The 57,671-nt window shown below is 42.9% G+C and carries 55 protein-coding genes and 1 pseudogene (2 of these 56 running past the window's edge); 45 read left to right on the forward strand and 11 right to left on the reverse strand.

Annotation, left to right across the window (positions count from 1 at the left end):
• Both O3626_RS03785 and ileS read left to right on the forward strand, forming a co-directional pair.
• A protein-coding gene (locus O3626_RS03785) for a DivIVA domain-containing protein (RefSeq protein ID WP_371495369.1) crosses the window boundary here: on the forward strand, window positions 1-113 show its end. The gene continues 715 nt to the left of window position 1, outside the view; the window shows 113 of its 828 coding nt (coding positions 716-828); its start codon lies beyond the left edge, outside the window; it ends in the stop codon at window positions 111-113.
• A 253-nt stretch (window positions 114-366) separates the two neighbouring features.
• Entirely contained in the window at window positions 367-3,159 is a 2,793-nt protein-coding gene (gene ileS / locus O3626_RS03790; protein WP_371495371.1) for an isoleucine--tRNA ligase, read from the forward strand.
• Window positions 3,160-3,412: 253 nt separating this feature from the next.
• Here ileS and O3626_RS03795 read toward each other — a convergent pair whose 3' ends face one another.
• Together O3626_RS03795 and O3626_RS03800 are read right to left on the reverse strand one after the other, a co-directional pair.
• On the reverse strand, window positions 3,413-3,715 hold the full coding sequence (locus O3626_RS03795) for a DUF1827 family protein (RefSeq protein WP_003012157.1): 303 nt from the start codon (window positions 3,713-3,715) through the stop codon (window positions 3,413-3,415).
• Window positions 3,716-3,782: 67 nt separating this feature from the next.
• On the reverse strand, window positions 3,783-4,232 hold the full coding sequence (locus O3626_RS03800) for an NUDIX hydrolase (protein WP_003017597.1): 450 nt from the start codon (window positions 4,230-4,232) through the stop codon (window positions 3,783-3,785).
• Window positions 4,233-4,409: 177 nt separating this feature from the next.
• On the opposite strand from O3626_RS03800, the gene O3626_RS03805 reads away from it, so the two are divergent.
• Both O3626_RS03805 and O3626_RS03810 read left to right on the forward strand, forming a co-directional pair.
• A complete protein-coding gene (locus O3626_RS03805; protein WP_049518653.1) occupies window positions 4,410-5,312 on the forward strand; it encodes a YafY family protein in 903 nt (300 codons plus the stop codon).
• 54 nt (window positions 5,313-5,366) lie between these two features.
• Entirely contained in the window at window positions 5,367-5,981 is a 615-nt protein-coding gene (locus O3626_RS03810; RefSeq protein WP_049518652.1) for a GyrI-like domain-containing protein, read from the forward strand.
• 48 nt (window positions 5,982-6,029) lie between these two features.
• Here the strand turns inward: O3626_RS03810 and O3626_RS03815 are convergent, their stop codons facing one another.
• A complete protein-coding gene (locus tag O3626_RS03815) occupies window positions 6,030-8,294 on the reverse strand; it encodes an AAA family ATPase (RefSeq protein ID WP_371495373.1) in 2,265 nt (754 codons plus the stop codon).
• A 248-nt stretch (window positions 8,295-8,542) separates the two neighbouring features.
• Here O3626_RS03815 and O3626_RS03820 point away from each other — a divergent pair, with 248 nt between their 5' ends.
• The 5 genes from O3626_RS03820 to O3626_RS03840 all read left to right on the forward strand — a co-directional run bounded on the left by O3626_RS03820 (window position 8,543) and on the right by O3626_RS03840 (window position 12,972).
• Complete coding sequence (locus tag O3626_RS03820) at window positions 8,543-8,773, forward strand: DUF1797 family protein (RefSeq protein WP_003005989.1); 231 nt, start codon at window positions 8,543-8,545, stop codon at window positions 8,771-8,773.
• Between the two features lie 165 nt (window positions 8,774-8,938).
• A complete protein-coding gene (locus O3626_RS03825; RefSeq protein WP_371495375.1) occupies window positions 8,939-9,793 on the forward strand; it encodes a bifunctional methylenetetrahydrofolate dehydrogenase/methenyltetrahydrofolate cyclohydrolase in 855 nt (284 codons plus the stop codon).
• Between the two features lie 13 nt (window positions 9,794-9,806).
• Complete coding sequence (locus O3626_RS03830) at window positions 9,807-10,580, forward strand: HAD-IIB family hydrolase (protein WP_347089919.1); 774 nt, start codon at window positions 9,807-9,809, stop codon at window positions 10,578-10,580.
• A gap of 52 nt (window positions 10,581-10,632) precedes the next feature.
• A complete protein-coding gene (locus O3626_RS03835; protein ID WP_371495377.1) occupies window positions 10,633-11,508 on the forward strand; it encodes an NAD(P)H-hydrate dehydratase in 876 nt (291 codons plus the stop codon).
• Between the two features lie 9 nt (window positions 11,509-11,517).
• Window positions 11,518-12,972 (forward strand): glycoside hydrolase family 32 protein, encoded by a 1,455-nt coding sequence (locus tag O3626_RS03840; protein WP_371495379.1) that lies wholly within the window; start codon window positions 11,518-11,520, stop codon window positions 12,970-12,972.
• A gap of 57 nt (window positions 12,973-13,029) precedes the next feature.
• Here O3626_RS03840 and O3626_RS03845 read toward each other — a convergent pair whose 3' ends face one another.
• A complete protein-coding gene (locus O3626_RS03845; protein ID WP_371495381.1) occupies window positions 13,030-14,304 on the reverse strand; it encodes a 2-hydroxycarboxylate transporter family protein in 1,275 nt (424 codons plus the stop codon).
• Window positions 14,305-14,325: 21 nt separating this feature from the next.
• Window positions 14,326-15,948 (reverse strand): malolactic enzyme, encoded by a 1,623-nt coding sequence (locus tag O3626_RS03850; RefSeq protein WP_195311577.1) that lies wholly within the window; start codon window positions 15,946-15,948, stop codon window positions 14,326-14,328.
• A 171-nt stretch (window positions 15,949-16,119) separates the two neighbouring features.
• Here O3626_RS03850 and O3626_RS03855 point away from each other — a divergent pair, with 171 nt between their 5' ends.
• The 14 genes from O3626_RS03855 (at window position 16,120) to metG (ending at window position 28,559) form a co-directional block, all read left to right on the forward strand.
• Window positions 16,120-17,004, forward strand: a complete 885-nt coding sequence (locus O3626_RS03855; RefSeq protein ID WP_371495383.1) for a LysR family transcriptional regulator — start codon at window positions 16,120-16,122, stop codon at window positions 17,002-17,004.
• A gap of 152 nt (window positions 17,005-17,156) precedes the next feature.
• A complete protein-coding gene (gene xseA, locus O3626_RS03860; protein WP_371495385.1) occupies window positions 17,157-18,497 on the forward strand; it encodes an exodeoxyribonuclease VII large subunit in 1,341 nt (446 codons plus the stop codon).
• On the forward strand, window positions 18,475-18,687 hold the full coding sequence (locus tag O3626_RS03865; protein WP_003006013.1) for an exodeoxyribonuclease VII small subunit: 213 nt from the start codon (window positions 18,475-18,477) through the stop codon (window positions 18,685-18,687). The genes xseA and O3626_RS03865 overlap by 23 nt, the downstream gene beginning before the upstream one ends.
• Window positions 18,684-19,559, forward strand: coding sequence for a polyprenyl synthetase family protein (locus tag O3626_RS03870; protein ID WP_371495387.1), 876 nt, complete (start codon window positions 18,684-18,686; stop codon window positions 19,557-19,559). Before O3626_RS03865 ends, O3626_RS03870 begins: the two co-directional genes overlap by 4 nt.
• Window positions 19,552-20,370 (forward strand): TlyA family RNA methyltransferase, encoded by an 819-nt coding sequence (locus tag O3626_RS03875; protein WP_371495389.1) that lies wholly within the window; start codon window positions 19,552-19,554, stop codon window positions 20,368-20,370. The genes O3626_RS03870 and O3626_RS03875 overlap by 8 nt, the downstream gene beginning before the upstream one ends.
• Window positions 20,360-20,794 carry an arginine repressor gene (locus O3626_RS03880; RefSeq protein ID WP_003012247.1) on the forward strand — a complete coding sequence of 145 codons (435 nt, stop codon included), beginning with the start codon at window positions 20,360-20,362 and terminating at the stop codon, window positions 20,792-20,794. The genes O3626_RS03875 and O3626_RS03880 overlap by 11 nt, the downstream gene beginning before the upstream one ends.
• Before the next feature lie 6 nt (window positions 20,795-20,800).
• Window positions 20,801-22,459, forward strand: a complete 1,659-nt coding sequence (gene recN / locus O3626_RS03885; protein WP_371495391.1) for a DNA repair protein RecN — start codon at window positions 20,801-20,803, stop codon at window positions 22,457-22,459.
• Between the two features lie 22 nt (window positions 22,460-22,481).
• Window positions 22,482-23,210, forward strand: coding sequence for a metallophosphoesterase (locus O3626_RS03890; protein WP_070594394.1), 729 nt, complete (start codon window positions 22,482-22,484; stop codon window positions 23,208-23,210).
• A gap of 88 nt (window positions 23,211-23,298) precedes the next feature.
• Window positions 23,299-24,132 carry a DegV family protein gene (locus tag O3626_RS03895; protein ID WP_371495393.1) on the forward strand — a complete coding sequence of 278 codons (834 nt, stop codon included), beginning with the start codon at window positions 23,299-23,301 and terminating at the stop codon, window positions 24,130-24,132.
• Window positions 24,133-24,242: 110 nt separating this feature from the next.
• Window positions 24,243-24,518 (forward strand): HU family DNA-binding protein, encoded by a 276-nt coding sequence (locus tag O3626_RS03900; protein WP_003006038.1) that lies wholly within the window; start codon window positions 24,243-24,245, stop codon window positions 24,516-24,518.
• Between the two features lie 101 nt (window positions 24,519-24,619).
• Window positions 24,620-24,775 (forward strand): hypothetical protein, encoded by a 156-nt coding sequence (locus tag O3626_RS03905; RefSeq protein WP_004219735.1) that lies wholly within the window; start codon window positions 24,620-24,622, stop codon window positions 24,773-24,775.
• 190 nt (window positions 24,776-24,965) lie between these two features.
• The gene (locus tag O3626_RS03910; protein ID WP_080982765.1) at window positions 24,966-25,412 is read left to right on the forward strand and encodes a Fur family transcriptional regulator; all 447 of its coding nucleotides are present in this window, start codon (window positions 24,966-24,968) and stop codon (window positions 25,410-25,412) included.
• A gap of 146 nt (window positions 25,413-25,558) precedes the next feature.
• Window positions 25,559-26,251 (forward strand): phosphoglycerate mutase, encoded by a 693-nt coding sequence (locus O3626_RS03915; protein ID WP_003012031.1) that lies wholly within the window; start codon window positions 25,559-25,561, stop codon window positions 26,249-26,251.
• 316 nt (window positions 26,252-26,567) lie between these two features.
• Window positions 26,568-28,559, forward strand: a complete 1,992-nt coding sequence (metG, locus tag O3626_RS03920) for a methionine--tRNA ligase (protein ID WP_371495395.1) — start codon at window positions 26,568-26,570, stop codon at window positions 28,557-28,559.
• Between the two features lie 272 nt (window positions 28,560-28,831).
• Here metG and O3626_RS03925 read toward each other — a convergent pair whose 3' ends face one another.
• Entirely contained in the window at window positions 28,832-29,038 is a 207-nt protein-coding gene (locus O3626_RS03925; protein WP_003006064.1) for a helix-turn-helix transcriptional regulator, read from the reverse strand.
• 10 nt (window positions 29,039-29,048) lie between these two features.
• On the reverse strand, window positions 29,049-29,570 hold the full coding sequence (locus O3626_RS03930) for a DUF2975 domain-containing protein (RefSeq protein ID WP_371495397.1): 522 nt from the start codon (window positions 29,568-29,570) through the stop codon (window positions 29,049-29,051).
• A 248-nt stretch (window positions 29,571-29,818) separates the two neighbouring features.
• Between O3626_RS03930 and O3626_RS03935 the strand changes: the two genes are divergently transcribed.
• From O3626_RS03935 to O3626_RS03945, 3 genes are all read left to right on the forward strand, one after another.
• Entirely contained in the window at window positions 29,819-31,081 is a 1,263-nt protein-coding gene (locus O3626_RS03935) for a DUF6287 domain-containing protein (protein WP_371495400.1), read from the forward strand.
• Window positions 31,082-31,426: 345 nt separating this feature from the next.
• The gene (locus O3626_RS03940; RefSeq protein WP_371495403.1) at window positions 31,427-32,362 is read left to right on the forward strand and encodes a metal ABC transporter solute-binding protein, Zn/Mn family; all 936 of its coding nucleotides are present in this window, start codon (window positions 31,427-31,429) and stop codon (window positions 32,360-32,362) included.
• Window positions 32,363-32,369: 7 nt separating this feature from the next.
• A complete protein-coding gene (locus O3626_RS03945) occupies window positions 32,370-35,672 on the forward strand; it encodes a pneumococcal-type histidine triad protein (RefSeq protein WP_371495405.1) in 3,303 nt (1,100 codons plus the stop codon).
• Window positions 35,673-35,760: 88 nt separating this feature from the next.
• Here the strand turns inward: O3626_RS03945 and O3626_RS03950 are convergent, their stop codons facing one another.
• Window positions 35,761-36,945 (reverse strand): DUF2974 domain-containing protein, encoded by a 1,185-nt coding sequence (locus tag O3626_RS03950; RefSeq protein ID WP_371495407.1) that lies wholly within the window; start codon window positions 36,943-36,945, stop codon window positions 35,761-35,763.
• 168 nt (window positions 36,946-37,113) lie between these two features.
• On the opposite strand from O3626_RS03950, the gene O3626_RS03955 reads away from it, so the two are divergent.
• The 5 genes from O3626_RS03955 to O3626_RS03975 all read left to right on the forward strand — a co-directional run bounded on the left by O3626_RS03955 (window position 37,114) and on the right by O3626_RS03975 (window position 41,761).
• Window positions 37,114-37,791 (forward strand): response regulator transcription factor, encoded by a 678-nt coding sequence (locus tag O3626_RS03955; RefSeq protein WP_371495409.1) that lies wholly within the window; start codon window positions 37,114-37,116, stop codon window positions 37,789-37,791.
• The gene (locus tag O3626_RS03960; protein ID WP_371495411.1) at window positions 37,784-38,758 is read left to right on the forward strand and encodes a sensor histidine kinase; all 975 of its coding nucleotides are present in this window, start codon (window positions 37,784-37,786) and stop codon (window positions 38,756-38,758) included. Before O3626_RS03955 ends, O3626_RS03960 begins: the two co-directional genes overlap by 8 nt.
• A gap of 114 nt (window positions 38,759-38,872) precedes the next feature.
• Window positions 38,873-39,001 carry a hypothetical protein gene (locus O3626_RS03965; RefSeq protein ID WP_371495413.1) on the forward strand — a complete coding sequence of 43 codons (129 nt, stop codon included), beginning with the start codon at window positions 38,873-38,875 and terminating at the stop codon, window positions 38,999-39,001.
• 15 nt (window positions 39,002-39,016) lie between these two features.
• The gene (locus tag O3626_RS03970) at window positions 39,017-39,775 is read left to right on the forward strand and encodes an ABC transporter ATP-binding protein (RefSeq protein WP_129268668.1); all 759 of its coding nucleotides are present in this window, start codon (window positions 39,017-39,019) and stop codon (window positions 39,773-39,775) included.
• A complete protein-coding gene (locus tag O3626_RS03975) occupies window positions 39,776-41,761 on the forward strand; it encodes an FtsX-like permease family protein (RefSeq protein WP_371495415.1) in 1,986 nt (661 codons plus the stop codon).
• Window positions 41,762-42,128: 367 nt separating this feature from the next.
• Here O3626_RS03975 and O3626_RS03980 read toward each other — a convergent pair whose 3' ends face one another.
• A complete protein-coding gene (locus O3626_RS03980; RefSeq protein WP_006596747.1) occupies window positions 42,129-42,392 on the reverse strand; it encodes a SemiSWEET family transporter in 264 nt (87 codons plus the stop codon).
• Between the two features lie 288 nt (window positions 42,393-42,680).
• Between O3626_RS03980 and O3626_RS03985 the strand changes: the two genes are divergently transcribed.
• From O3626_RS03985 to O3626_RS04050, 14 genes and pseudogenes are all read left to right on the forward strand, one after another.
• Window positions 42,681-42,938 carry a SemiSWEET family transporter gene (locus O3626_RS03985; RefSeq protein WP_003006102.1) on the forward strand — a complete coding sequence of 86 codons (258 nt, stop codon included), beginning with the start codon at window positions 42,681-42,683 and terminating at the stop codon, window positions 42,936-42,938.
• 107 nt (window positions 42,939-43,045) lie between these two features.
• Window positions 43,046-43,423, forward strand: a complete 378-nt coding sequence (locus O3626_RS03990; RefSeq protein WP_254727948.1) for a YbgA family protein — start codon at window positions 43,046-43,048, stop codon at window positions 43,421-43,423.
• Window positions 43,424-43,789, forward strand: a complete 366-nt coding sequence (locus tag O3626_RS03995; protein ID WP_371495418.1) for a TIGR02328 family protein — start codon at window positions 43,424-43,426, stop codon at window positions 43,787-43,789.
• 207 nt (window positions 43,790-43,996) lie between these two features.
• Window positions 43,997-47,059 carry a type I restriction endonuclease gene (locus O3626_RS04000; protein WP_371495420.1) on the forward strand — a complete coding sequence of 1,021 codons (3,063 nt, stop codon included), beginning with the start codon at window positions 43,997-43,999 and terminating at the stop codon, window positions 47,057-47,059.
• Window positions 47,059-48,663: a class I SAM-dependent DNA methyltransferase gene (locus O3626_RS04005; RefSeq protein ID WP_371495422.1), complete on the forward strand. Its 1,605-nt coding sequence runs from the start codon at window positions 47,059-47,061 to the stop codon at window positions 48,661-48,663. The genes O3626_RS04000 and O3626_RS04005 overlap by 1 nt, the downstream gene beginning before the upstream one ends.
• On the forward strand, window positions 48,656-49,882 hold the full coding sequence (locus tag O3626_RS04010; RefSeq protein ID WP_371495424.1) for a restriction endonuclease subunit S: 1,227 nt from the start codon (window positions 48,656-48,658) through the stop codon (window positions 49,880-49,882). Before O3626_RS04005 ends, O3626_RS04010 begins: the two co-directional genes overlap by 8 nt.
• Window positions 49,883-49,898: 16 nt before the next feature.
• The gene (locus tag O3626_RS04015; RefSeq protein WP_371495426.1) at window positions 49,899-50,876 is read left to right on the forward strand and encodes a hypothetical protein; all 978 of its coding nucleotides are present in this window, start codon (window positions 49,899-49,901) and stop codon (window positions 50,874-50,876) included.
• A complete protein-coding gene (locus O3626_RS04020; protein ID WP_371495428.1) occupies window positions 50,876-51,451 on the forward strand; it encodes a hypothetical protein in 576 nt (191 codons plus the stop codon). Before O3626_RS04015 ends, O3626_RS04020 begins: the two co-directional genes overlap by 1 nt.
• A gap of 127 nt (window positions 51,452-51,578) precedes the next feature.
• On the forward strand, window positions 51,579-51,917 hold the full coding sequence (locus tag O3626_RS04025; protein WP_049483411.1) for a type II toxin-antitoxin system RelE/ParE family toxin: 339 nt from the start codon (window positions 51,579-51,581) through the stop codon (window positions 51,915-51,917).
• The gene (locus tag O3626_RS04030) at window positions 51,910-52,995 is read left to right on the forward strand and encodes a HigA family addiction module antitoxin (RefSeq protein WP_371495430.1); all 1,086 of its coding nucleotides are present in this window, start codon (window positions 51,910-51,912) and stop codon (window positions 52,993-52,995) included. Before O3626_RS04025 ends, O3626_RS04030 begins: the two co-directional genes overlap by 8 nt.
• 85 nt (window positions 52,996-53,080) lie before the next feature.
• Complete coding sequence (locus tag O3626_RS04035) at window positions 53,081-53,992, forward strand: Rpn family recombination-promoting nuclease/putative transposase (protein ID WP_371495432.1); 912 nt, start codon at window positions 53,081-53,083, stop codon at window positions 53,990-53,992.
• Window positions 53,992-54,267 (forward strand): annotated as a pseudogene (locus tag O3626_RS04040) (hypothetical protein); the annotation flags it as partial. The gene O3626_RS04035 and the pseudogene O3626_RS04040, both read left to right, overlap by 1 nt.
• A 152-nt stretch (window positions 54,268-54,419) precedes the next feature.
• Window positions 54,420-55,343 carry an L-lactate dehydrogenase gene (locus O3626_RS04045; RefSeq protein ID WP_371495434.1) on the forward strand — a complete coding sequence of 308 codons (924 nt, stop codon included), beginning with the start codon at window positions 54,420-54,422 and terminating at the stop codon, window positions 55,341-55,343.
• 168 nt (window positions 55,344-55,511) lie between these two features.
• The gene (locus O3626_RS04050; RefSeq protein ID WP_049514846.1) at window positions 55,512-56,051 is read left to right on the forward strand and encodes an NADPH-dependent FMN reductase; all 540 of its coding nucleotides are present in this window, start codon (window positions 55,512-55,514) and stop codon (window positions 56,049-56,051) included.
• Window positions 56,052-56,092: 41 nt separating this feature from the next.
• Here O3626_RS04050 and O3626_RS04055 read toward each other — a convergent pair whose 3' ends face one another.
• Both O3626_RS04055 and O3626_RS04060 read right to left on the reverse strand, forming a co-directional pair.
• The gene (locus tag O3626_RS04055) at window positions 56,093-56,788 is read right to left on the reverse strand and encodes a VIT family protein (protein ID WP_049522704.1); all 696 of its coding nucleotides are present in this window, start codon (window positions 56,786-56,788) and stop codon (window positions 56,093-56,095) included.
• 282 nt (window positions 56,789-57,070) lie between these two features.
• Window positions 57,071-57,671, reverse strand: the 3' portion of a protein-coding gene (locus O3626_RS04060) for an MFS transporter (protein WP_371495436.1). It continues 794 nt past the right edge of the window; 601 of the gene's 1,395 nt are visible here — the last part of the coding sequence; its start codon lies off the right edge, out of view — the gene reads right to left on this strand; it ends in the stop codon at window positions 57,071-57,073.

Consider the following 57,671-nt stretch of genomic DNA (forward strand, 5'->3'; position numbering starts at 1 on the left):
CCGCTTTAGAAGAAGCAGAGCACGCTCGTCATGAAAATGAGGAAGTTGTTTCGGTTGAAGAAACTGTTCAACCTGAAGATGATGCAAATCGTGAATCTGTCAATATTTTATAATTTTGTAAAAACAGGTCCATTAATGATAGGTCTAGCGAGCAGATGATGGTGGAAGATCTGCACTCCCTCTTAATGGATGATCCTTTTACAGTATTCGTTCTGAATCATTGAGTAAGAACGGACGTTTCCCTCGTTACGGGATGAGAGGAGAAGGTCGCTTGCGACTTCTCGAACAAAGGTGGTACCACGAGCAATCGTCCTTTTTAGGATGCTCGTGTTTTTTTTATAGCTTTTAAATCAATAAGGAGACACAATGAAACTCAAAGAAACATTGAATCTTGGAAAAACAGCTTTTCCAATGCGGGCTGGGCTTCCAACGAAAGAACCAGTTTGGCAAAAAGAATGGGAAGATGCAAAATTGTATCAACGCCGTCAAGAGTTGAATGAAGGAAAACCGCATTTTACGCTTCATGATGGCCCTCCCTATGCTAACGGAAATATTCACGTAGGACATGCCATGAACAAGATCTCAAAAGATATCATTGTTCGTTCTAAGTCTATGTCAGGATTTTACGCCCCTTATATTCCAGGTTGGGATACCCATGGTTTGCCAATTGAGCAAGTCTTGGCTAAACAAGGCGTGAAACGCAAAGAAATGGACTTGGTTGAGTACTTGAAACTCTGTCGAGAATATGCGCTTTCTCAAGTAGATAAACAACGCGAAGACTTCAAACGCTTGGGTGTTTCAGGTGATTGGGATCATCCTTATGTCACCTTGACGCCTGACTATGAAGCAGCGCAAATCCGAGTCTTTGGTGAAATGGCCAATAAAGGCTATATCTATCGTGGAGCGAAGCCAGTTTACTGGTCTTGGTCTTCTGAATCAGCCCTTGCTGAAGCAGAGATTGAATACCATGATTTGGTATCAACTTCTCTTTACTATGCTAACAAAGTTAAAGATGGTAAGGGTGTCCTAGATACAGATACCTACATCGTTGTTTGGACAACAACTCCATTTACGGTTACAGCTTCTCGTGGATTGACAGTAGGTGCAGACTTTGATTATGTCGTAGTGAAACCTGCTGGATCTGATCGTAAGTATGTCGTAGCGTCTGAGCTTTTGCCAAGCCTTTCTGAAAAATTCGGTTGGGAGAATGTTGAAGTCCTTGCTACTTACCAAGGGAAAGAATTGAACCATATCGTTACAGAACACCCATGGGATACGGAAGTTGATGAATTGGTGATCCTTGGTGAGCATGTAACCCTTGATTCAGGTACTGGTATTGTCCATACGGCTCCTGGTTTTGGTGAGGATGACTACAATGTAGGGATTGCAAATGGCCTCGAAGTAGCCGTTACGGTTAACGAACGCGGTATTATGATGGAGAATGCTGGTCCTGATTTTGCAGGTCAGTTCTACGACAAGGTTGTACCAACGGTTATTGAGAAACTTGGCGATTTACTTCTTGCTCAAGAAGAAATCTCTCACTCCTACCCATTTGACTGGCGGACGAAAAAACCAATCATCTGGCGTGCCGTGCCACAATGGTTTGCTTCTGTATCTAAATTCCGCCAAGAAATCTTAGACGAAATTGAAAAAGTCAAGTTCCACTCAGAATGGGGTAAAGTCCGTCTTTACAACATGATTCGTGACCGTGGTGATTGGGTGATTTCTCGTCAACGTGCTTGGGGTGTGCCACTTCCAATCTTCTATGCAGAAGATGGCACATCAATCATGACAGCTGAAACCATCGAGCATGTAGCTCAACTCTTTGAAGAACATGGTTCCATCATCTGGTGGGAACGTGATGCTAAAGACCTCTTGCCAGAAGGATTTACCCATCCAGGTTCGCCAAACGGTGAGTTCAAGAAAGAAACAGACATCATGGATGTATGGTTCGACTCTGGTTCATCATGGAATGGTGTCGTAGTTAACCGTCCAGAACTTAAATATCCAGCAGATCTTTATCTTGAAGGTTCAGACCAATACCGTGGTTGGTTCAACTCATCTCTCATCACCTCTGTGGCTAATCATGGTGTTGCACCATACAAACAAATCTTGTCGCAAGGTTTTGCCTTGGACGGTAAAGGTGAGAAGATGTCTAAATCTCTTGGGAATACCATTGCTCCAAGTGATGTTGAAAAGCAATTTGGTGCTGAAATCTTGCGTCTCTGGGTGACTAGTGTAGACTCAAGCAACGATGTGCGTATCTCAATGGATATCTTGAGCCAAGTCTCTGAAACTTATCGTAAGATCCGTAACACGCTTCGTTTCTTGATTGCTAACACATCTGACTTTAACCCAGCTGAGGATGCAGTCGCTTACGAAGAACTTCGTTCTGTTGATAAGTACATGACCATCCGCTTTAACCAACTTGTTAAGACTATTCGTGACGCTTATGAAAACTTCGAATTCTTGACGATTTATAAGACTTTGGTTAACTTTATCAATGTTGATCTGTCAGCCTTCTACCTTGATTTTGCTAAAGATGTTGTTTACATCGAAGGTGCTAAATCACTTGAACGCCGTCAAATGCAAACAGTTTTCTATGATATCCTTGTGAAAATCACGAAACTCTTGACGCCAATTCTTCCTCACACTGCTGAAGAAATCTGGTCTTATCTTGAGTTTGAAGCGGAAGACTTCGTTCAATTGTCAGAATTGCCAGAAGCAGAAACGTTTGCCAACCAAGAAGAAATCTTGGATACCTGGTCAGCTTTCATGGACTTCCGTGGTCAAGCTCAAAAAGCCTTGGAAGAAGCGCGGAATGAGAAAGTGATTGGTAAATCACTTGAAGCTCATTTGACTGTTTATCCAAATGAAGTTGTGAAAACACTTCTTGGAGCTGTTGATAGCAATGTTGCTCAACTCTTGATTGTTTCCGAGTTGACCATCGAAGAAGGACCAGCTCCAGAAGGTGCAGTGACTTTTGAAGATGTAGCCTTCACGGTTGAACGTGCAGCTGGTGAAGTTTGTGACCGTTGCCGTCGCATCGATCCAACAACTACTGAACGTCACTACCACGCAACCATCTGTGATCACTGTGCAAGCATCGTCGAAGAGAACTTTGCGGACGCAGTCGCAGAAGGATTTGAAGCTAAATAAAAGACATTAAGAGAGTGGGACAGAAATCGGTAATTCGTTAGAATTCGATTTCGTCGTCCCACCTCCGCACAGTTGAGTAGGGCTGTAAAAGCTGATGAAATCAGCGTAGTAGAGCCCACTCAACCACTGCGTCTTGCTCGACAATCCAAAAATAATTGAGAGGCTAGGACTTTTGTCCCAGCCTCTTTTTAATGGCTAGAATGGTGTATAGATTCATGTATTAAGGAAATAAAAAAAGTAAGGCAAATTGGCCTTACTTTGTAATTGGAAAGGAAATTTCAATTAGTTTATCGGAGTAGAGGGTTTTAATAGCGGATTGGTCAATAATTTGAAGATCAATCTTACGTTTTAAAAAGAACTCACGAATTTTTTCTACTTCAGTTTCACGAATAGCTCGGTGTTTGTTGCTGATCAACAATTCATAGTGTGTTGGGGCTTGTGTAAAAACAACGTCTGTATTGCCCGCGGAATAAACCTCAACAAGCAAGGCGTCAGTGCTAGCAAGTTGACTTTTGACCAGTGCAGCATGACTATTGGTGGTATTAATGAGCTTCATATGAGTTCCTCCTAACCTCTATCTTCATTTATTATAGCACTTTTTTATTTTTTGTGAAAGAGTTCCTTTATCTTTTGTGGGTATTTTTCCACTGTTCAATGCCCCATTTATGACTGCCACGTTTGAGTTTTTCAATAGCTTCTTCTACAGGAAACCAAGCAAGATTGTTAAAATCTTCCAGTGGTTTTTGAGCCTCTGTATAGTCTACCACTTCATAAATATAGGCAGGATTGTAGTAGTAGGTGTCGCGATGACTGGAATAGAAATACTCATCTGCTTGGCCATAGTATTGCCCTAAAATAGCAGTAAAGCCTAATTCTTCGATCAGTTCCCGTTTCAGAGCTTGCAAGTGATCTTCACCTGCCTCGATTTCCCCACCTGGTAAGAACCAGGCTCCATTAGGAGCTTGAACGAGGATGATCTGATCCTTGTCCTTATTGGGAATAACAGCGTAGACACCATAGCGATTGACGTAGGTCACATCTTGTTTTTTTTCTCCAAATGTAGGATTTGTCATTGAATTTTCCTCATTATCTAGTATCTTTATTATTATCATAATGGACGAGGTGAAAGCTGTCAAGAATAAACTGCCGAACTTGTGTAAAAGTAGCTACTTTGTCTGAAGTATAAATTTGTTTAGTTAAACACTCCTATCAAATTAGTTTAATTGATATAATAAAAGGGAGGTGATTTTATGGCTGAATCAAGACTATTTCGTATTTTATACATACTTTTAGAAAATGGGAGAATAACCGCTCCTGAACTTGCTCGATTATTTGAAGTCTCAGTACGTACAATTTATCGTGATATTGAGAGATTAAGCATAGCAGGTATTCCTCTTTATTCTGTTCCTGGAAAGGCTGGAGGGACCTTTTTAATGGAAGACTTCGTTCTTGATCGCACCCTTGTATCAGAGGAGGAAAAAATAAAACTTTTATCTGCTTTACAAGGTCTCCAGACTTTGACAGAAGATAAACAAGATTTTTTACTGACAAAATTGGAATCTATTTTTAAAGTTTCAGCTAAATCTTGGTTAGAAGTCGACTTAACAGATTGGAGGAAACGAAAAGGGCAAAAAGATCTCTTTGATACAATTAAACAAGCTATCTTAGATAAAAGACGACTTTCGATTACTTATCTGAGTGGAAATGGTCAGAAAATGATTCGTACAGTTGAGCCTTTTAAACTAGTATTTAAAAAAAGAGACTGGTATCTTCATGCTTATTGTTGTTCAAAAGAAGATTGGCGTTTTTTTAAATTATCTAGGATTAATGACTATCAACTACTGGAAGAAACAATTAACCAAAAAAATGTGATTGAACCTATTGATACTTCAATTAAGATGGAAAATCTAATGGAAGTATCATTGAAGTTTAGTCAAAAGCTCGCTTTTAGAGTTTATGAAGACTTTTTAGAAGAAGAGATTTTTCAGTGTGAGGATGGATGTTTATATGTTAAAACCCAATTGCCAGAGCACGAGAGTATTTATACTTACTTATTGTCTTATTTAGATGGGGTAGAGATTATTGAACCGGATCATCTGAGAAGATCAATGATTTCAAGATTAGAAAAAATACAAAAGATTTATAAACCTTGACAAAAGATGTCAGGGTTTTAATGCTAGAATTGAGATAGAAAGGAGATAGGTCAAATGAAATATGAATGGAGAAAAATAGAGAAAGTTCTCTATCAAATCAAGGATAAGCCCACTATCCTGCAAGTACCTTCTAAATCCTATATCATAATTGACGGCAAAGGGGATCCAAATGAAGAAGATTTTTCTCAACGAGTGAGCGCCTTATATGCGTTAGCATATGCTATAAAGATGAAGTATAAAAAGTCTCCTCTGGATCAAGACTACATGGATTTTACCGTTTTTCCATTAGAAGGCTTATGGAAACAGGAGAATGAAGGGAAACTTGTTAAAAGTGAACTGTCTTATAGTATTATGATTGGTCAACCCAATTTTATTACGACTGACCTGTTTGATAAAGCTTTGGAAGAGGTTAAAATTAAGAAACCCAATCAGCTCTATGATGCTATTCGTTTTGAAGAACTAGAAGAAGGCTACAGTCTTGCCATGCTTCATGTAGGACCTTTTGATACAGAAAATCAGACTTTTGATGAAATGGAGCGTTTTTGCAAACTCCATAAACTTAAAAGAATTTCGAAAGTTCATCGTGAGATTTATCTAAACAATCTCCATCGAACAGATCCATATAAATTAAAAACAATTCTTCGTTATCAGATTCAAGAAGAGAATTAAAAAGAACAGGAAATAAGACTTCCTGTTCTTTTTATAAAACTAGAAAATTTAGTCTTCCTTTTCAGAAGTGTTCTTTTCTGCTTTTTTAGTAGCTTTGATGCTAATATTCCCATTGCTGGTCATGACTGCTTTGAGTTGTTTTTCACTTGGATGTTCTAGGTAATAATCGGTAATAGCATCTTCGATATGGTCTTGGATGGTACGACGGAGTGGGCGGGCCCCCATTTTTGGATCGTATCCCAGATCGACCAATTTTTCTTTGACCTTCTCTGTCACATCCAGATGAATCTCATTTTGTGCGAGACGTTGATTGACTTCATCGAGCATGAGGGTAACGATTTGAAGAAGGTTTTCTTTTGATAGAGGTTGGAATTCAATGATGCCATCAAAACGGTTCATGAATTCAGGGCTAAAGAAGTTCCCGAGTTCTCCAAGTACGGAGTTGGTCCGACCTTCGCGAGCAGCTCCAAAACCAACATTGGCCTCAGCTTTGCCGGTTCCAGCGTTAGAGGTCATGATGATAATGGTATCTTTAAAGCTGACGGTACGGCCTTGACCATCTGTCAAACGGCCATCATCCAAGACTTGCAAGAACATGTGCATGACATCTGGATGGGCTTTTTCCACTTCATCCAACAACACGAGGGAGTATGGATTGCGACGGACTTTTTCAGTTAGTTGTCCAGCTTCATCGTAGCCAACATAGCCCGGAGGAGCTCCGACTAGTTTCGCTACGCTATGTTTTTCCATGTATTCGCTCATATCAAAGCGTATCATATTGTCTGCAGAGCCAAAGAGCTCGATCGCTAATTGTTTAGACAACTCGGTCTTTCCGACACCAGTTGGTCCGACAAAGAGGAAGCTTCCGATCGGACGGTTAGGCGATCCTAGGCCGACACGATTGCGTCGAATGGCTTTTGCAATTTTATCTACTGCATCATCTTGACCGATTACATGAGCTTTCAAATCAGAAGCCAGATTGATCAATTGAGACTGTTCTTTTTCTTTCAAATCGCCAACAGGAATATTAGTCTTTTGTTCAACGATGTGTTCAATCGTTTTTTCACTGATGACAGGGGTCTCCTGATCAGTGACATGTTGACCTTGCATTTCCTTGTATTTCGCGATTTGGTCACGGAAGTAGGCTGCTTTTTCAAAGTCTTCTTCGCGGGTTGCTTGAGCTTTGAGGTTTTCAGCTTCAATCAAGCGCTGATCAATCACTTTTGGATCCACAAAGTTCAGAGTCAGGTTCATTTTAGAACCGGCTTCATCCAACAAATCAATGGCCTTGTCTGGCAGGAAGCGATCTTGGATGTAGCGGTTTGAAAGAATAGCTGCTGCTTCGATAGCTCCGTCTGTATAGTGGACGTGGTGGTAGTCTTCGTATTTTTTCTGGATACCCTTGAGGATGGTGATGGTTTCTTCAACCGTTGGTTCATCGACCTTAACGGGCTGCATCCGACGTTCCAAGGCCGCATCTTTTTCAATGATACGGTATTCATTGAGGGTAGTAGCACCGACTAATTGGAGTTCACCGCGCGCTAAGGCTGGTTTGAGGATATTTCCAGCGTCCATATTGCCTTCGCCAGCTGATCCTGCACCAACAATTTCATGGATTTCGTCGATGAACAGAATAACATCTTCGCGTTGACGAATTTCATCCATTAATTTTTGCATGCGTTCTTCGAATTGACCACGAATGCCTGTGCCCTGAACGAGGCTCACGACATCTAGGCGGATGACTTCTTTTCCTTGCAATTTATGTGGAACGTCGCCATCGACGATTTTTTGAGCCAGGCCTTCCACAACGGCAGTTTTTCCGACCCCAGGTTCTCCGATCAGAACCGGATTGTTCTTGGTTCGACGGTTGAGAATTTCGATGACACGGATAATTTCTTCATCACGGCCGATGACAGGGTCAATATCCCCTTTGCGGGCAATTTCTGTGACATTGATACCGAATTCTTCTAATAGTCCTTTAGGCTTTTGAGAGCGAGCTTGACGTGGGTCTTGACCGCCACTACGGTTATTGTTTTGGCCGTAGCCACCACCTCCATAACTGCCTCCGGATTGAGTTGGAGGGGTTTGAGGTTCTTGTGGACTTTGGAAGTTTCCAAGGTTATTGAAGAAATCTTCGAAGGGATCTCCAGTCAGTTGGCTCCGTTGGGTCATGCCTTTCAAGAAGCTGTTATTTGGGTCTGTTTTCATAATTTTATAGCAATTTTGACAGAGGTCTACTTGCTGCTGACGTCCATTTACATTTGTATATAAATGGATGGTTGATTCATTTATTTTACAATTTTGACAAAGCATATACATACCTCACAGTAGGTTTTTGATGGTCTTCCATCAAGAGACGAGCCTATTTTTAAAAGGTCAAAAATAGTCAAAGATTTATAGTTTCATTATATCAGTATTCTAGAAGTTTGCAAGAATTTACTACGGAATGTCGCTAAGGATTGAAGAAGAGAGCAAATCAATGGAAAAATGTGAATTTTTATTGGAAGAGCTTTCTCTTTTATGATAAAATAGGAGAGTAGAAAGTAAAGAGGAGAAATAAAATGGAATCACATTTAGTACGGATTATCAACCGTTTGGAGACGATGACAAAAGACGGTGGAAACTTGAAACGTAATTTTGAACGTGACGGTGTTGTTGTCGCTGAAGTAGCCTACAACCACAATGAAGAAGAAGGTTCAACCTTTACACTTCGTGATGTTGAAGCGCGTGAAACCTATACATTTGATAGCATTGATTTAATTGCAATGGAAATTTATGAATTGCTTTACTAAGCAGCTGTGTGGATGAGTTTGGGGTGGTCTCAAGCTCATTTTTTGTCCATCTGGCTATAGTTTTCGTCTATAAGAAATTCTAATTAGGAACAGTTAGGTTTGAGAGTGGAAATCTGCTATAATAGAGAGGACTATTTTCATTACTTGACTAGAAAGAGAATTGATATGACGACACTCATTGATGGGAAGGCGCTCGCTACAAAATTACAGGGTGAGATTGAGAAGAAAACAGCACGATTAAAAGAAGAGACAGGGGTTGTGCCTGGTCTCGTTGTCATCGTGGTAGGAGATAATCCAGCCAGCAAAATCTATGTAAGAAATAAAGAGCGTTCTGCTATTGCGGCAGGCTTTCGGAGTGAAGTGAGACGACTTCCTGAAAGCATCAGCCAAGCTGAATTATTAGAAGTGATCGAACACTACAATCAAGATCCCCTTTGGCATGGGATTTTAGTGCAGTTGCCACTGCCTAAGCATATCGATGCGGATGCAGTCCTTTTAGCCATTGATCCGACAAAAGATGTGGATGGCTTTCATCCATTGAATATGGGACGCTTGTGGGCTGGAAATCCGATTATGGTGCCATCGACTCCCGCTGGTATCATGGAGATGTTCAAAGAGTACGGGATTGATCTAGAAGGGAAGCGAGCAGTCGTGATTGGTCGTTCCAATATCGTTGGAAAACCAATGGCGCAGTTGCTCCTCGCCAAAAATGCGACGGTAACCTTGACCCATTCCCGGACCCATCATCTGCCTAAAATTGCTAGAAGAGCAGATATCTTGGTTGTTGCGATCGGTCGTGCGAAATTTGTAACAGCAGACTTCGTGAAAGAAGGCGCCGTTGTTATTGACGTCGGAATGAATCGCGATGAGAATGGCAAATTGTGTGGGGATGTCGATTTTGACTCTGTTGCACCTTTGGCCAGTCATATTACCCCGGTACCAGGAGGGGTTGGGCCTATGACCGTCACCATGCTGATGGAGCAGACCTACGAAGCAGCTGTTCGTGCGTTAAAAAAATGAAAGTGTGAACAAGATGAAGTTTGTATTTGATTTAGATGGAACCCTGTCATTCGATGGTGTCACAATCGATGATGAAATCAAACAGGTCTTATTGAGAGCAGAAGAATTTGGCCATGAAGTTGCCTTTGCTTCTGCACGTTCTTACCGGGACTGCTTGGGTCTTTTAGGGGATCCATTGAGTCAGCAACTCGTGATAGGCTTAAATGGTGGGCTAGCTTATCGTCAGGGTCAACTGGTTTATGAGGATCAATTGGACAAGGATGTGTATCGAGAAGTCCTTGGTTTTTGTCGCCATTACAATCTACCATTTTTTGTGGATGATACCTTTGATTATAGTGGTCAGATTTTGGAAAAGATTCCTTTTATTGCGAATGTAGATCCCCTCAAAAAAGCCCAGTATCGTTCGTTAGAGGACCTGACGGACCCGATTAAGGTTGTGATCTATATGGGGGGGCATGAGGAGCTGGTAGATGAGATCATCGAGCGAATTGAAAAGACCGATAAGGCCCATATCCGCTATCATGCGCATGAAAAATGCATCTATCTCAATCCAGTAAACACTCATAAAGCGACAACCGTAGAAGAACTCTGTGGAGAAAATTTCGTGGCTTTTGGTAATGATCAAAACGATATTGAGCTCTTTGAAAAAGCTATTTATGCAGTTCAAATTGGCGATTTTCCATCCCTTCAGCCTTACGCTGATGATCAATTGGTAGCCAAACAAAATCAACCACAAGCTGTGGCTGCTAAGATCTTGCAAGTCTTCGCAGAATTTAGAGGAAAATAAAAGAAGGAGTGGGAGTCGTGGCTTCTCCTTTTTCGCTAGAAATGAGGATGGTATGAAAACAGTTCAGAAAGAAGAGATCCAGCGTGTCATTGTGAAGCGAGAGGCGAATTCTTATAAGGGAGATTTTGGTCGCCTGCTCTTGATTGGGGGGACTTACCCCTATGGGGGAGCCATCATTATGGCGGCGCTTGCTGCGGTTCATAGTGGTGCGGGGCTGGTCACTGTCGCAACAGATCCAGATAATCTGACGGCCCTTCATAGCCATCTTCCTGAGGCCATGGGCTTTGATTTGGCAGATCACGAACTCCTTTGTGAGCAACTCCAAAAAGCCAGCGTGATTCTTGTAGGACCGGGCTTAAAGGAAGCAACAGAAATCCAAGCAATCTTGCACATGATTTTTGAGCAAGTCTCTAGCCAGCAGGTCTTGATATTAGATGGAGGAGCTATTAGTCTTTTAGTAGCTTCTCAGTTTGAATTGCCAAATGCTCAGTTGGTCTTTACGCCTCATCAAAAAGAATGGGAAAAACTGTCAGGACTTGATCTAGCAAGCCAGACTGAAGACAAGAGTCGAAGAGCAGTACAGAACTTTCCTCAAGGGACTGTCATTGTAGAAAAAGGGCCTCACACCCGCATTTGGACAAGTGGGCAAGAAGAGGGCTATCAGCTAGATGTTGGTGGTCCCTATCAAGCTACAGGTGGAATGGGGGATACCTTGGCAGGGATGATCGCAGGGTTTGCGGGTCAATTTCCACAAGTTAGTCTCTATGAGCGCGTGGTGGTTGCGACCTATCTTCATTCAGCCATTGCTGAAGACTTGAGCAAGGCGGCTTATGTGGTTCTACCGACGACCATCAGCCAAGAAATCCCCAAATGGATGAAGAAGTGGAGTGACAAAGATCAGGTTACCAGCACTGAAAATAGAAAATAGGTAAAAAAGATGAAGGAAAGCATTCGGAAAGCAAATCAGTATATCGATGAAAACAGGAAGAAGGTTAACCAGCAATATAGAGGAGCATTTCATTTGTTACCTCCAATCGGCTGGATGAACGATCCAAATGGCTTTGTTTATTTCCGTGGGGAATACCATTTGTTTTACCAATTCTATCCCTATGATAGTGTTTGGGGTCTCATGCATTGGGGGCATGCCAAATCAAAAGATCTTCTCCATTGGGAAGAACTGCCAGTAGCTTTAGCACCAAGTGAAAGCTATGATAAGGATGGTTGTTTCTCGGGGAGTGCTATTGTGAAAGATGACAAGCTCTATTTGCTGTATACTGGTCATGTAGACGATGAGGAAAAGCGAGAAGAGACTCAGTGTCTTGCGGTTTCGACAGATGGCATTACCTTTGAAAAGTTGTCTACTAATCCAGTGATCCATGCTCAACATATTGATGGGATCGCAGATATTGCAGATTTTCGTGATCCTAAGGTATTTGAATATCAAGGAAACTATTACGCTGTCGTTGCTTCTAAGACACCGGATGACAGAGGTCAAATTCTCCTATTTGCATCAAGTAATCTAGTAGATTGGACCTTTACATCGGTTCTATTAGAAGGTGAAAAAGGGCAAGGGATTATGTGGGAGTGTCCCGATTTCTTCCCTTTAGATGGCAAATGGGTCTTGATCCTGTCTCCCATTGAAATGGAAAGGCAGCAAGAAAAATACTGGAACTTAAATTCGACGGTTGCCTTTATCGGTGACATGAATTGGGAAACGGGACACTTTCGTGTTGATTCCTATGATGAAATGGATGGCGGTTTGGATTTCTATGCTCCTCAAACTTGTCAAGGACCAAAGGGCGAACGATACATGGTTGCTTGGATGCAAATGTGGCACCGGTCTATCCCCAGTCATGATTTAGCTCATGGGTGGGCAGGTAGTATGACTCTTCCAAGAAAATTGTCTCTGAAAGAGGGACGATTGGTTCAGGAGTTACCTGAGTCAGTGAACGAACACTTTCTTGTAGAGCATGCGTCAGAAACCATTGTTAAGGGCAGTCAGATCGCGATCCCAGCGAGAGGGAAACAAACCTTGTTTGAACTAAATGCCAAACCGGGTCGCTCCTTTATCCTTGGATATGGTGATGAAACTGATCCTGATAGTGTCTTGCAATTGATTTACGACGCCTCTCAAAAACGCTTTAGCTTAAGTCGAGACCAATTTGGGCACCCTATTTCTGGAAAAGAAGATCCAGCATTTCAATCGAGATGGATTCAGTTGGATGCTGAAAAGGATCATCATTTTTCGATCATTCGCGATACCAACTCCATCGAAGTATTCGTGGATGGTAAAACTCTCTCGATGACCTTTTATGAAACGACTGAGAATCCCGTCTATACTCTCACGGCAGATGAAGGGGTCGATTGGGTCGTAAAAACCTATCAAAAATAGGAAATCAATAGCCTCCTAAAGAATAAAAGACAAGTCTTGTGACTTGTCTTTTATTCTTTAAGAGAGGACAGAAGCGAGGAGCCCTCCGAGAATGAGGATGATAGCCCCGCTGAGTCGGTTGGCCATTTGGGCGAAGGCGATCATTTCCATACGATCAGATGCGGAGAGAACAGCGATATTTCCGGTTCCTCCCATGGAGTTATTGATCATACCAGATCCGATAGCAGTCTCGACTGGATACAATCCAACCAGTTTTCCGATCAAAGCAGAAGCAAGCCCCATAGCTAGAACAGATGTCAAGCTTAGGAGAATGAATTGCCAGGTCATCGCCTTAGCGAGAGTTGAAAGGTCAATCAAGGAAAGACCGATCCCAGCTAGGACTGCATGGGTGAGGTTAGTCATAATGACTTGGTTGAACATGACCACACAGTTTTCCAAAGGTTTTGGGACAGCATTGAAAGCTTTCAGGATAAAGACGATGATAATCATGAAGGCATAACTGTGGATTTTTGGAACAAAGGCATTGCAGATGACCCCGAGAAGAAAAATACTAAAGGCAAACATCATCCCAACTCCGATTTGGGTCGGATCAAGGGTGAGTTTTTCTTTCTTCAATTCATCTTTATTGACGGGAATCAAGACACCGTGACCATTGTAAGGACTGTCTGCAAAGACTTTGACGATCAAAACAGCTCCAATGATGGCAAGAATATTACCAAGTGTAGTAGCGGGTGCCAATTGAGAGAAGATGGCTGCTTGGCTTCCGTGGAGATTGGCAGCGTAGATCTTTGAAAGAGGCAGGATTCCAGCTCCCATTCCTCCGACCATTTGTGGAAAGGAAACATAGAGAATCGAATGTCCAAATCCTTGTCCCAAAAGGCTTCCAACGATCCCAACAGAGAGAGCACCAATGACCATGGTGACCAAGGAAACAGGAATAAAGCGAGCGGAAGCTTTTACCAAAAGATTGCGATTCATCCCTAGAATAGCCCCACAAATCAAGGCTGCGATATAAAAATCAAGAAAGCCAAATGAATCTCCCAAGAAGCCCTTGGTGGCTGTGATAATGTTTGCTGGAATAACATGAAAGGTCGCTAGAAGAGTAGCCCCTAGTAAGGTGAAGACAGATCCCCCACCTAGGTAAGAATTCATGATTGGAAGTTTCTCACCGATAAAGTAGAGAAGATGCCCCATGACGACCAAAAGGAGGGTTAGTCCAAGCATATTGAGTGGGAGTTTCCCCATAGCAATCGTCACCGCGAGAACGATGACGATGAATGCATATAGAGGAAGACTGACACCGGAAATGTTGATTTCATTCAATTTTTTCATGGTTGTTCAGTCAGCTCCTTATTAGTATTTAGGATACCATTTAAGATCACGTACAGCTTTTGCCATATCTGTTTCTTTGGCTTGTGCAAGACCTTGTTCTTGGGCTTTCTTAGCAACAGCTTCTGCCACCTTGATAGACACATCAGCCACATATTGGAATGGTGGAAGGACTGGCGCACCTGGTTGGCCTGGATTGACAATACCTGACAATGAATGAGCAGCTGCCCCAATCATTTCATCTGTCAACAATTTGGCTTCAGATGCCAACATACCAAGACCAAGACCTGGGTAGATCAAAGCGTTATTGGCTTGACCGATTTCGTAGTCCACACCTTTGTAGCTGATGGTTCCTGAAGGGACACCGGTAGCGACAAAGGCTTTACCGTCTGACCATTCGATGACTTGTTGGGCTGTTGCTTCCAATTTTTTGGTTGGGTTAGAAATTGGGAAGATAACTGGGCGTTCAGTGTTTTCACACATGGCTTCAACGACTTCTTTAGTGAAGGCACCTGGGTTTGTAGAAGTTCCGACCAAGATCGTTGGTTTTACGGTTTTGATCACTTCAAGAAGGTTGGTCATATCGCCTTTACCTTCGAAGTCAGAACGTTTCTTAGCAAATGGTTTTTGAGCTGGCGTCAAATCTTCCATATCATCAAACAAAAGACCTTGTTTATCGATCATGAAGAAACGTTTGTAAGCTTCTTCTGGAGAAAGACCTTCTGCAACCATTTCAGCGTGAACACGGTCTGCGATACCAGCACCAGCAGAACCACCACCATAGCAAAGGTAAACTTGGTCTGTCAATTTTTCGCCAGTGATATCCATCGCTCCAAAGATACCGCCCAAGACAACAATACCAGTACCTTGAATATCATCGTTGAAAGTTGGAATTTCTGTCTTGTAACGGTTCAAGATATCAGCTGCATTTGAACGACCGAAGTCTTCCCAGTGAAGGTATAATTTAGGGAAAAGTTTTCCAGCTGTTTGAACAAATTGATCGATAAAGGCATCGTACTTTTCACCACGAACACGTTCATGACGGTTTCCAAGATACATTGGATTGTTCAACAATTCTTCACGGTTGGTACCAGCATCGATGACAAGAGGCATAACGCAAGCTGGATCAATTCCGGCTGCAGCCGTGTAGACCATGAGTTTTCCTACAGAAATGTCAACCCCTTGGACACCCCAGTCACCAATACCAAGGATTCCTTCTGCATCAGTTGCAACGATCAAGCGGATATCGCGATCGCCAGCCGCATTTTTCAATGTTTCTTCGATATTTTCTGGGTGGTTAATATCAAGGTAAGCTGCATATTGTGGGTCTACAAAGAGTTCAGAATATTGTTCAATGGTGTCTGCGATCACTGGATCATAGACGATTGGGTTGAACTCAACGATGTGTTGGTTAAAGAGGTAGTAGAAAAGAGTACGGTTTGTATTGAAAATTTCCATCAAGAAAAGACGTTTTTCAAGGTCTGATGGTTTGCGCAAGAAATGTTGGTAAGCTTGTTCAGCTTGTTCTTCGATGCTTTGAACATATGGAGGAAGAAGACCAATTAGTCCAAGTTCTTTACGTTCTTCCATTGTGAAAGCAGTTCCTTTATTAAGGAATGGATTATTTAAAATTTCATGTGATTTCATTGCGAAATACTCCTCATAAATAATTTATCTGTAAGATTTTTCTCACGCAAGCCATTATAGTCTTCTGTGTTTCTTATAGTCAACTTCCCTTATCCTTATAAAAAAATTTTATAAGTAAGACTTTTGTGTTAGAATGAAGGAAACAGAAATTGTAGAAATAGAGGGATGCAGATGAATATCCGGGACTTGGAATATTTTTATCAACTGTCGAAGCTAAAGTCTTATACGGACGTAGCCCATTATTTTCAAGTAAGTCAACCAACTGTGACCTATGCTATCAAGCGATTAGAGGACCACTATGGGGGCCAGTTGGTAGAAAAATCGTCTTCTAATCGTGTTTTGCACCTGACTCAGACGGGGAAGGTTCTAGCCAATCACGCGCGCGAGATTTTAATCGAAATCGAAAAGACGGAAAAAGCCGTTGAACGAAGCAAAAAGAATCTGTTGCGCATTGGGCTACCGCCATTGATCACCAGTGATATCATGAAAAAATTTGGGACGCATGATGAGGAGCTTGAGATTTTTCGTCAATCGCAATTGGTGCAGTTAGGCTCGAGAGACTTGATACGATTGTTGATGCGTGGAGATTTGGACTTTAGTCTACTGGGAAGCTTAGAACCTATTTCACACGCGCATTTGACCAGTCAGCTCTTGTATAAGAAAGAATTTTTTGTGATTGTTTCGAAAGATCATCCACTAGCAGATCGCAAAGAAATTTCTTTTAAGGAGGTCTTAGAGGAGACCTTCATTTTGTTGGATGAACACCATGTGCACATGACTGCTTTTAAACGTTTGAATGCTCGCTTTGACGACTTGGCACAGTCTACTGTTGTCTTGACCGATTTCAACTTGGTTTTGAGTTTCATCGAAGAAAATTTAGGAATTGGCCTCATGACCGATCTGACTCTCTTTCCAGAATATCCAAATCTTGTCAAAATTCCTCTGGTTGAAGAGGAAAAAACAGTCTTCTATATTAGTTATGCCTATCCAAATGAAGGGGAACCCCAAGCACTTCTTAGCTCCTTTATTGAGCGATTAGAGAAGTGTGAAAAATAGGGAAGCTGGTTTAAAATAGACCAGTAGAAAGTGACTTGAATAAAATGAGGTTTGGAGAGAAAGGAAATTCATGATTTCGCTTTGTCTGCCAGCCTTTTTTGGTGTTTTTTGGTATAATTAAACTTGATCATATTCTGTAGAAAGGAGTTCCTATGTCCAACTATTTATCCGTATCCAGTCTGACCAAATACCTCAAGTTAAAATTTGATAAGGACCCCTATTTGGAGCGGGTCTATTTGACAGGTCAGGTCTCAAATTTTCGGAAGCGTCCCAATCACCAGTATTTCTCTCTAAAGGATGAAAAGGCTGTGATTCAGGCGACTGTTTGGGCTGGGATCTATAAGAGTTTTGGCTTTGAGCTAGAAGAAGGCATGAAGATCAACGTCATTGGTCGGATTCAGCTTTATGAACCAAGTGGGAGTTATTCCATTGTCATCGAAAAGGCGGAGCCAGATGGGGTAGGGGCCTTAGCCATCCAATTTGAGCAACTTAAGAAAAAGCTGACCGAAGAAGGGCTTTTTCAGGATCGGTGGAAGCAAGCTCTACCACAATTCCCAAGAAAGATCGGGGTGGTCACTAGTCAAAGTGGGGCCGTGATTCGCGATATTATCACAACGGTGAGCCGTCGTTTTCCTGGTGTGGACATCGTGCTCTACCCGACCAAGGTCCAGGGAGAAGGCGCTGCAAGTGAGGTGGTTGCTAATATCCAGAAGGCCAATGCTCGGACGGACCTAGATGTCTTGATCATCGGTCGTGGGGGTGGTTCGATTGAAGACCTCTGGGCCTTTAATGAAGAGCCGGTTGTGCGGGCTATTTTTGAGTCTAGGATTCCCATTATTTCCAGTGTGGGACATGAGACAGACACGACTCTAGCAGATTTTGTAGCGGACCGACGAGCCGCTACTCCGACAGCAGCCGCTGAATTAGCCACTCCGGTGACGAAATTAGATCTCTTGTCGCATTTACAAAAGCAGGAGAATCGCATGGCAACAGCCATGTCCAATCGTTTAGCCTATAATCGTGAACGTTTGGCCAAATTAAGTCAATCGGTTATTTTTAGACAGCCCGAGAGACTCTATGATGGCTACCTGCAAAAGATTGACCAGTTGCAATTGCGATTGAAACAAGGGATGCGCGAAGTTTATGGACAAGGGGACATTCAGCTGCAAGGTCTGCGCCATCGTCTAGAGGCTATGTCTCCTTTGCATCGTATCGAACGTTATCAAGACCGTATCTTCCAAGATAAGAGACTCTTAACCAGCCGCATGGAACAAGTCCTAAAAGAGCAAAAGATCAAGGTTCAAGGCTTATCAGAAGCCCTCTTGATGCTGGATACTAGTCGGATTATTGCGCGTGGCTATGCCATGGTCAAGCAAGACGATCAGATCTTGGATTCGGTTGCGAAAGTAAAAGAAGGAGACCCGCTGTCCCTCATCATGAGAGATGGCCAGTTAGAAGTAGAGGTAAAACATGTCGAAAGAAAAGAAATTTGAAGAAAATTTAGCAGATTTGGAAGCCATCGTCCAAAAATTGGAGAGTGGTGATGTGGCTCTTGAAGAAGCCATTACAGAATTCCAAAAAGGAATGAAGTTGTCAAAAGAATTGCAAGATACCTTGGATCAAGCAGAGAAAACCTTGGTCAAGGTCATGCAAGCAGATGGTACTGAAGCGGATCTAGCATGAGACAAGAAGAAAAACGAAATAGAGTAGAGCAAGCAGTTCGCTCTTTTTATGAGGAGAAAGCCGTCGCCCCCCATTTAGTGGAGTCGGTCCTGTATTCGATCCAGGCAGGTGGAAAACGCCTGCGCCCCTTGCTCCTTCTAGAATTGTTAGAGGCCTTTGGACTGGAATTGACGGAGGCTCACTTTCAAGTGGCAGGAGCTTTAGAGATGATCCATACAGGAAGCCTTATTCACGATGATCTGCCTGCCATGGACAATGATGATTACCGTCGGGGGCAATTGACCAATCATAAGAAATTCGGAGAAGACCTGGCGATTTTAGCAGGGGATGCGCTTTTTCTCGATCCCTTTGGGATGATTGCTGCGAGTGCCCTTCCCGATGCGGTCAAGGTCTCTTTGATTCTTGAATTGTCAGATGCTTCCGGTAGTCGTGGAATGGTAGCTGGCCAAGTCCTTGATATGGAAGGAGAGCACAAACAGCTCACGCTAGCAGAATTGCAAACCATCCATGCCAATAAGACAGGACGCCTCCTTGCCTATCCTTTCATCGCAGCTGGTTTGATTTTAGAGTTGCAAGCAGACATTGCTCAGCTCTTAGAAAAAATCGGGAAAAAATTAGGCCTGGCTTTTCAAGTACGGGATGATATTTTGGATTTGGTCGCTGATTTTGAAGCTCTAGGTAAGACTCCTCAAAAGGACTTAGTAGCAGAAAAATCGACCTATCCAGCCCTCTTGGGATTGGAAGAATCAAAAGCTTTGCTTACAAGCAAATTAGACGTTTGCGAGGATTTGTTGGATCAGATTACAGCTTCTTGCGACTTTGATCCGCAAGCAATCAAGAAATTAATAGAAGGATTACGAATAGATGGCTAAGGAAAGAGTGGATGTATTAGCCTATAAACAAGGCCTATTTGATACCCGTGAACAAGCCAAAAGAGGGGTGATGGCAGGCCTTGTCGTTGCCGTTATCAATGGTGAGCGCTTTGATAAACCGGGTGAAAAAATTGATGAAGCGACCGAGTTGAAATTAAAGGGTGAAAAGCTTAAGTATGTCAGCCGGGGTGGACTCAAATTAGAAAAGGCCCTGAACCAATTTAGTTTGTCTGTAGAGGACAAGATTGCCATCGATATTGGCGCCTCCACAGGTGGTTTTACAGATGTCATGCTGCAAAATGGAGCCAGCCAGGTCTTTTCGGTGGATGTTGGGACCAATCAGTTGGCTTGGAAATTGCGCAATGATCCTCGGGTAGTCTCTATGGAACAGTTCAATTTCCGCTATGCCCAGCCAGATGATTTTGAAGCGACACCGAGCTTTGCGAGTATCGATGTCAGCTTTATTTCCTTGGACTTGATTCTGCCAGCCCTTCATCGGATTTTGGCAGAAAATGGACAAGTCGTAGCGCTGGTCAAACCTCAGTTTGAAGCAGGACGCGAACAGATCGGGAAAAATGGGATCATTAAGGATTCTAAGATTCATTTAGCGGTTCTTGAAAAGGTCGCTACATTTGCAGGAACGCATGGCTTTTCTGTAATGGGAGTGGATTATTCCCCTATCCAAGGAGGCCATGGCAACATCGAATTTTTGATGTATCTAGAAAAAAAAGAAGAGAAAATAAAGCCAACGACAGAGCAGCTGGAGGCTGTTGTGGAGCTGGCACATAAGGAATTTAAACATGAAGAGTAAGAATATCAGATTAGAAAAAATTCGTCGCTTTATTCGCGATCATGAAGTTGGGACCCAAGAAGAGATCGTCGAACATTTGAAAGAAGAAGGCATCTCAGCAACCCAAGCGACGGTATCACGGGATATCAAAGAATTGGGCATCGTAAAACGCCCTCTGAAAGACATGACCTATGTCTATGAATTGCCACGTAAGCACCACCAAGGAATTGGGATGATTGAAAGCAATATCTTGTCTCATCGTCGCATGGGAGAATATGTCAATTTCACCATGGTTCCAGGGACAGCGCCCTTAGTCAAACGTCGTTTGCGGGAGATTTATAAAGATCATATCTTTAGTATTGTCGCAGATGATGATACGATTTTACTGATTGCTTATTCCGCACCAGAAGCAGAGAATATCCTCAAATCAATCTTTGGGTGGTAAGAGCCTATGCTATTAGAAATTTCGATTAAGAACTTTGCCATTATCGAAGAGATTTCCTTAAATTTTGAAAAGGGAATGACGGTACTGACAGGGGAAACAGGTGCAGGGAAATCCATCATTATCGATGCTATGAACATGATGCTGGGAAGCCGTGCAACGACGGATGTCATTCGACACGGAGCCCCAAAAGCTGAAATCGAAGGTCTCTTTGCTGTTGAGAGCAATCGCCACTTGACGGCTCTCTTTGAAGAGCAAGGACTAGAGTGGACCGATGAGTTGATCATCCGCCGAGAGATCCTGCAAAATGGACGAAGTGTCAGTCGGATCAATGGCCAAATGGTGAATTTATCGGTCTTAAAAGCAGTCGGCCAACATTTGGTGGACATCCATGGCCAGCATGATCAGGAAGAACTCATGCGATCCCAATTGCATATCACTATGCTAGATGAATTTGGGGATGCAGCCTTTTTCCAAACGAAAGCCGCTTATCGTCAGACCTTTGAAGATTACAAACGACTGCGCAAACAAGTGGTGGAACTCCAGCGCAACCAGCAGGAAAACAAGGCCCGTATTGAGATGTTGGAGTTTCAGATTGCGGAGATTGAGGCAGCTGCCTTGGAAGTGGATGAGGATGTGCGTTTGGAGCAAGAACGCCAACGCCTGCTCAATCATAAAATGATCGCAGATATCCTAACCAATGCCTATACCATGCTGGATGCAGAAGAGTTTTCGAGTCTAGCCAATGTTCGCTCAGCCATGAATGATTTGGAAAGTATCGAAGAATATGATACCAGCTACAAAGAGCTCTCAGGCCAGCTGGCGGAAACCTTCTATGCCCTTGAGGACATTACCAAACGCTTAGAAGATGTGGTCGATGGTCTGGAGTTTGATGGCAATCGCCTCATGCAGGTGGAGTCGCGCTTGGATTTGATTCATTCCATCACACGAAAGTATGGTGGCCAAGTCAAGGATGTCTTAGAATACCTGGCGCAAATCACCAAAGAATATAGTCTCATCACCGGAAGTGACCTCTCATCTGAGGAATTAGAAAAAGAACTCAAACGTTTGGAAAAGAGTTTGGTATCCTTGGCTCAAGATTTGAGTGATCAGCGGCATGCCTTGGCCCAAGCTTTAGAAAATGAAATCCAGCAAGAATTAGCGGACCTTTACATGGACAAGGCGCGCTTCCAAGTGCGCTTTAGCAAAGCTAAGTTTAATCGTGAAGGAAATGAAGCTGTTGAATTTTACATTTCGACTAACCCAGGTGAGGACTTTAAACCGCTGGTCAAGGTAGCATCCGGCGGAGAATTGTCACGCTTGATGTTGGCCATTAAGTCTGCTTTTTCTCGAAAAGAAGGAAAAACCAGTATCGTCTTTGATGAGGTGGACACAGGAGTTTCTGGGCGCGTGGCCCAAGCGATCGCAGCGAAAATTCATAAGATTGGTCAAAATGGCCAAGTGCTTGCTATTTCGCACCTACCTCAAGTCATCGCAGCAGCGGATTATCAATTCTATATTGAAAAGATCAGTGATGCACACTCTACCGTATCAACTGTGCGCTTGCTCAATAGAGAAGAACGAATCGAAGAAATTGCTAAGATGCTTGCAGGAGAAGATCTAACGGAAGCTGCCCGCCAACAGGCAGAGCAACTTCTCAAGCGTTAAGAGAGAAAGAAGGTTTATAACCATGTCAACATACTTTGTAGTCGGAGATATTCACGGGAAAGCACAAATGCTAGAAGAGCTCATGACAGAGTGGGACGGAAAAGCTCAATTGGTCTTTTTAGGGGATTTGATAGATCGAGGTGAAAACAGCAAACGATCGATTGAGATCGTAAAAGACTACGTAGACCATCACGGAGCTGTTTGCCTTTCCGGAAATCACGAGTACATGTTTTTAGCTTGGTTGGACAATCCAGAAGAACGTTATGACCACTACCGAAGAAATGGTGGCGATACGACCATTAATTCTCTATTGGGACGCCCGCTCGATGCTCCTGTAGATGGGGTTGCAGATGCGCAAGCAGTAGAGAGCACGGTTCCTGAATTGGTGGCCTTCATCCGCAGTTTGCCCTTTGACTATGAGACAGAGAGCTATTACTTTGTTCATGCCGGGGTGGATCTAACCCTTGAAAATTGGCGGGAAACCAGTGACTACCAAAAGGTATGGATCCGAAAACCATTCCATGAAGCGGAGAATCAGACAGGCAAATGGATCGTCTTTGGTCATACACCGGTCTATGGACTGCTCAATGAGCCAGTCGGTACCGAAAATCTTTGGATTTCAGATCAAAAAATGGGTGTCGATGGGGGCGCTGTTTATGGAGGGGTTCTCCATGGGTTGCTCTTGGATGATCAAGGAATTGTCCAAGACCATGTCCTTCACAATACAGGTTTTTCTGCTGCAGATGATTAAGGGAGCCGAACTAGTTATCTTTCACTGCAAAACCTCGTGTTTTTTGATATAATGAAAGCAGAACATTCTAGGAAGAGTATAGGAATATATGGCAAATATTAAAATAGTTACAGACTCATCTATTACAATTGAGCCTGAAGTGGTTGAAGAATATGGCATTACGATTGTGCCGCTTTCTGTTATGGTGGATGGAGTCCTTTATTCTGACAGTGAGTTGGGCCAAGGGGACTTCTTGCGCTTAATGCAGTCTAGCAAAAATCTTCCAAAGACCAGCCAACCACCCGTTGGAGTTTTTGCGGAAATTTATGAAAAGTTAGCAGCAGACGGAGCTCATATCGTTTCGATTCATATGTCTCATGCCTTGTCAGGAACAGTAGAGGCGGCACGTCAAGGAGCAACCTTGTCAGGAGCAGAAGTGACTGTGATTGATAGTGGCTTTACAGACCAAGCCATGAAGTTCCAAGTCGTTGAAGCAGCCAAGTTGGCCAAAGAAGGAGCTGATTTAGACACTGTCTTGGCCCGCATTGAAGAAGTTAAAGAAAAGACAGAGTTGTATATCGGCGTATCTACCTTGGAAAATCTAGTTAAAGGTGGTCGGATTGGCCGTGTTACCGGACTTTTGAGCTCGCTTCTTAACATCCGTGTGGTGATGCAAATGAAGGACCATCAGTTGGAACCAATCGTCAAGGGCCGTGGAAACAAGACCTTTAAGAAATGGTTGGATGAATTGGTAGAGAAACTTTCCCATAATAAGGTGGCTGAGATCGGAATCTCTTATGCAGGAACACCAGAGTGGGCCAATGAAATGAAGGTTCAGTTGCAATCGCTCGTTGAAAAAGCAATCCCTGTTCTCGAAACTGGATCGATTATTCAAACCCATACAGGTGAGAATGCATTTGCAGTTTTGGTACGCTACGAATAAGCTGAATAAATGTTTGAAAAAACAGGTTTAGTACTTGACCTAAAGGCTTTTTTTAGATATTATAGTACTGTTAAGGCGTAAAGCCTAAAAAAATTTGGAGGATTTGTTAAATGGCTAACAAACAAGATTTGATCGCAAAAGTGGCAGAAGCTACAGAATTGACTAAAAAAGATTCAGCAGCAGCTGTTGACGCTGTATTCGCAGCAGTTTCAGAATACCTTTCAAAAGGTGAAAAAGTTCAATTGATCGGTTTCGGTAACTTCGAAGTTCGTGAACGTGCAGCTCGTAAAGGTCGCAACCCACAAACTGGTAAAGAAATCAAAATCGCAGCTTCTAAAGTTCCAGCATTCAAAGCTGGTAAAGCTCTTAAAGAAGCAGTTAAATAATTGCATTTTGAAAAGCCATCCTAGATTTCTAGGATGGTTTTTTTGTTGGACAGCTCTATAGGATAAGGGTATAATAGGAAAAAAGAAAGAGAGAAAAGACCATGCGATTCATTTTAGGCCTCTTTGCCTTGTTGTTTATCCGACCTATTTTGTATCTACTGAAAGGGCTGTGGTTTGTACTGGAATTTTGCTTTATGATCCTCGTGGTTAAGATGATCCTAGGAACCGTACGCTGGATGACCAGTTGGATCGGCTGAGAGGGGATAGAGACATTAGTGAATGACTCAATGTCCCCCAGGGGTTTTGCTCTTCCGTTTTCAGGCTCGTGAATCAATGTCCACTGGACATTTTTTTTAATTAAAAGCATTCTAAATAGTGATTTATTTTGAAACATGATATAATAAGGGTAACGAATCGATTAAATCATATTGGAAAGGGGGATTCATAGTGAACGCATTGCATCGTCATGAAGAAGAGCGCGTGGAAGAAGTTTTGCAAAGTTTGCGTGCCAAGGGCATTCGGATAACCGATACTCGCAGAGCCGTTCTTTCCTATTTAGTGGCGAGTCATGAACATCCAAGCGCTGAGAAGATCTATCGCGATTTATTGCCTCAGTTTCCAAGCATGAGTCTAGCAACTGTCTACAACAATATCAAGGTTTTAATTGATGAGGGGGTTGTCTCTGAGATCAAGGTTCGCAATGATACCACGACCTATTTTGATTTCATGGGGCATGACCATTTGAATGTGGTGTGTGAAAAATGTGGCCGTATCGCAGATGTGGACATTGAAGTCCCAGATCTTCGCGAAGAAGCAGCGAGTCAAAGTGGCTACCAGATCACCAAGACCCAAATGACTGTCTATGGTATTTGCCCAGACTGTCAAAAACAATGATGAAGATATTCCAAGAGAGCCGTCAGGCTCTTTTTTGTGAGAAATTGCACTTTTCTATGGTCGCCACTAGATTTTTCACTGAAAATCTAGTAGAATAGAATAGATAAACGGGGGGAACCTCGGAGAATAAAAAGGAGATCCATCTAATGGTAAAATTGGTTTTTGCTCGCCACGGTGAGTCTGAATGGAACAAAGCTAACCTTTTCACTGGTTGGGCTGATGTTGATTTGTCTGAAAAAGGTACACAACAAGCGATCGACGCTGGTAAATTGATCAAAGAAGCTGGTATCGAATTTGACCAAGCATACACTTCAGTATTGAAACGTGCGATCAAAACAACAAACCTTGCGCTTGAAGCTTCTGACCAATTGTGGGTTCCAGTTGAAAAATCATGGCGCTTGAACGAACGTCACTACGGTGGTTTGACTGGTAAAAACAAAGCAGAAGCTGCTGAACAATTTGGTGATGAACAAGTTCACATCTGGCGTCGTTCTTACGATGTATTGCCTCCTGCAATGGACCGTGATGATGAACACTCAGCACACACTGACCGTCGTTACGCTTCACTTGATGATTCAGTGATTCCAGATGCTGAAAACTTGAAAGTTACTTTGGAACGTGCCCTTCCATTCTGGGAAGATAAAATCGCTCCAGCTCTTAAAGATGGTAAAAACGTATTCGTAGGAGCACACGGTAACTCAATCCGTGCTCTTGTTAAACACATCAAACAATTGTCAGACGACGAAATCATGGATGTGGAAATCCCTAACTTCCCACCATTGGTATTCGAATTTGACGAAAAATTGAACGTTGTAAAAGAATACTATCTTGGAAAGTAAGATAGCGTGATTCGTTATCAATCATAGAAGAGGCTGGGACAAAAGTCCTAGCCTCTTCTTGTTTTTGGATTGTCGAGCAAGACGCAGTGGTTGAGTGGGCTCTACTACGCTGATTTCATCAGCTTTTACAGCCCTACTCAACTGTGCGGAGGTGGGACGACGAAATCGAATTCTAACGAATTACCGATTTCTGTCCCACTCTCTTTTTGCTTGTCTTCCTTAGATCCTAGCTGATTTTGGGTTTTCAGGGTCTCCTAAAAATGTTATAATAGAGTGTTACTAAATTGGGTTCCATTAGCCCTGAAAGGAAAAGAAAATGACAAAATCATTCTACATCACAACCCCTATCTATTACCCATCTGGTAAATTACATATTGGTTCAGCTTATACTACGATCGCCTGTGACGTCTTGGCGCGTTACAAACGTATGATGAACTACGATGTGTTCTACCTGACTGGTCTCGATGAGCATGGGCAAAAGATCCAGCAAAAAGCAGAAGAAGCTGGGATCACGCCGCAAGCTTATGTAGATGGGATGGCCGTTGGAGTGAAAGAACTCTGGCAATTACTCGATATCTCATATGATAAATTCATCCGTACGACAGACGATTACCATGAAAAAGTGGTGGCCCAGGTCTTTGAACGCTTGCTTGCTCAAGACGACATCTACCTTGGGGAATACTCTGGTTGGTATTCAGTATCTGATGAAGAGTTCTTTACAGAAAGCCAATTGGCTGAGGTCTACCGTGATGAAAATGGCAAGGTCATCGGTGGGGTAGCCCCATCAGGCCACGAAGTAGAATGGGTTTCTGAAGAATCTTATTTCCTTCGTCTCAGCAAATACCAAGACCGCTTGGTTGAATTTTTCAAATCCCAACCTGATTTCATCACGCCAGATGGCCGTCTCAATGAAATGTTGAAAAACTTCATCGAGCCAGGTTTGGAAGACTTGGCGGTATCTCGGACAACCTTTACCTGGGGTGTGCCAGTTCCATCTAATCCAAAACACGTGGTCTATGTATGGATTGATGCCCTTCTCAACTACGTGACAGCTCTTGGTTATGGTCAAGAAGATCATGAAAACTTTGACAAATTCTGGAACGGAACCGTCTTCCACATGGTTGGAAAAGACATCCTTCGTTTCCACTCCATCTACTGGCCAATCCTTCTCATGATGTTGGATATCAAATTGCCAGAACGTTTGATTGCCCATGGTTGGTTTGTCATGAAAGACGGCAAGATGTCTAAGTCTAAAGGGAATGTCATCTACCCAGAAATGTTGGTGGAACGCTTCGGCTTGGATCCGCTTCGTTACTACCTCATGCGCAGTCTGCCAGTTGGTTCAGATGGTACCTTCACACCAGAAGACTACGTGGCCCGCATCAACTATGAATTGGCTAATGACCTTGGAAACCTCCTCAACCGGACGGTAGCCATGATCAACAAGTACTTTGGTGGTCAAGTACCAGCCTATGTCGAAAATGTCACAGCATTTGATGCTGATTTGGCTAAGGTAGTTGAAGAAAACATCGCTGAATACCACAAGCAAATGAACGCGGTTGATTACCCACGTGCATTGGAAGCCGTATGGAACATCATCTCTCGGACTAACAAATACATCGATGAGACTGCTCCTTGGGTCCTCGCTAAAGAAGATGGTGACAAGGAACAATTGGCAACGGTCATGGCTCACTTGGCAGCTAGCCTTCGTGTTGTGGCTCACTTGATCCAACCATTCATGATGAACACCTCAAATGCCATCATGGAACAACTTGGCTTGGACTTGGACTTCGATCTTGAAAACTTGACCTTAGCAGGATTCCCTGAAAATGTCACAGTAGTTGCCAAAGGAACTCCAATCTTCCCACGTCTTGATATGGAAGAAGAAATTGCCTACATCCAATCTCAAATGACTGCTGGCAAACCACAAGAAAAAGAATGGATTCCAGAAGAAGTAGAACTCAAGTCTGAAAAAGATGAGATCAAATTTGAAGACTTTGACAAGGTTGAAATCCGTGTAGCAGAAGTCAAAGAAGTGGAACGCGTCGAAGGATCAGACAAATTGCTTCGCTTCCGCCTAGATGCAGGAGATGGCGAAGACCGTCAAATCCTCTCTGGTATCGCGAAATTCTATCCAAATGAACAAGAATTGGTCGGCAAAAAACTCCAAATCGTGGCCAACCTTAAACCACGTAAGATGATGAAGAAATATGTCAGCCAAGGCATGATTCTTTCCGCAGAACACGGAGATCAATTAACAGTCTTAACAGTTGATCCATCTGTTCCAAATGGAAGCATTATTGGTTAAACATATATAAAAAAGCACTCCCGTGGGAGTGCTTTTGTTGTATTGATATAGTTCCCATCATTGAATTTTACAAGGATAGAAGATGAGTCCTATTAGTAATGAATGTTAATGGAGACTTCCGCAGTGAGAAAAGAGTCTGAAACATTTTCGTTTCAGACTCTTGGAAGATTTGAGACAGTAGGCTCAAATCTTAGGTATGGAATCCCAAAGGGATTCGCTACCGTCCGTCCTCACCTAAGGAAAGTCTCCGATTACATTACTTAATACATTTCCTATTCATCTGGCCGGTATTCTAGGATATCTCCTGGCTGGCAGTCGAGTTCTTTGCAGATGGCTTCAAGGGTGGTGAAGCGGATGGCTTTGGCCTTGCCTGTCTTGAGGATGGAGAGGTTGGCTGTCGTAATGCCGATTTTGTCAGCTAGCTCATTGGATTTCATTTTTCGCTTGGCCAGCATGACATCTAGATTAACGATAATCATGGTCCCCTCCTTAAATGGTCAGCTCATTTTCTTCAGCGATCTCAATCCCTCTTTCTAAAATCTTGCCAAGGATCCAGACAATTGGGACAGCAAGGAGAAGTCCTGTGTTAAAGGTCAATTGGAAGGTGAAGGGAAGGAGATAAGCATTGCCATTGGTCTCAAGTGTACCAGACATAAAGGACAAGACCAAGAGGATCTTCCAAGCTCGGTTGCAAAGATCAATGTTGGAGTGAGAAAAGATCTTTTCTTGATAGAGATTTTGGAGGAAGCTGCGAATAGTGAGGAGAAGAAAAATATAAATAGCGCTTGAGGCTAGTGGGAAGAGCAACTGCCAGAGGGGTTGCAGATGTTTGGGGAAGAGCTGGATGCCATTTACCTCAAAGGACAAGCGTCCAGATTGAATGAGATCCTTAAACACTCCCATCCGGGAAAGCAAGTGGATGACCAGTGCTACCACGGTCATAAAGCCACAGAAGTAAATGAAAGCCGTTAAGACTTCAATGATATTTTTTAGGGTTTTCGAGTTTTTCATCGCAAGCCTCCTTGAAGTTTCTTTATTATTTACTTATAGTATACTCCTTATAAAAAATTAGTCAATAAAAAAGTATCGAAAAACGATAAAAAAATAATGTTAAACAAAATATTATTTTTGAGAAACAGGTATTCTATGCTATAACTAGTCAGTTTAAACCTAGAAAACCACTACGTAGAGGGGAATTTTACTATACTTTCGATTTAGGGTATACTAGTGTAAAGATCTTATTCCATGGAGGTAGTAAAATGAATCTAAAATGGAAGAAAAAATACCTGGGCCCGATTTTGGGACTGATCGGAGCTGTTGTCCTGATTGGAGGAGTCTATCTTTATTCTAGCTCTAACATCCAACCGGACCATCAAAAAGAATTTAGTCAGACCAGTAAGAAGGTCATCAAGCCAAAGGAAAAAGCCATTGACCTGAGTGGTGACTATGTCTCTAATGAACGGGATGAAGCCAAAATCGAGAAAAAAGGAAAGGCCTGGAAGATCGATTACCAAACGGCTGATGGCAAGGTATCTGCTGAATTTAGCACGGATTGGAAGGTCGAAGGGTCTAATAAAGTTTCTACAGGCAAGATGAAAAAGTCCGATGGTAATACAGACTTTACAGTCACTGTTCGTGTCTTCAAATACAAGACAGACAAGAAGCCTTTGATCACGGTCACCATGTCTGACAAAAATCCCGACCACGAGATGGTTTTTGCCAATCGAGAGGATTTTTTCAAATCGACAGATCCAAATGATGTCGTCCTTGATGGCAATCTCTCACCGTTTGAAGGTGCTTATTCCAATGATACCTATGAAAAGGAAATCGCAGATTCCGGTTTTAAACTTTATGGCTATACTCCAGAAGAATATTACCAAAACAAGACCAATGCCTTTCCAAGCATTGTAAATGGGGAGACCGGCTGGACTTTCTGGAGTGGAGGTACTCGGGCGAGTTACTTGTTCAATAAAGAAAAAGAGCCCAAGAAGCGAAAAGGCTATTATGAAGTTTATTTCACAGGGGCCAATGCGACGGCGATCCAGGGGCAAGAGCAAACCTTGTACTTAATCCCAGCGGGTGTGACAGGTCCTGATGGAGTAGCTTCCCAAGAACGTCGGATTCTCTTTGGGGATGCGGCCTACCGTGATTACCATCTAGAGTGGTGGAAAGCTTACCCGCAACCGAAAAAAGAGAAAGACTTGGATATTGCGGCCATTAACGGAGGCGACTTCTCAAGCTTAGTTGGAACCTGGCGCAATGGCAAGGGTGCTGAAATCGTCATCCAAGCAGACGGAAAAGTCAAGGGACAAGGCAGCCTCAAGGCTGTTGCGGACTCGGATAAGAAGAGCAAGATCCCTTATGTTGAGATGAAGATGGGTGAGACTGGTGCTGCGATTGGACTTCTGAAAATCGGGTTCCAAAATCCAGATGGAGACCAGTCTGATACCAGCAAGCCACGTCTAGTGGTCACTCAATCTGCAGGCAACTACCCGGCTGATCAATATTTCTACCGTCAATAAAAGAGAGTGGGACAGAAATCGGTCATTCGTTAGAATTCGATTTCGTCGTCCCACCTCCGTACAGTTGAGTAGGGCTGTAAAAGCTGATGAAATCAGCATAGTAGAGCCCACTCAACCACTGCGTCTTGCTCGACAATCCAAAGACAATTGAGAGACTAGGACTTTTGTCCCAGCCTCTTTTTTTACGGTAAGAAAGGCTCGTGGGGTCTAGGAAATTGTTAGTCCCCAGCATTAAAAGGAAAAAAATGTAAAAAAGGCTTGACAAAGCAAATGATTAGCAGTATTATTAACTAGTTAATTAACTGATTAATAAACTGGTTAACAAAAATAAAAAAGAGGTGAAGGATGATAAGGAGAAAAATGAAGGTTCTAGGACTCTTGTTCCTCGGTTTCTTTCTGCTTGCAGCTTGTGCTAGCCAAGTAAATGCAGGCAAGCCCCCTTCTAAAAAAGGTCTTAAAATTGTCACGAGCTTTTATCCCATCTATGCCTTGGTCAAGGAAATCTCTGGCGATCAAAATGACATCTGGATGGTTCAGTCCGGTGCAGGGATCCATGATTACGAGCCCTCAACCAAGGAAGTGGCCCAAATCTATGATGCGGATGTATTTGTCTATCATTCTCAGACCCTGGAATCATGGGCTGGTCGCTTAGATCCTAACCTACAAGGTTCCAAGTTACAGGTGATCGAAGGGAGTCAAGGAATGACACTTGATAAGGTGGCTGGATTAGAGGATGTCGAGGCTGGTCAGGGAAAAGAAGCCAAGCACCTGTATGACCCGCATACCTGGTTGGACCCTGCGAAAATTGCAGAAGAAGGAAAGATCATCGCTCAGCGCCTGGGCGAGATCGATCCAAAGAACAAGGAGCTCTATCAGGCCAATGCTCAAAAGCTTGAACAGAGCTGTGAGGAACTAGTAGCCCGCTACCAGCCTCTCTTTGACAAGGCCAATCAAAAGACGTTTGTGACCCAGCATACGGCCTTTTCTTATCTGGCCAAACGCTTTGGTCTCAAGCAATTAGGGATTGCAGGGATTTCTCCAGAGCAAGAACCAACCGCCCGACAATTGGCGGAGATCCAGCAGTTTGTCAAAGATTATCAGGTGAAAACGATTTTTGTGGAAAAGCACACGTCGTCAAAAGTGGCCGATAGTATCGCCAAGGCAACAGGGGCGCGTGTCAAGGTCTTGGATCCACTGGAAGCTGATCCGCAAAATGATAAGGATCTATTAGCAAATTTAGAAGAAAATATGGCGAGTTTAGCCAAGGAATTAGAGGAGTAAATCAAGGATGAAGAAAAAGGGAACGATTGGATTGGTAGCGACCTTAGGGCTAGGACTTTGTGCCTATGCGCTCAGTCAGCAACCACAAGCTAAGGAAGAGAAAAAGAATCAGATTCAGTATCTACAGGCAGAAAAGAAAGCGTCATCGACTGCCTCCAGCAAAAAGGAAGACAGCATCGAAGCAGTCAATGCCAAGGAAAAGACTCAGGCGGAGCAGATCGTCATCAAAATTACGGATGAAGGCTTTGTCACTTCTCATGGGGATCATTTTCATTACTATAGTGGTAAGGTCCCATTTGATGCCATCTTTAGTGAGGAGTTGATTTTGCGAGATCCAACCTATCAGCTCCAAGAAGCTGATATTGTCAGCAAGGTCAAGGATGGCTATATCATTAAACGCGCTGGTAAATACTATCTCTACTTAAAGGATGCGCAACATACGGTCAATGTGCGCTCGATCGAAGAGATCGCTCAACAACAAAAAGGAGGCACTAAAGAAGAAGGGGAAACAGGAGCGGTACAGGCAAGCTCCTCGCACAAGGCAGGCAAAACCCGTGACTTCCGTCAACCTAGTCAAGCACTGAAAGAAGGAAAGACCCTTGAAACGCTGACTGCTAAAAATCATTCAGGAGGAGGCTATCGTACGGACGATGGTTATGTCTTTAGCCCTGGAGATGTCATTTCAGATACAGGGGACGGCTTTATTGTACCCCATGGTAGCCATTTCCATTATATTCCAAAGAGTGCCTTATCTGCTGGCGAGTTGGCAGCAGCCCTTTCGGCCTTAGGTGGTCAAGCTGGCCATCAGGCTGGAGGCTCACGCCTAGCTGGAGCAAGCACAGAACAAGGGCAAGGGACTCCAAATCAAGCCTCTCCAAGCTTAGGAAAACAAGCTAGCAGTCAGCCGTCTGCTAGTCCAACCCCTACACAGACGACCCCAACGACTTCTAAACCGGCTACTTCCAAACCGAGTCCAAACCTGAGCAATCTGATGGAAGAATTGCAGAAAACACCTCTGTCTTCTCGTCATGTGGAGTCTGATGGTTCTGTCTTTGATCCAAGTAAGATTACCAAGTGGACCGATCAAGGAATTGTCTACCCTCACGGAGATCATTTCCACTTTATCCCATACAGCTCCCTATCTCCTTTAGAACGTGAGCTGGCGCGGCAATTCCAACTGCTTCGGGCCCAAGGTGCTACTACACCTGCTGAAATAAGTCCAAACCGGCCTTCAAGTCCAAGTACAAAATCAATTGACCATGAGCACGAGCATGAACATGGAGATAGTCACGAGCATGAACATGGGGATAGTCATGGGGATAGTCACGAGCATGAACATGGGGACAGTCATGATCACGAGCACGAAGAGGAGCACGATCATGGTTTCCATGCAGACATGGTCATCAGTAAGGACGAGGACGGTTACATGGTCGCTCATGGCAACCATGCCCATTATTTCTATAAAAAGGACCTCTCTCCTCAAGAGATTGCAGCAGCAGAGGCAACTCTAGCAGGTAAGAAAGAAGAGTCCAAGGGACAGCCACTGACAGATGATGTCGCTAGCTATTCTCGCGATGCCTCAGATGAGGAAAAGATCCAGTACATCAGCAAGACCTACGGCGTCCCTCGTGAGGCCATTAAGATTTCCAATGGTTTCTTTGTCTTTAACAATCCAGACCAAGAATACGATCCGACCCACATCCACCCTTATGCCGTTCGGAAGGAACATGTCCGGATTCCACTTGAGACGGGTAATCCTGAACTAGACTTTATCAATGAACTTTATGCAACAGCGCTTCGCTCAGGGATTTCTCCTTATAGCCTCCAGATTGAAAATGGTCAGTTTGTCATCCCGCATGGCGATCACAACCACTACATCAAGGTGCGATCAGCAGGACTAGCAGACTATTTAGCCCATCGCCTTCCTACCATTCAATCGCCTTACAAAAAAGGAGACTTGAATAAAAAAGCAGTAGAGGACAGGGTCAACCAACTTTTAGCAGAAAGCCGGACTCTTTACGCTTCTGATCCATTGCAGCAACGACGGATTGAGCTCATCTTGGGCCACTTCTTAGAAAATGTCAAGAGCTTCCCAAGTAACTCAACAGAGGGCTATCTAGCCAGTCTCAAACAGGTTGATGAGCAATACATCCATGCGACTCAAGCGATCAAACCAAAAGAAGAGACAGCCCTCGATCGTCGATACCAGGAATTGCTGGAACAAGTGCGCTTGCTAGATACAGAAGCCTTCCAACTGAAGAAGGAAGGGTTGGTCTCACAACTGCAGGAAGCCTATGCTGCCAAGGACAGCAAGCGTTTAGAACAGGAAGGGAAGCTATTAGAAGCTGTTCAGGAGATGCAGGATCGGACGGGTGTGACCTCGGTCGACTATCTCAAGTACTTCTATCAAAGCTTGAGCGATGCGCGCTTGACACCAGAACTGCGCACCAAGGCGGCAGATCTAGCCTTGAAGCTCTACCGAGCTCAAGCCTTTGAAGAAGCTTGGGATTCCAAGTCTCACTTTATGGAACTCTACCAAACCAAACAGGCAATTGACCAGCTCTTCTCTCAAGAAAAAGGCCAAACCTACCCTATTGAAAAAACAGTCTTGGATCAAAAAGGAAGTCAAGCCCCTTCGTACAACTTAGCGGTCTATGATTTCCTCAAGGGCTTGTATGGAGAGTTGGATAAGGCGACAGAAGCCCGTCAACGGACCAGCATCCTGACAGCCCTCTCAGAGCAAATCCAGTCGCTCTTGCCACAAGTCGAAGACCAAGTCAAACGAGCTGCTTTTGAAGCAGGCTTGGCTCAGCTTGGAAATGAGACGGATCCAGACAAGGCTATTGCAAGTGGACAAGCTCTGTTACGCGAAATCAGTGACACCATTGAAAAGCAAAAACAAAAGCAAACAGAAGAGCCTCAGATTGGGGATGTCGCCCTTTATCAACAGCTCTATAACCAATTGATGGCGCTTCACCAACAATTGCAGGAAAAGGGGGCTAGTGATGCTGTATTTGATCGCTTAGAAGCTCTCTTTGACCAATTGGCTAATCCAAAGAGTGACAAGGCAGCCTTACTACAGGCTATCCAAGCCTTTCAGGCAGAGTTAGCAGCGGTGCCATCTGCAAGCGAAGCGGGGAAACCTGCTAGCACGGTCGAAACGCCTGTAGCTACAGAAACTCCGGTAGAAAAAGAAGCAGCAGCTTCAGCAGGGAACAACACTGCCACAACTGAGACAGAAACAGAGCCTGCAAGACCAGCTTCCATAGAAGAAGGCACGCCAGATGCTCCATCTTCTCAGGACCAATAGAAAATAGAAAATCATCTGAAAGACATTTCAGATGATTTTTGCGTTCTAGTGAATAGAAGAGGTGGTCTCTTTTTTCAGTTGTTGAGTCTCACTCCTTGTGCTCAAGGAGCAGAGGTGAGGAGGACTCGACCGCTTTTTTGCGCTTGAAAAATGCAGTCATTTGAACCAGAATACGGGGAATCGTTTGCCATTTTTTCCAAGCTTGGACACGGGTATCGAGGAGTTGTTTGGCTAGACGTTCCAGCATTTCCCTTTCTGTAGGATCTAGGTCTTGAGCATTTTGAAAGATCTCTTTGATCTTGGAGAAATTTTTCAAGCTCCTCAAATCATTGATTGAAGTAATGCCTGCATCTAAGAAGAGGCCGAAGAAGGTATCAAAGAACTTCTTGCGCTCATCCGCCGATGTTTCGCGAACCCACTGCTTCAAGGTCTCGTCGGTCTGCTGGCTATCGGGACTGGTTTGATCTAGGGTCACAAATTTATCTTTCTCAATCATCCAAGTAAAAGCGTCATGCTGGACAAAGCCACCAAAAGCTCGGCTTTTGACAATCGTAGCAGGCTCAGGGACTTCTAGCATCATGCCGACGATGGATCCTTGGGGGACAAAGCGAAGAATATTTGGGGACGTCCGCTGGTAGCCTTCGGTCTCGATAATGGCCCTGTTGAGGCCAGGAGCATCGTAGCTGTAGATGGCATCGACTCGTTCAAATAAGGAATCCGGCAGGTAAGAGCAGGCATAGGTTGCGAGATTGCCCCCTTTGGAGTGACCGGCTACTAAGAAGCGCCCTTTAGGAAATTCCTTCATGACGTTTTGCAGGTAGCTGGCTGCGCGCCTCTGAGCTGGGACATGGTCCATATAGGTCATGTGGAAGTCTTCCTTCCAGCCGATCAAGGTGTCATCCGTCCCTCTGAAGACAACTAAATAAACATCCATGGTAAGACGATAGGTCATGGCCGCGAACTGTTTTTGGACATCGGGATCGTACTCATCAACATAGTTGAGGAGTTTGAAGTTCTTAAAGCGCTTTGAAGTAGCTAATTCATCGACTAATTGCAGGTGCTGGTTACTCACGATGAAATCTGTGGTCCGATCGATCAGTTCCATCGCATCAGACAGGCGCACTGGAATCCCTGTTGTATCTCCTTGAGGCACAATGTGTCCAAAGGGCAGATAGGTCAGCTCTGTCAATGCGAGAACATCCAGTTCATTGAAAGGACGGTCATATATGGAATCGTAGGTCACTTCTTTTAGGTGATCAAAAATAGTCGACATCTGTGCCTCCCGTGTCTTATTTCTTTCAGTATAGCACAAAAATGGATGGAGAAAAAGCGCCTTCCATCAAGAAAGTAGGAGTGATACCTTCTTTCCCTCTGAAACAGCCTTTTTCTCTGCTTCTTAATCTGTTATAATAGGAAGAAGAAAAAAGAAGGAAAGAAAGCCATGCATAAAATTCTCTTAGTCGAAGATGATAACATTATCCGCCAACAGGTCAAACAATTATTGGAACAATGGGGCTATGAAGTGGTCGCAGTAGAGGATTTTATGGATGTCCTCGGGATCTTTGTCGAAACCGATCCCCACTTGATCCTCATGGATATTGGCCTGCCTCTCTACAATGGGTACCACTGGTGCCAGGAGATTCGCAAGGTTTCAAAGGTTCCGATCATGTTTCTTTCTTCACGGGATCAAGCCATGGATATTGTCATGGCCATCAATATGGGTGGAGACGACTTTGTCACCAAGCCTTTTGATCAAAATGTGCTCCTTGCCAAGGTCCAAGGGCTCTTGCGTCGCTCTTACGAATTTGGCACGGATCAAAATCTGCTGGAACACCGGGGAGCCATCCTCAATCTCAAGTCTACGGACTTGGTGTATGAAGGGGAAGTCATCAAGTTGACCAAGAATGAATTTCAGATCCTGCGCGTCCTGTTTGAGCATGCGGGCAGTATCGTGGCGCGCGATGATATGATGAAAGAGCTCTGGAATAGCGACTTCTTTATTGATGACAATACCTTGTCTGTCAATGTGGCTCGCCTGCGCAAGAAATTAGAAGAGGTTGGCTTGTCAAACTTCATCGAAACCAAGAAAGGCATCGGTTATGGGTTGGCCCATGAATAAATATGGAAGTATCTTTTGGCAGTATGTGGTATCCCGTAGGCGTCTGCTCTATCTAGTGGTCATCTTTTTGATGGTCGATTTGGTCTTTGCCTTTCTCTTTCCAGAGACGGGGACGGTTTTCCTCTATGCGACTCTGATGCTAGGATTTTTTACCCTCTGTATCTTGATCTGGGATTTCGCTATGACCTTTCAGGAGTACCGCAAAGCCTTGCTGTATGAGGAAATAGAGCTTGCCTCACCACTGGAACATCTCCTTTATGAAAAATATACAGAAGAACAGCAGGCGCGCCTGGAGCAAGGCAAAGTAGCCCAGGCCAAGTTCAATGACCTGATGGATTACTACACCCTCTGGGTTCACCAGATTAAGACGCCCATTGCAGCTAGCCAGCTCTTGGTCCAAGATGTCGAGACACCTATTGTCAAGCAGCAGATGGAGCAGGAGCTTTTCAAAATTGACTCCTATGCCAATCTGGTTCTGCAGTACCTGCGATTGGAGAGTTTTCATGACGATCTGGTCTTAAAGCGCGTGTCGCTAGAGGACTTGGTCAAAGAAGTGGTCCGCAAATATGCCCTCTTTTTTATCCAAAAGAACTTGACAGTGAACCTGCATGATTTGGATGTCGCCGTCATTACCGATCGCAAGTGGCTCTTGGTCATCATAGAGCAATTGCTGTCCAATAGCCTCAAGTATACCAGTACAGGTGGAATTGAGATCTATTTCAAAGACCAGACCCTCTATATAAAGGACAGCGGGATTGGAATCAAAAATAGCGATGTCCTCCGCGTATTTGAGCGGGGCTTCTCCGGTTACAATGGCCACATGACCCAGCAATCCTCAGGGCTGGGGCTCTATCTGTCTAAGAAAATTGCAGAGCAATTGGGCCACAAAATTAGCCTCCACTCAGAGGTTGGCCAAGGCACAACCGTCGCTATTCGCTTTGAAGAGAAGAAGTTGGTCATGGATTAGTTTTTTCCATCTTACAAAAATGTAAGAAATAAACGGTAAAATGAAAGGTTAGGTTATGGTAGCCGCCTTTTATTTTTTATACAATAGTCTCATCAAATGAAGGAGGTCAAGAAAATGAAACTCTTGAAATGGATGAAAGAACCCAAAAAGATTAAGAAACCAAATGAGCAAACCGATCTGGAAAAGGTGGAATTTGGTCGCCAAGTCCTGCACCAAACCCAAGAATTTTTCTTGATCTACTAGTAAAAGGAGAAAAGTATGTCATTGCTAGACGTTCAACATATCAAAAAAATCTACAAAACCCGCTTTCAAGGGACGCAAGTCGAAGCCCTAAAAGATATTCACTTCACCGTGGAAAAAGGCGAATACGTCGCCATCATGGGGGAATCAGGATCCGGGAAATCGACCCTTCTCAATATCCTAGCCATGCTGGACCAGCCGACGGAAGGGCGGGTTTACCTAAATAATATAGACACCTCAACCATCAAGAACAAGGACGCTTCGAGCTTCCGTCGGGAAAAACTAGGATTTGTCTTTCAAGACTTTAACCTGCTCGATACCTTGTCCGTCAAGGACAATATCCTCTTACCTTTGGTCCTTTCTCGCAGACCGGTTAAGGAAATGATGAGTAAGGTGGATAGCGTGAGTCGGGAATTGGGCATTCATCAGCTTCTAGAGAAATATCCCTACGAAATCTCTGGTGGGCAAAAACAACGGGTGGCTGTAGCACGGGCCATCATCACCTCACCTGAAATTCTCCTTGCTGATGAGCCAACAGGGGCGCTGGATTCCAAGTCTTCGGCTGCGTTGCTCGATGTCTTTGAAGATATCAATAGCATGGGGCAAACCATCCTCATGGTGACCCACTCAACTGCAGCGGCTGCTCGGGCCAAGCGCGTGCTCTTTATCAAGGATGGGATTCTCTACAACCAGATCTTCCGCGGGGAAAAAACAGAGCGTCAGATGTTCCAAGAAATCTCGGATACCCTGACGGTCATGGCAAGTGAGGTGGAGTAGATGTTTCGATTAACTACTAAATTAGCTTGCTCCAATCTCATCAAGAATCGCAAGCTCTATTATCCCTTTGCGATTGCGGTCATTCTCGCAGTGACCATCGCCTATCTCTTTGACTCCTTGACCTTTAATCCCAACATTTCTAAGCTTCGAGGGGGATCTCCCATACTCTTCACCCTTGGATTGGGACTGTTCGTGGTCAATGTTGCGGGGGCTATCATCGTGCTCTATGCCAATAGCTTTGTCATGAAAAACCGCTCCAAGGAGTTGGGAATTTACAGTATGCTAGGCCTTGAGAAACGCCATCTCATCAGCATGATTTTCAAAGAACTCTTTATTTTTGGTTTTGTGACTATCTCAAGCGGTGTCTTGATCGGAGCCCTCTTTGATAAGCTGATCTTTGCCTTTCTCTTGAAACTGATGAAGATGAAGGTCCAGCTGGTATCTACCTTCCAACCTGGAATTGTGATTGCAGTCTTTGTCACCTTTGGTCTCATCTTTGCCCTTTTGGTCCTTCTCAACGCTTGGCGCATTCTCCGTTTGAATGCCCTGCAATTGACGCGTGAGAAGGCTAGTGGCGAAAAGAAAGCCCGCTTCTTGTGGCCCCAAACCATCCTGGGCTTAGCCTCTCTCGGTTTTGGCTACTACCTGGCTTTGTCTGTCAAAGACCCCATGTCTGCGATTTTGATCTTCTTTCTAGCCGTTGTCTTGGTTATGATCGGGACCTACCTGCTCTTTAATGCTGGGATCACCGTCTTCTTGCACCTGCTTAAGAAAAAGAAGAGTTATTATTACCAACCCAACAACATGATCTCGGTTTCTAACCTCATCTATCGCATGAAGAAAAATGCAGTGGGGCTTGCGACCATTGCCATCCTCTCGACCATGGTGCTGGTGACGATCTCTGCTGCCACCAACATCTATGTCGGTGGCGAAATGATCAAGAAAATCATGAATCCACATGATTTCTCCATTCAAGGAAAAGGGGTGGACCTGGAGCAAATCAACCAGAAGTTTGATGAATTTGCTTCTGAGCATCATCTTGAGATCAAAAATCGTGACCTGGTGAACTATGCCACCTTTGGGGTCGAATCACAAAAGGGCACAGACTTCACGGTCTATCCTGATGATGAACACGATGTCAGACCGCGGACAGTTTTTCTGGTCTTTGATGCAGCTAGCTATGAGCAAATGACCGGAGAACACGTTGATCTGGCCGGCAACCAAGTCGTTCTCTTTGCCCATAACCAGGCTCTGACAGGGCAAAAGCAGTTCACCATCAATGGGCAAGGCTTCCAAGTCAAGGAAGAAGTGAGCAAGGATTTTATCACTGATCATGTCCCAAACATGTTTAACATGCTGACGGAGGATTTCAATTACCTGATCGTACCTGACCTTTCAGCCTTTGTTGCCAAGTTTCCGAACCTTGCTGTCGTTACCCAAATCTATGGTGGTTTCAATGTCAATGTTGACGAAGACCAGCAACTTAAGCTGGCAGCTAGCTATGACAAGATGATCGATGAATTGAGCAGCCAACAGGGCCAAGGAACATTTGTCTATGGAGGCAATCGAGCATATAATGTGAGAGAAATGAATAGCCTCTTTGGTGGCATCTTCTTTATCGGTATTTTCTTGTCATTGATCTTTATGGTCGGAACCGTCATCGTTATCTACTACAAGCAAATCTCAGAAGGCTATGAAGACCGTGATCGATTCGTCATCCTCCAACAGGTGGGGCTCGATGAAAACGAGGTCAAACGGACCATCAACCGTCAAGTGCGGACCGTCTTCTTCCTTCCCCTCATCTTTGCCTTTGTCCACCTGGCCTTTGCCTACCATATGATTCGCCTGATCCTCAAAGCTCTTGGCGTGATTAATAGTGGCCAAGTCCTCATCGTCACCCTCAGCGTCTGTGCTGTCTTTCTCATCACCTACCTAATCGTCTTTTGGATCACCTCTCGGAGTTATCGCAAGATTGTGCAGATTTAGGAAAAGAAACTCAAATTAAATTAGAAACTTTCCTTAGGTGAGTACGGACGTCAGCGAACTTCGAAGAAGTTCCATGACTAATTATTGAGCCTAAGGTCTCAATAATTCCGAGTGCCTGAAACATAATTATTTCAGGCACTTTTCTCACAGCGGAAAGTTTCAATATACTCTAATAATAATCAGATATTATTTGGATATTTTTGCACAATAATCCAGCATAGGTTATTCAAAGAAAAGAATTGTCAATTTTTTTAGCTTGCTCATAGCGGGCTTTTTTGTACGAAAACCGACTGCGATTGTTTTTGTTTTTCAAAGGGATACACAAAAAAGACTGAACCCGTAGAGTTCAGTCTTTGTTCACTTTCTATTAAAGTGATGTAAGGAAAGTCAATCCCCCTAGGATGACACCTGCCGAATTCGGAATGATCAAAATCCAGTCTTTTTTAGGTTCCTTTGTCCAACCATAAATGACCCAGATCAAGCAAGAAATAGCAGCTGACAAGGGTTGGAAAGGTTGGGCCTTATTTCCCTGTAAATTAGCAATAATTTGTGGGATGTAGGCAATGAAAACGATAATCCCAATAAAGGCACCGATCGAGCCAACGATTTTGTTGATTTTTTGTTTATTCATAAAATTTTACCTCTGTGTATTAAAATAGCATAAGTAGGAAGAAAATGCAATTAATTTGCATGCTATGCAAGATGAAAATGATTACATTCGCACAAAATTAGACAATGTGTCAAAAAAATGGCAACTAGAGAGAAGACTCTCTCGAAAAGAAATCCATCTTCCTGCAAAATCACAAGATTGTGACACTTTACAGTTCGGTAACATTTGAAAAAAAGACTTGAATTTGTAAAGGACAAAAGGTAGAATAGTGCATACTTTAAAAAAAGAAAAGGAAATGGTAGTTTCAAAATGAATGAAAAACAAATGAAAATTCTTGGTTGGGTTGCGACCTTTATGTCTGTTATGATGTATGTGTCTTACTTCCCACAAATCATGGATAACCTCGCAGGTCACAAAGGGAACTTTGTTCAACCCCTTGTCGCAGCCATCAACTGTAGCCTTTGGGTTTACTACGGACTCTTCAAAAAAGAACGCGATATTCCACTTGCTGCAGCCAATGCACCAGGGATCATCTTTGGTTTGATCACAGCCATCACAGCCTTGTAATTAATTAAAAAAGCTGGACAAAAGTCTGGCTTCTTTTTTTATGACTTCACTCATTTCCATGGTATAATGGGAGGACTATTCATAGAGAAGATCAAAAGGAGACACGAGTGGATCAAAAACATCACTGTCAGGTCCTATGGGCGAAAAATAAATACCTGGTGCTCAGTCGTTCGAGTAATATCTACAAGGAAATCCGGGAGTACCTCAAGCAAGACCAGGTAGAGGTCAGCCACGTCGAGGACCTAATCCAGCAAGCGCTAGCCCTGCCGGAAAATCGTGGCCAAGTCTCCAATGCCTTTCAGCATATTTGGGGCTATTTCAAAAAGCAGGCGACTGCAGAGGAAAAGGCGGACTTTATGTTGCTACTTGAGAAGTACCAGCATGGCCAAGCTAGCCAAGAGGATCTGATCGAGGGGATCCAGATGCTCCTTGAGCGCTACCCTAATCGCTACTTACAAGACTCGACGCTACTAGGAGGGCAATAGATGAGACTCTGGCACCAAGACTTGATTCCCAAACTCCCTCGTCCCCAGCTCCTGGGTCAACACCGGGAATGCTGCGCCCTAAGGGGTAATGGCTGGGGCAAGAAGCACGCAACGGTCAACTATGTCTTTGACTATTCGCCCTATCGCCTCTATGCCTATCACCGCCTGATCATGGGGGAGATGACGGCTCGTGGCTACAAGGTCAGCCCAGAGTGGTGGGAGTCGACCTACAGAGGCAAGACCTGCCCAGCCTATCCAGAACTGGAAGAGGAAGCCTTGAGCACCCCTATCTATCCCGAGCACCAGGACACTTACCTCCAAGAAAGTCTAGACAATCTAGCAGAAAAAGGGATTTATTTAGATTAAGAAAGAACGGACCAGACCAGGTTCGTTTTTTTGAGCGAAAAACCAACAAAATGCTTTGAAAGCGTTAATTTCTTTCCCAAACATGCTATAATAATAGGAGATTATGCACAAGAAAAGGATAGATGGATGAAGGCAGTAGCAACTCCAGAACTTGAGATTGAAAGATCAAGTACAATAGGAGTAGCATAGCTATAATAGGATGATGATATGAAAAGAGAAAAAGAGTTTTCAGAACTGACGAGGGTTCAAATTCCAGCAGCATTGCACTTGATGCGCCTAGGTTATACATACCTGCCGCACAATGGAAAAGAGTTAAAAGAAAGAGATCCAGAGACGAATATTCTGGTATCTATTTTTAGAGAGCAATTTTTGAAGTTCAATAATTATGCGACAGATGTGGATGTTGAACGAGAGCTAAGTAATATCAAGTTGGAACTAGACCAAAATGATCTGGGACGGGCTTTTTACAAACGAATCATCGGAGAAACAAGTGCGACCTATATTGACTGGGAACATCCTGAAGCCAATACCTTCCATCTGGCACTTGAAGTCACTTGTCAAAATGGTCAGGATGAATTCCGCCCAGATATCGTTATTTTTGTCAATGGTCTGCCTCTTTCTTATATCGAAGTGAAGCAGCCCAATGCTATCCGTGATGGAAAGACAGGGATTCAGTCAGAACAAGACAGAGCCAGATACCGTTTTGAAAATCGTAAGTTCCGTCGCTTTAATAATATCACCCAGTTGATTGTCCTATCTGATAACCTGCCTTACATCAGTGGACAAGGGCAACAAAAACAGGGTTCTTATTACGGTTCAAACGCCTATTCAAAAACTAAATTTAATGCTTTCAAGGAAGAAAGAGTAGAAGATTTCCTTCATTCCCTTTCCCCTCTAACCGAGGAGCAAATTGACTTTGTCCTAGAAGACATGAAGCGCTTTGCCCTCAAGTCCCAGCCAGAGTTTACAACAAACCTAAACCCTGATACACCTTGCAATGCCTTCCTGTCTTCCTTGTTCCAGAAGGAACGCTTGCTCTTTATGCTTCGTTTTGGTCTGGTCTATGTCGAAGAAGAGAGCAAGGATGGACAGATGCAACTGCAGAAGCACGTCATGCGCTATCCCCAGTATTTTGCAACACGTGCTATCGAAGAAACGATTGCAAAAGGTGTTAAGAAGGGGGTTATCTGGCATACCCAAGGTTCAGGTAAGACTGCCTTGGCTTTCTTCAATATCTGCTATCTAACCAACTATTTCTCAAAAGAGGGAATCGTTCCTCAGTTTTACTTTGTTGTCGATCGTCTGGACTTGGCTGACCAAGCATTTAAGGAATTTACCAAACGAGGTCTCAAGGTTAAGCGTATCAATAACCCTCAAGAACTGAATCAAAAACAAGATGGCTATGATGTGGCTGTAGTCAATATCCAGAAATTTAAGGATGATTCAGACTTGACCGACCGCTCTGGCTATGACCTCAATCGTCAAAATATCTACTTTATAGATGAAGCCCATCGATCATACAATGAACGAGGATCCTATCTGCCAAATCTCTATCAAGCTGACACCAAGGCAATTAAAATCGCCTTGACTGGAACGCCATTGATCACCTATAAGAAAGATGGCAAGACCAAGGAAAGTCATGCGACCACACGTGATATCTTTGGAGACTATATCCATAAATACTACTACAACCAGTCTATCGATGACGGCTTTACTCTTCGCTTAATGCGTGAAGATATCGAAACTTCTTATAAAGATAATCTCAGATCCATCAACGAAGAGATCCAACGTGGCGACCTGTCTAAGGAAGATATCTTTGCCCATCCACATTACGTAGAGCCTATGTTGGACTTTATCATCGAGGACTTTAATCGTGCGCGTGATCTGGTCTTTGATGACCAGACCATTGGTGGCATGATTGTCTGTGACTCGTCCAAGCAGGCGCGTGAGCTTGAAAAGCAATTAGAAGAACGACGTCAAGCTGGCTCAACCAACTTGACCTCAGCTCTTATCCTTCACGATGAGGGAGACAAGGACGAGAAGAAGGACAAGGTAGACGCCTACAAGGAAGGTAAAATTGACCTCGTCATCGTTTACTCTATGCTCCTGACAGGTTTTGACGCCCCTCGTCTCAAACGTCTCTATCTAGGGCGTAAGATCAAAGCTCACAACCTTTTGCAGACTCTAACTCGTGTCAATCGTCCCTACAAGGACTATCTCTTTGGCTATGTTATTGACTTTGCAGACATCTCTAAAGAGTTTGACAAGACCAATCGTGCCTATCTAGAAGAACTCAACCAAGAGTATGATACGACCCTGACAGGTGAAAATGGTGAGGATGTTTTTGGCTCACTCTTTGTACCTGCAGATGAGATTTCTCATGAGTTAAAGAAGACTGAGCAAATCTTGATTGACTATCCAACAGATAATCTAGAATACTTCTCGCAAGCTATTAATGATATCAAAGATAGAAAACAGTTAATTGATCTTCGGAAAGCCTTGGAGTCCATCAAGCAGTACTATAATATCGCTCGTCTCCTTGGCTACCATCACTTGCTCGATCAGATTGACATTGCACAAATCGCAACCTTGCTCAATATCCTCTCTAGACGCATGCTGACCCTGTCCTTGATTGATCAGCCGGACAATTTTTCTAGTCGTACCCTCTTAAATCTAGCTATGTCTCAGACCAGCTTTAGTTTTATCAAGATCGCTGAGGAAGAACTCCGTTTAGCGGCCAATGATTTGGATGACTGGAGTCGTCGTGTTGCTGGGGGGATCAAAGGACAGCGCGATGAGAAAGACCCTGAGTGGGTTTCACTCTACGAAGAATTCCAACGTATTATGAAAAAACACTTGATCCATGGGCAAGAAGGTTACACCATGGAAAACATAAAAGAGACACAAAAGGCCTATGAAGCTTTATTTGAGTCAGTGGAAGATTACAAGTCTCGTATGCGACGTCTGAGCATGAATTTTAATGGGGATCAAATGGCAGCTCGCTCTTACAAACATGTGACCAACTCGACCATGGTCAGTGAGTTTCCTGCTGTCTACCATGTTATTAAAGGTTCTAAAGTCAGACTCGATCATAAAATCGGTCAAAACCAAGGGGTATTAGATAACGATGACTTCCTCAAAAAAATGATTCGAGAAGAAGCTCGGATCGAAATGAAAATAAACCAAACTGCTAGTAGCTTGACACGAGAGGACTTTAACCGTCTTGTCGAGTCGCTATTTGAAGAATATGAACAGGAATACCAACACTAATGAATGAAACATACAAAGTCCAAGTCCAAGACTTGGTAGACGATTTGAAAGCCGTCTTTACCCATGCGGGACTAGGAGGAGAAGCGGGTGAATACAAACTTCTCACCCAGTCCTTCCTCTACAAATTTTTAAATGACAAGTTTTTGTATCAAGCCAAGATCCTAGATGAGTCCAATACCTATGAAAACTTGTTGGCTATGAGTGAGGAAGACTACGACTGGCTCTTAGAGGATATCGGTACTAGCACAGCCTGGCTCAAGCCGGACCAGCTGATCGAAACCCTTCACCGTCAGCAAAACGAAGCGACTTTCTATGAGACTTTTGAGAATACTCTTAACCAAATCGCTATTGACAATAACGATATCTTCTCTGTCCATACGGATGGAGACACAGCCATTCGTCTCTTTGATGAGCGTCTGATTACGGATACTATCTCAGATAGCAGTAAACGCAACGAAGTAGCAAAAGCTATCATCAATCTCCTTGCACGCGTTAAGTTTGATGAGACCATTTTTTCACAAGGTTTTGACTTTTTCTCGACTCTCTTTGAGTACATGATCAAGGACTACAATAAAGATGGTGGTGGCAAGTATGCCGAGTACTACACACCTCACACTGTGGCTAAGATTATCGCGGATATCTTGGTGGGTGATGACCAGCCGTCAAACGTGCGGATCTATGACCCGTCAGCAGGTTCTGGCACCTTGCTTATGAACCTGGCTAGTCGTATCGGTGTCGATAAGACCACTGTCTATAGTCAAGATATCTCGCAAAAATCGTCTAATCTCCTCCGTCTCAATCTGATCTTGAACGGACTGCAGCATTCCATTCACAATATCGTGCAGGGAAATACTATCATCGCTAATCGCCATCCTGAAAAGATGGATTATATCGTGTCTAACCCTCCTTTCAAACTGGACTTTTCAGAGTGGCGTGACCAAGTGGAGACCTTGCCAGAAGCTAGCGAGCGATTCTTTGCAGGAGTTCCCAAGGTTCCGGCCAAGTCTAAGGACAAGATGGCAATCTACGAGCTCTTTGTTCAGCATATCATCTACTCCTTGAAGCCAGATGGTCAAGCAGCTGTTGTCTTGCCGACAGGATTTATCACGGCCCAGTCAGGGATTGACAAGACCATCCGGCAACACTTGGTGGATAATCAAATGCTGGCTGGTGTCATCTCTATGCCGTCCAATATCTTTGCGACGACAGGAACCAACGTTTCCATCCTCTTTATTGATAAAAAAAACAAGGGCGATGTCGTCCTCATCGATGCCTCAAACCTCGGAATCAAGGTCAAGGAAGGCAAGAACCAAAAGACCGTGCTCTCTCCTGAGGAAGAGCAGAAAATCGTCGAGACCTTTATCAAGAAAGAAGCCGTCGAGGACTTTTCTGTCACTGTCTCTTATGAGGATATCAAGGAGAAAAACTACTCTCTCAGCGCAGGCCAATACTTTGACATCAAGATCGACTATGTGGACATAACAGCAGAAGAGTTTGAAGCTAAGATGACCGCCTTTCAAGACAAACTCTCAGACCTCTTCCAGCAATCACACCAACTGGAGCAGGAAATAGAGAAGCAAATGAAGGGGATTAAGTATGAGTGAGTTTAAAACCTATACTTTAGATCAACTGTGTATCGTTGGTTCAAGTAAAAGAGTACATTTATCTGATTATGTTCAACAAGGAATACCTTTTTATAGAAGTAAAGAAGTAATTGAACTTTCAAGTGGTAAAAACATTTCTGAACAATTATTTATTTCTTCAGAAAAGTACTCTGAAATAAAATCAAAATTTCCGGTTCCTCAAGAAAATGATGTACTTATTACAGCTGTAGGGACGATAGGTGAGATTTTGGTTGTAAAGGACCCGAATTTTTATTTTAAAGATGGTAATTTAATTTGGTTAAGAAATATTAATTTTGAAATAATTGATATAGATTACTTATACTACTTTTTAAAATCTGATTTATTTCAAAAAACAATCAAATATAACAACATTGGGGCGGTACAAAAAGCTTTAACTATAGATTTTTTAAAAACTGTAAAAATAACATTACCATCATTAGATAATCAAAGAAAATTGATTTCTGTTTTAAAATCAATTGATAAAAAACTGAAAATCAACAACCAAATCAACCAAGAGTTGGAAGCCATGGCTAAGACTCTCTATGACTACTGGTTTGTCCAGTTTGATTTTCCAGACCAGAATGGCAACCCCTACAAATCATCAGGCGGAAAGATGGTCTATCACCCAGAACTCAAACGCGAAATCCCAGAGGGGTGGGGAGTTGAGAAGTTGGGGAATATTACAATATGTCATGACTCAAAAAGAGTTCCATTATCAAGTAATGATAGAGTGCTTGTAAAAGGTGAAATACCGTATTATGGTGCTACTGGTATAATGGATTATGTCAATGATTATATCTTTGACGGAGATTATGTTTTAATGGCTGAAGATGGTTCTGTAATGACAGAGAAAGGAACCCCTATTTTACAACGTATTTCAGGAAAAAATTGGGTAAACAATCACGCTCATGTGCTAGAACCAATTAAGAATTATAGTTGTAAACTCCTTATGATGCTATTGAAGGATGTTTCGGTTATGAAAATTAAAACAGGTTCAATTCAAATGAAAATTAATCAAGAAAATATGAACAAGATTGTAGTCCCTGCAATTCCGTTGAAATTATTATTTGAGATTAATCAAAAATTAGAAGTGATTGATAAACAGCAACTTAATTTAATCGAAGAGAATAAACAACTTACCCAACTGCGCGATTGGCTCTTGCCAATGCTGATGAATGGACAGGTGAAGGTGGAGTAGAGGAAAGAGGCATAAATTGATTCAAATAAATATTAATGACGAAAAAAACCGGTTGATTTCTTTTAGTCAACAACCAGATTTCGATGAATATGTTAAGATTTTTCTAATTAAAATTAAGAAAAATGAGATTTTTTTATATAAACAAGATGCTGATAAGAAAACTAAAGAAAATATACTTAGAGCAATTATTGAAAGTATGAATAAATCTACTTTTAGTAATCGAGAAATAAAACCATATGATCCAGTTATAACATATAAGAATGTACATGAGCAAGTAGAGGTTTCAGAATATGAAAATATTCAATCTGTAATTTCACAATTTAATGATGAACAACAACATTTACTAAGTACAAGTTGTGAGGCGGAGAAAGATTTGCATAACTATTTGATTGAAATAAAGAAGAATAGTACTATTAATCTAAAATTTATAGGTTCTTTTGTGAATGCATTTCAATTGGAAAAAAAGATGTTATTTGGTAATTTTACGGATAGTAAAATAAAATTAAGAGAACGAAATAATCTATTTGGATTAAACAAGAAGATTGATTTAATGATTGTTAATGATGAAAAAATTTTAATTAATCAAGCAGAATCAAAATTTGATTCTATATTTGGAATGAATCAAAAATTTGCTGAGCAAGCAACAGAAATTCTAAATACTAATGCAAATATAAATACTATATTTGAACAAGCTTCAATTGAATTTTTGAAAACGAAAGTGATCAATGGTAAAAGATTAGCAACAAGATTAATTAAAATTGTTTCTGATACGAATCGTTTTACTGAAACAGTTAAACATATTGACAAAATACAAACTATAAAAAATGATCCTAATCATAAATTTTATAAAGAAATTGAAGGGGTTACGTTTAGTAATGGAAAGCTAAGTATTACTAATGAGAAAAATTGTGTACAATTGATTAATGCTATATCAGATGCTCTTGTAACAGCTTATATTTCTGAAGTTGAAACGGTTGAAGAAGGACGTATGTAATGCAGCGAGATCTTTTTTCTAAGTGGACATTGTTTATCACCTCGTATCTACCACTATATTTATGGCTTCTTTTTAGTAATATTAATTATTCCAAATTCTCATTTGAGAGATTAATAGCTTTTGATTTTGACCATAAATTGATTCGTATAGTTTTTGTTGTTCTAATTTTTATTTCAATTATTAAATTATGGAAATTATTTAAGTTTGACGGTAAGGAAAGTATCAAAATACCGAGAAAGATGGAAATATCACCGGAAAGTGACTCATTGATGAACTACATTGTTACGTATTTTACTCCGTTACTGTCTTTTGATATGAATAATAAAACTAGTATTCTCATGAATTTATTGTTATTTCTTTTAATTGGATTAATGTATGTTGGTAGTAATGCAAGTTATCTAAATCCTGTTCTAGGAGTTTTCGGGTTTAAGATATTTGGAGTTACAGGTTTTCCGCACGCTCATCATATCATAACAAATCTCTCATTTGATGATATAGAAACCGTGAGAGAAACAGATGTAGAATTAACTAGTTATAGATTAGGTGATGGAATTTATATTATAAAAAGAAAATAGGTAACATTGCTAATTATAAATTAATAACTATTATGCCAGCCAAATCAACCTTTGGCTGGTTTTTATTGTCTAAAGATGATACAATTAAATTACCTAAAAGGTAATTTAATTTAACAGAAAGGGACAAATGAAGCTTATCTATACAAATAAAACTGTTAAAAAGCAGTGCACAGAGCTGAGGCAGGCGAAAAAGGATTTTTCGGATAAGATTGCTGTAAAGTTGCATCAATTGATTACCTTTTTGGAAGCAGCGGATTCTTTGGCCAGTGTGACAGCTTTTCCTAAATATCACTTTCACCAACTCAAGGGGAAGAGACAGGGACAGTTTGCTTTGGATATAGATGGTCGAAGGAGTTCCTATCGCTTGATTGTAGAATTTCGTGAGGAGGACCTTGAGAAGGTATTTCCTAGTCCTGTTGAAATCGAAATTCTAAAAATAGAGGAGGTCAGCAATCACTATGAGTAAAAAAATTGTTGAATACAAAGACCTGATTGCTTTTCATCCAGGTCAGTATGTTGAAGAGTTGATTGAAGATTATAATGTAACGCAGAAAGAGTTTGCGGAGCGCTTAGGAGTTTCAGCAAAGACTGTCAGCAAGCTGGTCAATGCTGAGGAGTCCATCAGTAAAGAGACGGCTCATAAGTTAGCCAAGTTAAGTGGAGTTTCCATGCAAACCTGGCTCAATCTTCAGAATGCTTATGATGTAAAAGTTGCAGAGATTGTAGAACAAAAAGAGCTAGAAGAAGGTAGCGAGAAAGAAATCTGTGAGATGATTGATTTCAAGTATTTTAAGGCAGAAGGCTACGTTCCAGATAAACGCTATACATTGAAAGAAAAGATTGTTGAGCTTCGCAAGATTCTAGGAGTGGCGAGTTTAGAAAAGTTCTCATCTTTTAACAATCAGGTGAGTTATCGAAATACGCGTGAGTTCACGACTAAAAGTATAGTGAACTCCAATATCATGTTGGAATTGGCATCAAAAAAAGCACGTGATACAACAACTACCAAGCTCAATCGCAGAAAGTTGGAGAGAAGCTTGCCTGCTTTGAGAAAGTTGACGAGACAAGATCCTGCAGTCTTTCCTCAACACCTGTATGATATCTTGCTAGATTGTGGTGTTGTCCTAGTCGGTCTACCTGCTTTGCCGAATGCCAATCTAAATGGTGCTACGAAAAAATTTGGAAATGGTAGTGCCTTGCTTTTACTCACAGATCGAAATAAAGTATCCGATATTTTCTGGTTCTCACTTTTCCATGAGATTGGACATATTCTGGAGAACGATTTTTCATCTGATGATGGAAATGGTGAATTATACCGACGTTCTGAGGAACGAGCAGATCAGTTTGCAAAAGATCACTTAATAAGACCGGAAGACTATCAAGTTTTTGTTGAACAAGGAAACTTTGATAAGTCGGATATTCTAGAGTTTGCTGAGGAAATCGATATTCATCCTAGTGTCGTTTTAGGCAGATTGCAAAATGAGGGCATTCTCAGCTTTGACAGATATAGAGAACTAAAAGAGAACTATTACTTCGTTTCGTAATGGTTTTGTAGTCACTTTCCCAGTTTTTTTCGAATTATAGAAGTAGAGGGACCTCCCCTCTATTTTTTATCGAAAAGGAGCAGGGATGCAAAAGAGACACGCGCATGTATCGCCAACTTTGGATATCATGGCCAAGAAGATTTTTAGTTTGCCAGAGGTGACGGCAGCATTTATTCGAGATATTTTGGAGCTGGATGTGGCGGACGCTCAGATTGTGGAGGGAAGTCAGCCCCACAGCATGGCCTATGAGGAGGATGACTTGTTCTCCACTGCGGTGGATGTGAGAGCCAAGCTCCATGATGGGACCGAGGTGATCATCGAGATCCAGATTCGCAAGCAACAGTATTTCTTGAATCGATTCCATTACTATTTGGCCAATCAGCTGGTGGAGAATGTGCAAAAACTGCGCCAGCAAGGCCAGACTCATAAGATGTACGAGCAGATGGAGCCTGTCTATGGGATTGCGATTTTGGAGAAGTCGCTCTTACTAGACGAAGAGGCCGCCATCAACAAATACTGGCTGACCAATAGCCGGTCCGGGAAGCAACTCAAGGCCTATTATAAAAATGGCAAGCACCAAAATCTTCTGCAGGTTGCCTTTTTAGAGCTAGACAAGTATAATAAAGATGAGAACCTGACAGATGCAGGCAGACAGTGGTTGGAGTTTTTTGGGAATCTTCCCTTTACAAAAGCTCCCAGTCAGGCTGTGGCTCATGCAGATTCATTACTAGATTCATCTAGCTGGACCAAGGAGGAGAAGACCATGATAGACGAGCGTATTCGGATTCAAGAAAATTATGATATGACCCTGGAGACGGCAATTGATGAAGCGCGAGAAGAAGGTTTGGAGCAAGGATTGGAACGTGGTCTGGAACAAGGTCGTAATGAAGAACGTCTGCAGTTAATCCGCAAAATGGTCTCACGAGGAATGTCGCCTGAGTTGATCTCGAATATGACGGGTTTGTCCATTGAAGAGATCAAATCTATGTTAGCGTAAGATCTAGCTGGACCAAGGAGGAGAAGACCATGATAGACGAGCGTATTCGCATTCAAGATAATTATGATATGACCCTGGAGACGGCGATTGACGAAGCGCGTGAAGAAGGTTTTGTACAAGGGCTGGAACAAGGTTTAGAGCAAGGCTTGGATCAAGGTCGTAATGAAGAACGTCTGCAGTTAATCCGCAAAATGGTCTCACGAGGAATGTCGCCTGATCTTATCTCGGAGATGACGGGTTTGTCCATTGAAGAAATTGAGACTCTTCTTTCCTGAGTCGTTAACGGAGGCATCGCCTCTTTTCTTTTTTGAAAAACTTGAAAATTTTCCCATTTTTTCAATCCGCCTTTCTAGAATTGTGGTAGAATAGAGGCAACAAAGAGCTATCCTCACCAACAGTGTGATCGATACTAGAAAAGAGGATTCTGATGACAAGAAAAATTGGTATTATTGGTTTGGGGCATGTGGGTGCGACCTTGGCCCACAGCATGATATTGAAACACACCTGCGATCACTTGGTCTTGATTGATACCAATGAGAAAAAGGTCAAGGCAGATGCCTTGGATTTCTGTGATACAGTTGCCAATACGGGGTATCCGGTTCATATCACGGTCAATGACTACGCGGCTTTAAAAGATGCGGATGTTGTGGTGTCGACTCTTGGAAATATCGAGTTGCAGGCTAATAACACAGATGACCGTTTTGCGGAGCTTCCTTTTACTAGCAAGCAAGTGGTGCAAGTAGCGCGTGATTTGAAGGCTTCTGGCTTTGGTGGGGTCTTATTGGTAGTGACCAATCCGGTCGATGCAGTCACTCAACTCTACCAACAATATACCGGCCTTCCAAAAGAGCAGGTGATTGGGACAGGAACCTTGTTGGATACAGCTCGGATGAAGCGCGCAGTCGCCGATCGTTTGCAGGTTTCTCCTGCTAGTGTATCAGGCTATAACCTTGGTGAGCATGGAAATTCTCAATTTGTCGCTTGGAGTCAGGTCCGTGTCAAAGGACACGCCATTACCGATCTCTTCTCTCAAGAAGAGCTTGATGCCATCAACTACGAGTCCTTGCGTGGTGGTCATACTGTCTTTTTTGGTAAATTCTATACCAACTTTGGGATTGCAGCAGCAGCCCAACGCTTAGCAGAAGCTGTGATCAATGATAGCCACGAGGAAATGCCGGTCTCTAACTATCGTCCAGAATACGGAACCTATCTTGGCTATCCAGCGATTGTAGGTCGAAAAGGAATTATTGAACGATTGGACTTGCATTTGACAGAAGAAGAAAAAGAAAAATTACTCCATTCAGCCGAAACCATCAAGGAAAACACAAAAAAAGGACTGGAGCATGCATAAAAGAGAGGAGGCTGGGACAAAAGTCCTAGCCTCTCAATTGTCTTAGCCCTTGCTTAGTGAATGTAATAAAGCTTAGTAAATCCCAAGTTGTAATTCTTGACATTACATCTAAGGTATGTATAATATTACTTGTAATAAATAATCTTACAACAGAAAGAGGAAACAGCTATGAAAAACATTTTATTTATCGTGGGATCTCTTCGTCAAGGATCATTCAACCACCAAATGGCCCAGAAAGCAGAAAGCCTTCTTGAAGGAAAAGCAACGGTGACTTACTTGGACTACAAGGACATCCCAATGATGAACCAAGATTTGGAAACGCCAACCTTGCCAGCTGTGCAAGCAGCGCGTGATGCGGTCCTTGCTGCGGATGCCATCTGGATCTTCTCACCAGTCTACAACTTTGCCATTCCAGGTGTAGTGAAAAACCTGATCGACTGGCTTAGCCGTGCTCTTGACCTGTCAGAAACTCGTGGTCCATCTGCCCTCCAAGACAAGATCGTAACCGTCTCTTCAGTCGCTAATGCAGGACACGAGCCAATGTTTGCGGCTTACCAAGCCCTCTTACCATTCGTTCGTACTCAAGTAGTGGGAGACTTCACAGGAACAACTGTTAACCCAGAAGCCTGGGCAACAGGTGAATTAGTCTTGACAGATGAAGCAATCGCAGGATTAGAAAAACAAGCCCAAGCTTTATTAGAAGCATAAGAAAAGCATAAAAAAAGTTGAGACAGAAGTCTCAGCTTTTTTTAAATACTAAACAATTGTCCGAAGAAGTAAGTCACACCCATGGTGAGAAGGCCAATGATCAGGTTGCGAAGCATGGCTGGCTTGGTTGGTGCTTTTCCTAGTTTCGCACTGGTATAGCCAGTGAAGATCAAGGATAGTCCAACAACGAAGACTGTCACTGGAATGCGATAGTTAACTGGAAAGAGAATGATAGAGAGCATTGGAGGAAGGGAACCAATAGAAAAAGCAAGGAAGCTAGATGCAGCTGCATGCCAAGGATTGGTAAATTCTTCGTATTCAATGCCGTATTTCTCTTCGACCAAGGCTTTGAGGGGGTGTTTCAGAAAGGCCCGCTCTGTTAGAATTTTTGCTGAAGTTTCACATTCTCCATTTTCAAGATAAGCATGGTAGAGAGAGTCTCTAGCTAACTTTGGATCACGATCTAATAAGGCTTGTTCGCGGTTCACAGCAGCTTCTTCCGTGTCTTTTTGTGTGGAAACAGAAACATACTCACCACCCGCCATCGAAAAGGCACCGGCCAGAATTGCAGACAAGCCAGATAAGAAAATGATCCAGATGTTATGCGTGGCACTGGCCACCCCGATCACCACTCCAGCGATAGAAATGATTCCATCATTGGCCCCTAGAACCGCAGCTCTCAAAATATTCAAGCGATCGCTAAATGATTCATCTACTCCATGTTTTATTTCAGTCATACAATGTCTCCTTTTCCTTATTTAGAATGATTATAAATAAAATACAGAAAGAAATCAAGGATTTTAACTCAAATGATAAAAGTTAGACAATTTAATGGAACCTTTTAGTTGTAAAATTTGACATTACAAGCAAAATGGAGAGAGAATTTGACATACACCTATCCTATCAAGGTTTATTTAGCAGAAGTGCATAATTTTTGAGGATCCTGATGGCATTCTAACGCGAGTGCGGAAAGGATAACAAAAAACAGCAGGCTTCCTGCTGTTTTTTGACGAGATAAGTTAGTTGTTTTCATTATCTTTTCCCACCACCCAAAATAAGAGAAGGAGTTGGAAAATACCTAAGGCAAATAAGGCCATGAAACCGTTGCGACTTCCTTTAGCTGTGGCTTGGGTGAAATCCAGCTTTTGATTGGCTTGGCTCATGGCAACGATCAAAGAAGCCAGAGTTGTTCCAACAGCACCTGCAAATTGTTGCAAGGTATTAAAGATTGCGTTCGCATCGGGTTGCTCTTCCAGAGAGAGTTGTTTTTGTCCGTTTGTCATGATATTGCCAAAGGCAAGTCCCATACCGGTCATGAAGAGCATGTAAAAGATGAGAATCAAGCCATTTGTCAGCTTCAGGCCCAAGAGGGTGAAGTGAAAATGGGCCAGAAGGATGAAAGCAGCTCCGAGGAGGATCGGTTTGCGGGCCCCTAGTTTATCTAGAATCAGACCGGAGAAGGGAGCAAAACCAGCTCCAATGATGGCCCCTGGAAGCAGCATCAAGGCTGCAAGCGTCGTGCTTGAGTGGTTGACCAATTGGACATAATTAGGAAGAAGAAAACTCATGGCAAGAGAGCCTAATTGAAAGGTGAAGAAGGCTAGAATATGGCCAGTGAGA

Source organism: Streptococcus sp. 20925_1_77, assembly GCF_041432125.1.
GTDB lineage: Bacteria > Bacillota > Bacilli > Lactobacillales > Streptococcaceae > Streptococcus.

What these genes read in the sequence shown, in the direction of transcription:
- O3626_RS03965 (WP_371495413.1), top strand. Translation starts at nt 38,873, where the DNA reads ATGAAACTCTTGAAATGGATGAAAGAACCCAAAAAGATTAAGAAACCA.
- O3626_RS04000 (WP_371495420.1), top strand. Translation starts at nt 43,997, where the DNA reads ATGAAAAGAGAAAAAGAGTTTTCAGAACTGACGAGGGTTCAAATTCCA.
- O3626_RS03850 (WP_195311577.1), bottom strand. Translation starts at nt 15,948, where the DNA reads ATGAAATCACATGAAATTTTAAATAATCCATTCCTTAATAAAGGAACT.
- metG (WP_371495395.1), top strand. Translation starts at nt 26,568, where the DNA reads ATGACAAAATCATTCTACATCACAACCCCTATCTATTACCCATCTGGT.
- O3626_RS03925 (WP_003006064.1), bottom strand. Translation starts at nt 29,038, where the DNA reads ATGATTATCGTTAATCTAGATGTCATGCTGGCCAAGCGAAAAATGAAA.
- O3626_RS03840 (WP_371495379.1), top strand. Translation starts at nt 11,518, where the DNA reads ATGAAGGAAAGCATTCGGAAAGCAAATCAGTATATCGATGAAAACAGG.
- O3626_RS03810 (WP_049518652.1), top strand. Translation starts at nt 5,367, where the DNA reads ATGAAATATGAATGGAGAAAAATAGAGAAAGTTCTCTATCAAATCAAG.
- O3626_RS03870 (WP_371495387.1), top strand. Translation starts at nt 18,684, where the DNA reads ATGAGACAAGAAGAAAAACGAAATAGAGTAGAGCAAGCAGTTCGCTCT.
- O3626_RS03890 (WP_070594394.1), top strand. Translation starts at nt 22,482, where the DNA reads ATGTCAACATACTTTGTAGTCGGAGATATTCACGGGAAAGCACAAATG.
- O3626_RS04010 (WP_371495424.1), top strand. Translation starts at nt 48,656, where the DNA reads ATGAGTGAGTTTAAAACCTATACTTTAGATCAACTGTGTATCGTTGGT.
- O3626_RS03805 (WP_049518653.1), top strand. Translation starts at nt 4,410, where the DNA reads ATGGCTGAATCAAGACTATTTCGTATTTTATACATACTTTTAGAAAAT.
- O3626_RS04050 (WP_049514846.1), top strand. Translation starts at nt 55,512, where the DNA reads ATGAAAAACATTTTATTTATCGTGGGATCTCTTCGTCAAGGATCATTC.
- O3626_RS03940 (WP_371495403.1), top strand. Translation starts at nt 31,427, where the DNA reads ATGATAAGGAGAAAAATGAAGGTTCTAGGACTCTTGTTCCTCGGTTTC.
- O3626_RS03795 (WP_003012157.1), bottom strand. Translation starts at nt 3,715, where the DNA reads ATGAAGCTCATTAATACCACCAATAGTCATGCTGCACTGGTCAAAAGT.
- O3626_RS03980 (WP_006596747.1), bottom strand. Translation starts at nt 42,392, where the DNA reads ATGAATAAACAAAAAATCAACAAAATCGTTGGCTCGATCGGTGCCTTT.
- O3626_RS03900 (WP_003006038.1), top strand. Translation starts at nt 24,243, where the DNA reads ATGGCTAACAAACAAGATTTGATCGCAAAAGTGGCAGAAGCTACAGAA.
- ileS (WP_371495371.1), top strand. Translation starts at nt 367, where the DNA reads ATGAAACTCAAAGAAACATTGAATCTTGGAAAAACAGCTTTTCCAATG.
- O3626_RS03855 (WP_371495383.1), top strand. Translation starts at nt 16,120, where the DNA reads ATGAATATCCGGGACTTGGAATATTTTTATCAACTGTCGAAGCTAAAG.
- O3626_RS03995 (WP_371495418.1), top strand. Translation starts at nt 43,424, where the DNA reads ATGAGACTCTGGCACCAAGACTTGATTCCCAAACTCCCTCGTCCCCAG.
- O3626_RS03895 (WP_371495393.1), top strand. Translation starts at nt 23,299, where the DNA reads ATGGCAAATATTAAAATAGTTACAGACTCATCTATTACAATTGAGCCT.
- O3626_RS03985 (WP_003006102.1), top strand. Translation starts at nt 42,681, where the DNA reads ATGAATGAAAAACAAATGAAAATTCTTGGTTGGGTTGCGACCTTTATG.
- O3626_RS03815 (WP_371495373.1), bottom strand. Translation starts at nt 8,294, where the DNA reads ATGCTTTGTCAAAATTGTAAAATAAATGAATCAACCATCCATTTATAT.
- O3626_RS03845 (WP_371495381.1), bottom strand. Translation starts at nt 14,304, where the DNA reads ATGAAAAAATTGAATGAAATCAACATTTCCGGTGTCAGTCTTCCTCTA.
- O3626_RS03950 (WP_371495407.1), bottom strand. Translation starts at nt 36,945, where the DNA reads ATGTCGACTATTTTTGATCACCTAAAAGAAGTGACCTACGATTCCATA.
- recN (WP_371495391.1), top strand. Translation starts at nt 20,801, where the DNA reads ATGCTATTAGAAATTTCGATTAAGAACTTTGCCATTATCGAAGAGATT.
- O3626_RS04020 (WP_371495428.1), top strand. Translation starts at nt 50,876, where the DNA reads ATGCAGCGAGATCTTTTTTCTAAGTGGACATTGTTTATCACCTCGTAT.
- O3626_RS03960 (WP_371495411.1), top strand. Translation starts at nt 37,784, where the DNA reads ATGAATAAATATGGAAGTATCTTTTGGCAGTATGTGGTATCCCGTAGG.
- O3626_RS03935 (WP_371495400.1), top strand. Translation starts at nt 29,819, where the DNA reads ATGAATCTAAAATGGAAGAAAAAATACCTGGGCCCGATTTTGGGACTG.
- xseA (WP_371495385.1), top strand. Translation starts at nt 17,157, where the DNA reads ATGTCCAACTATTTATCCGTATCCAGTCTGACCAAATACCTCAAGTTA.
- O3626_RS03830 (WP_347089919.1), top strand. Translation starts at nt 9,807, where the DNA reads ATGAAGTTTGTATTTGATTTAGATGGAACCCTGTCATTCGATGGTGTC.
- O3626_RS04035 (WP_371495432.1), top strand. Translation starts at nt 53,081, where the DNA reads ATGCAAAAGAGACACGCGCATGTATCGCCAACTTTGGATATCATGGCC.
- O3626_RS03875 (WP_371495389.1), top strand. Translation starts at nt 19,552, where the DNA reads ATGGCTAAGGAAAGAGTGGATGTATTAGCCTATAAACAAGGCCTATTT.
- O3626_RS03970 (WP_129268668.1), top strand. Translation starts at nt 39,017, where the DNA reads ATGTCATTGCTAGACGTTCAACATATCAAAAAAATCTACAAAACCCGC.
- O3626_RS03820 (WP_003005989.1), top strand. Translation starts at nt 8,543, where the DNA reads ATGGAATCACATTTAGTACGGATTATCAACCGTTTGGAGACGATGACA.
- O3626_RS03975 (WP_371495415.1), top strand. Translation starts at nt 39,776, where the DNA reads ATGTTTCGATTAACTACTAAATTAGCTTGCTCCAATCTCATCAAGAAT.
- O3626_RS03905 (WP_004219735.1), top strand. Translation starts at nt 24,620, where the DNA reads ATGCGATTCATTTTAGGCCTCTTTGCCTTGTTGTTTATCCGACCTATT.
- O3626_RS04030 (WP_371495430.1), top strand. Translation starts at nt 51,910, where the DNA reads ATGAGTAAAAAAATTGTTGAATACAAAGACCTGATTGCTTTTCATCCA.
- O3626_RS03915 (WP_003012031.1), top strand. Translation starts at nt 25,559, where the DNA reads ATGGTAAAATTGGTTTTTGCTCGCCACGGTGAGTCTGAATGGAACAAA.
- O3626_RS03835 (WP_371495377.1), top strand. Translation starts at nt 10,633, where the DNA reads ATGAAAACAGTTCAGAAAGAAGAGATCCAGCGTGTCATTGTGAAGCGA.
- O3626_RS04005 (WP_371495422.1), top strand. Translation starts at nt 47,059, where the DNA reads ATGAATGAAACATACAAAGTCCAAGTCCAAGACTTGGTAGACGATTTG.
- O3626_RS04055 (WP_049522704.1), bottom strand. Translation starts at nt 56,788, where the DNA reads ATGACTGAAATAAAACATGGAGTAGATGAATCATTTAGCGATCGCTTG.
- O3626_RS03865 (WP_003006013.1), top strand. Translation starts at nt 18,475, where the DNA reads ATGTCGAAAGAAAAGAAATTTGAAGAAAATTTAGCAGATTTGGAAGCC.
- O3626_RS03880 (WP_003012247.1), top strand. Translation starts at nt 20,360, where the DNA reads ATGAAGAGTAAGAATATCAGATTAGAAAAAATTCGTCGCTTTATTCGC.
- O3626_RS04045 (WP_371495434.1), top strand. Translation starts at nt 54,420, where the DNA reads ATGACAAGAAAAATTGGTATTATTGGTTTGGGGCATGTGGGTGCGACC.
- O3626_RS03800 (WP_003017597.1), bottom strand. Translation starts at nt 4,232, where the DNA reads ATGACAAATCCTACATTTGGAGAAAAAAAACAAGATGTGACCTACGTC.
- O3626_RS03955 (WP_371495409.1), top strand. Translation starts at nt 37,114, where the DNA reads ATGCATAAAATTCTCTTAGTCGAAGATGATAACATTATCCGCCAACAG.
- O3626_RS03945 (WP_371495405.1), top strand. Translation starts at nt 32,370, where the DNA reads ATGAAGAAAAAGGGAACGATTGGATTGGTAGCGACCTTAGGGCTAGGA.
- O3626_RS04025 (WP_049483411.1), top strand. Translation starts at nt 51,579, where the DNA reads ATGAAGCTTATCTATACAAATAAAACTGTTAAAAAGCAGTGCACAGAG.
- O3626_RS03930 (WP_371495397.1), bottom strand. Translation starts at nt 29,570, where the DNA reads ATGAAAAACTCGAAAACCCTAAAAAATATCATTGAAGTCTTAACGGCT.
- O3626_RS03825 (WP_371495375.1), top strand. Translation starts at nt 8,939, where the DNA reads ATGACGACACTCATTGATGGGAAGGCGCTCGCTACAAAATTACAGGGT.